This window comes from Bacillus sp. m3-13 (assembly GCF_000175075.1).
Classification (GTDB): domain Bacteria; phylum Bacillota; class Bacilli; order Bacillales; family Bacillaceae_I; genus Sutcliffiella_A; species Sutcliffiella_A horikoshii_C.
Genome location: NZ_ACPC01000012.1, coordinates 1 through 57671 on the forward strand (window position 1 = coordinate 1; position 57671 = coordinate 57671).

At 40.4% G+C, this 57671-nt stretch carries 57 protein-coding genes, 2 pseudogenes and 1 other annotated feature (1 of these 60 running past the window's edge); of the genes and pseudogenes, 54 read left to right on the top strand and 5 right to left on the bottom strand.

The features are described 5' to 3' along the window. Positions 1–286 precede the first annotated feature (286 nt). Positions 287–619: a hypothetical protein gene (locus M313_RS22725; protein WP_010193015.1), complete on the bottom strand. Its 333-nt coding sequence runs from the start codon at positions 617–619 to the stop codon at positions 287–289. 134 nt (positions 620–753) lie between these two features. On the opposite strand from M313_RS22725, the gene M313_RS0104850 reads away from it, so the two are divergent. Next, positions 754–1029 carry a YlbG family protein gene (locus tag M313_RS0104850; protein WP_010193017.1) on the top strand — a complete coding sequence of 92 codons (276 nt, stop codon included), beginning with the start codon at positions 754–756 and terminating at the stop codon, positions 1027–1029. Positions 1030–1115: 86 nt separating this feature from the next. Here M313_RS0104850 and M313_RS0104855 read toward each other — a convergent pair whose 3' ends face one another. Then, a complete protein-coding gene (locus tag M313_RS0104855; RefSeq protein ID WP_010193018.1) occupies positions 1116–1505 on the bottom strand; it encodes a DUF7147 family protein in 390 nt (129 codons plus the stop codon). Positions 1506–1599: 94 nt separating this feature from the next. Here M313_RS0104855 and M313_RS0104860 point away from each other — a divergent pair, with 94 nt between their 5' ends. From M313_RS0104860 to coaD, 3 genes are all read left to right on the top strand, one after another. Beyond that, entirely contained in the window at positions 1600–1917 is a 318-nt protein-coding gene (locus M313_RS0104860) for a hypothetical protein (RefSeq protein ID WP_010193019.1), read from the top strand. Between the two features lie 489 nt (positions 1918–2406). After that, a complete protein-coding gene (gene rsmD / locus M313_RS0104865) occupies positions 2407–2979 on the top strand; it encodes a 16S rRNA (guanine(966)-N(2))-methyltransferase RsmD (RefSeq protein WP_029326342.1) in 573 nt (190 codons plus the stop codon). Between the two features lies 1 nt (position 2980). After that, on the top strand, positions 2981–3469 hold the full coding sequence (gene coaD / locus M313_RS0104870; protein ID WP_010193023.1) for a pantetheine-phosphate adenylyltransferase: 489 nt from the start codon (positions 2981–2983) through the stop codon (positions 3467–3469). 61 nt (positions 3470–3530) lie between these two features. On the opposite strand, the gene spoVV is transcribed toward coaD, so the two are convergent. Continuing rightward, positions 3531–4787, bottom strand: coding sequence for a dipicolinic acid transporter SpoVV (gene spoVV / locus M313_RS0104875; protein ID WP_034774366.1), 1257 nt, complete (start codon positions 4785–4787; stop codon positions 3531–3533). Positions 4788–5114: 327 nt separating this feature from the next. Between spoVV and M313_RS0104880 the strand changes: the two genes are divergently transcribed. Further along, positions 5115–5912, top strand: coding sequence for a patatin-like phospholipase family protein (locus tag M313_RS0104880; RefSeq protein WP_010193026.1), 798 nt, complete (start codon positions 5115–5117; stop codon positions 5910–5912). Beyond that, positions 5902–6927: a SepM family pheromone-processing serine protease gene (locus M313_RS0104885; protein WP_010193027.1), complete on the top strand. Its 1026-nt coding sequence runs from the start codon at positions 5902–5904 to the stop codon at positions 6925–6927. Before M313_RS0104880 ends, M313_RS0104885 begins: the two co-directional genes overlap by 11 nt. A 362-nt stretch (positions 6928–7289) precedes the next feature. On the opposite strand, the gene M313_RS0104895 is transcribed toward M313_RS0104885, so the two are convergent. Then, positions 7290–8534, bottom strand: a complete 1245-nt coding sequence (locus M313_RS0104895; RefSeq protein ID WP_010193029.1) for a nucleotidyltransferase — start codon at positions 8532–8534, stop codon at positions 7290–7292. Positions 8535–8693: 159 nt separating this feature from the next. On the opposite strand from M313_RS0104895, the gene M313_RS0104900 reads away from it, so the two are divergent. From M313_RS0104900 to M313_RS0104925, 6 genes are all read left to right on the top strand, one after another. Continuing rightward, on the top strand, positions 8694–9209 hold the full coding sequence (locus tag M313_RS0104900) for a YceD family protein (protein WP_010193031.1): 516 nt from the start codon (positions 8694–8696) through the stop codon (positions 9207–9209). A 47-nt stretch (positions 9210–9256) separates the two neighbouring features. Continuing rightward, entirely contained in the window at positions 9257–9430 is a 174-nt protein-coding gene (gene rpmF / locus M313_RS0104905) for a 50S ribosomal protein L32 (RefSeq protein ID WP_010193033.1), read from the top strand. A gap of 136 nt (positions 9431–9566) precedes the next feature. Then, a complete protein-coding gene (locus tag M313_RS0104910; RefSeq protein WP_010193035.1) occupies positions 9567–10328 on the top strand; it encodes an enoyl-CoA hydratase/isomerase family protein in 762 nt (253 codons plus the stop codon). A 92-nt stretch (positions 10329–10420) separates the two neighbouring features. Then, a complete protein-coding gene (locus M313_RS0104915; RefSeq protein ID WP_010193037.1) occupies positions 10421–11038 on the top strand; it encodes an RsfA family transcriptional regulator in 618 nt (205 codons plus the stop codon). Positions 11039–11190: 152 nt separating this feature from the next. After that, positions 11191–11601: a thiol-disulfide oxidoreductase DCC family protein gene (locus M313_RS0104920; RefSeq protein ID WP_029326344.1), complete on the top strand. Its 411-nt coding sequence runs from the start codon at positions 11191–11193 to the stop codon at positions 11599–11601. Between the two features lie 15 nt (positions 11602–11616). Further along, the gene (locus tag M313_RS0104925; RefSeq protein ID WP_010193039.1) at positions 11617–12252 is read left to right on the top strand and encodes a methanogen output domain 1-containing protein; all 636 of its coding nucleotides are present in this window, start codon (positions 11617–11619) and stop codon (positions 12250–12252) included. Positions 12253–12307: 55 nt separating this feature from the next. Here M313_RS0104925 and M313_RS0104930 read toward each other — a convergent pair whose 3' ends face one another. Continuing rightward, positions 12308–12808: an N-acetyltransferase gene (locus M313_RS0104930; protein ID WP_029326345.1), complete on the bottom strand. Its 501-nt coding sequence runs from the start codon at positions 12806–12808 to the stop codon at positions 12308–12310. Positions 12809–13020: 212 nt separating this feature from the next. Here M313_RS0104930 and M313_RS0104935 point away from each other — a divergent pair, with 212 nt between their 5' ends. The 42 genes and pseudogenes from M313_RS0104935 to M313_RS0105135 form a co-directional block, all read left to right on the top strand. Continuing rightward, positions 13021–14364 carry an acetyl-CoA carboxylase biotin carboxylase subunit gene (locus M313_RS0104935; protein ID WP_010193041.1) on the top strand — a complete coding sequence of 448 codons (1344 nt, stop codon included), beginning with the start codon at positions 13021–13023 and terminating at the stop codon, positions 14362–14364. Positions 14365–14398: 34 nt separating this feature from the next. After that, the gene (locus M313_RS0104940) at positions 14399–14611 is read left to right on the top strand and encodes an acetyl-CoA carboxylase biotin carboxyl carrier protein subunit (protein WP_010193042.1); all 213 of its coding nucleotides are present in this window, start codon (positions 14399–14401) and stop codon (positions 14609–14611) included. 36 nt (positions 14612–14647) lie between these two features. Next, positions 14648–16192 (top strand): acyl-CoA carboxylase subunit beta, encoded by a 1545-nt coding sequence (locus tag M313_RS0104945; RefSeq protein ID WP_010193044.1) that lies wholly within the window; start codon positions 14648–14650, stop codon positions 16190–16192. 136 nt (positions 16193–16328) lie between these two features. Next, on the top strand, positions 16329–17246 hold the full coding sequence (locus M313_RS0104950; protein ID WP_010193045.1) for a 2-dehydropantoate 2-reductase: 918 nt from the start codon (positions 16329–16331) through the stop codon (positions 17244–17246). Positions 17247–17319: 73 nt separating this feature from the next. Then, positions 17320–17709, top strand: coding sequence for a DUF3397 domain-containing protein (locus tag M313_RS0104955; protein ID WP_010193046.1), 390 nt, complete (start codon positions 17320–17322; stop codon positions 17707–17709). 84 nt (positions 17710–17793) lie between these two features. After that, positions 17794–18312 carry a bacillithiol biosynthesis protein BshC gene (gene bshC / locus M313_RS26575; protein ID WP_157182420.1) on the top strand — a complete coding sequence of 173 codons (519 nt, stop codon included), beginning with the start codon at positions 17794–17796 and terminating at the stop codon, positions 18310–18312. Further along, positions 18309–19424 (top strand): bacillithiol biosynthesis cysteine-adding enzyme BshC, encoded by a 1116-nt coding sequence (gene bshC / locus M313_RS22730; RefSeq protein ID WP_010193048.1) that lies wholly within the window; start codon positions 18309–18311, stop codon positions 19422–19424. Before bshC (M313_RS26575) ends, bshC (M313_RS22730) begins: the two co-directional genes overlap by 4 nt. 298 nt (positions 19425–19722) lie before the next feature. Next, positions 19723–20154, top strand: coding sequence for a division/cell wall cluster transcriptional repressor MraZ (mraZ, locus tag M313_RS0104965; protein ID WP_010193049.1), 432 nt, complete (start codon positions 19723–19725; stop codon positions 20152–20154). A gap of 130 nt (positions 20155–20284) precedes the next feature. Continuing rightward, positions 20285–21223 (top strand): 16S rRNA (cytosine(1402)-N(4))-methyltransferase RsmH, encoded by a 939-nt coding sequence (rsmH, locus tag M313_RS0104970; protein ID WP_010193051.1) that lies wholly within the window; start codon positions 20285–20287, stop codon positions 21221–21223. A gap of 32 nt (positions 21224–21255) precedes the next feature. Next, positions 21256–21615: a cell division protein FtsL gene (gene ftsL / locus M313_RS0104975; protein ID WP_010193053.1), complete on the top strand. Its 360-nt coding sequence runs from the start codon at positions 21256–21258 to the stop codon at positions 21613–21615. 91 nt (positions 21616–21706) lie between these two features. After that, the gene (locus M313_RS22735) at positions 21707–23443 is read left to right on the top strand and encodes a peptidoglycan D,D-transpeptidase FtsI family protein (RefSeq protein ID WP_234946540.1); all 1737 of its coding nucleotides are present in this window, start codon (positions 21707–21709) and stop codon (positions 23441–23443) included. A 2-nt stretch (positions 23444–23445) separates the two neighbouring features. After that, entirely contained in the window at positions 23446–23847 is a 402-nt protein-coding gene (locus M313_RS26275) for a PASTA domain-containing protein (RefSeq protein WP_034774352.1), read from the top strand. A gap of 805 nt (positions 23848–24652) precedes the next feature. Continuing rightward, entirely contained in the window at positions 24653–26590 is a 1938-nt protein-coding gene (locus M313_RS0104985) for a stage V sporulation protein D (RefSeq protein WP_010193054.1), read from the top strand. A 148-nt stretch (positions 26591–26738) separates the two neighbouring features. Next, positions 26739–28209 (top strand): annotated as a pseudogene (locus tag M313_RS22745) (UDP-N-acetylmuramoyl-L-alanyl-D-glutamate--2,6-diaminopimelate ligase). 433 nt (positions 28210–28642) lie between these two features. Further along, positions 28643–29617, top strand: coding sequence for a phospho-N-acetylmuramoyl-pentapeptide-transferase (gene mraY, locus M313_RS0104995; RefSeq protein ID WP_010193057.1), 975 nt, complete (start codon positions 28643–28645; stop codon positions 29615–29617). Position 29618: 1 nt separating this feature from the next. Next, on the top strand, positions 29619–30968 hold the full coding sequence (gene murD / locus M313_RS0105000) for a UDP-N-acetylmuramoyl-L-alanine--D-glutamate ligase (protein WP_010193058.1): 1350 nt from the start codon (positions 29619–29621) through the stop codon (positions 30966–30968). Between the two features lie 159 nt (positions 30969–31127). Continuing rightward, the gene (spoVE, locus tag M313_RS0105005) at positions 31128–32228 is read left to right on the top strand and encodes a stage V sporulation protein E (protein WP_010193059.1); all 1101 of its coding nucleotides are present in this window, start codon (positions 31128–31130) and stop codon (positions 32226–32228) included. 967 nt (positions 32229–33195) lie between these two features. Beyond that, entirely contained in the window at positions 33196–34104 is a 909-nt protein-coding gene (gene murB / locus M313_RS0105010) for a UDP-N-acetylmuramate dehydrogenase (RefSeq protein WP_010193060.1), read from the top strand. A gap of 92 nt (positions 34105–34196) precedes the next feature. Further along, the gene (locus M313_RS0105015) at positions 34197–35003 is read left to right on the top strand and encodes a cell division protein FtsQ/DivIB (protein WP_326929586.1); all 807 of its coding nucleotides are present in this window, start codon (positions 34197–34199) and stop codon (positions 35001–35003) included. Then, entirely contained in the window at positions 34987–35673 is a 687-nt protein-coding gene (locus M313_RS0105020) for a DUF881 domain-containing protein (RefSeq protein ID WP_010193063.1), read from the top strand. Before M313_RS0105015 ends, M313_RS0105020 begins: the two co-directional genes overlap by 17 nt. Positions 35674–35712: 39 nt before the next feature. Next, positions 35713–36429 (top strand): DUF881 domain-containing protein, encoded by a 717-nt coding sequence (locus M313_RS0105025; protein ID WP_010193064.1) that lies wholly within the window; start codon positions 35713–35715, stop codon positions 36427–36429. A 2-nt stretch (positions 36430–36431) separates the two neighbouring features. After that, complete coding sequence (locus M313_RS0105030) at positions 36432–36794, top strand: small basic family protein (protein WP_010193065.1); 363 nt, start codon at positions 36432–36434, stop codon at positions 36792–36794. Between the two features lie 113 nt (positions 36795–36907). Continuing rightward, positions 36908–38200 (top strand): cell division protein FtsA, encoded by a 1293-nt coding sequence (ftsA, locus tag M313_RS0105035; protein ID WP_010193066.1) that lies wholly within the window; start codon positions 36908–36910, stop codon positions 38198–38200. 224 nt (positions 38201–38424) lie between these two features. Beyond that, complete coding sequence (gene ftsZ / locus M313_RS0105040) at positions 38425–39594, top strand: cell division protein FtsZ (RefSeq protein ID WP_010193067.1); 1170 nt, start codon at positions 38425–38427, stop codon at positions 39592–39594. 622 nt (positions 39595–40216) lie between these two features. Beyond that, positions 40217–41146: a sigma-E processing peptidase SpoIIGA gene (gene spoIIGA, locus M313_RS0105045; RefSeq protein WP_010193069.1), complete on the top strand. Its 930-nt coding sequence runs from the start codon at positions 40217–40219 to the stop codon at positions 41144–41146. Positions 41147–41194: 48 nt separating this feature from the next. Next, positions 41195–41914 (top strand): RNA polymerase sporulation sigma factor SigE, encoded by a 720-nt coding sequence (gene sigE / locus M313_RS0105050; protein ID WP_010193070.1) that lies wholly within the window; start codon positions 41195–41197, stop codon positions 41912–41914. 142 nt (positions 41915–42056) lie between these two features. After that, positions 42057–42836: an RNA polymerase sporulation sigma factor SigG gene (gene sigG, locus M313_RS0105055; RefSeq protein WP_010193071.1), complete on the top strand. Its 780-nt coding sequence runs from the start codon at positions 42057–42059 to the stop codon at positions 42834–42836. A 168-nt stretch (positions 42837–43004) separates the two neighbouring features. Further along, a complete protein-coding gene (locus tag M313_RS0105060; RefSeq protein WP_010193072.1) occupies positions 43005–43265 on the top strand; it encodes a YlmC/YmxH family sporulation protein in 261 nt (86 codons plus the stop codon). A gap of 104 nt (positions 43266–43369) precedes the next feature. Continuing rightward, positions 43370–44203, top strand: coding sequence for a peptidoglycan editing factor PgeF (gene pgeF / locus M313_RS0105065; protein WP_010193073.1), 834 nt, complete (start codon positions 43370–43372; stop codon positions 44201–44203). Further along, the gene (locus tag M313_RS0105070) at positions 44200–44886 is read left to right on the top strand and encodes a YggS family pyridoxal phosphate-dependent enzyme (RefSeq protein WP_010193074.1); all 687 of its coding nucleotides are present in this window, start codon (positions 44200–44202) and stop codon (positions 44884–44886) included. Before pgeF ends, M313_RS0105070 begins: the two co-directional genes overlap by 4 nt. Before the next feature lie 16 nt (positions 44887–44902). Then, complete coding sequence (locus M313_RS0105075; RefSeq protein WP_010193075.1) at positions 44903–45370, top strand: cell division protein SepF; 468 nt, start codon at positions 44903–44905, stop codon at positions 45368–45370. A 6-nt stretch (positions 45371–45376) separates the two neighbouring features. Further along, positions 45377–45646 carry a YggT family protein gene (locus M313_RS0105080; protein WP_010193076.1) on the top strand — a complete coding sequence of 90 codons (270 nt, stop codon included), beginning with the start codon at positions 45377–45379 and terminating at the stop codon, positions 45644–45646. A gap of 69 nt (positions 45647–45715) precedes the next feature. Further along, complete coding sequence (locus M313_RS0105085) at positions 45716–46489, top strand: YlmH family RNA-binding protein (RefSeq protein WP_029326347.1); 774 nt, start codon at positions 45716–45718, stop codon at positions 46487–46489. A gap of 79 nt (positions 46490–46568) precedes the next feature. Further along, positions 46569–47069: a DivIVA domain-containing protein gene (locus M313_RS0105090; protein WP_010193078.1), complete on the top strand. Its 501-nt coding sequence runs from the start codon at positions 46569–46571 to the stop codon at positions 47067–47069. A gap of 92 nt (positions 47070–47161) precedes the next feature. Beyond that, positions 47162–47398: a binding site (T-box leader), on the top strand. Between the two features lie 226 nt (positions 47399–47624). Continuing rightward, the gene (gene ileS, locus M313_RS0105095; RefSeq protein WP_010193080.1) at positions 47625–50393 is read left to right on the top strand and encodes an isoleucine--tRNA ligase; all 2769 of its coding nucleotides are present in this window, start codon (positions 47625–47627) and stop codon (positions 50391–50393) included. 399 nt (positions 50394–50792) lie between these two features. Then, the gene (gene lspA, locus M313_RS0105100; protein ID WP_010193082.1) at positions 50793–51260 is read left to right on the top strand and encodes a signal peptidase II; all 468 of its coding nucleotides are present in this window, start codon (positions 50793–50795) and stop codon (positions 51258–51260) included. After that, positions 51257–52172 (top strand): annotated as a pseudogene (locus tag M313_RS22750) (RluA family pseudouridine synthase). The gene lspA and the pseudogene M313_RS22750 overlap by 4 nt, the downstream one beginning before the upstream one ends. Positions 52173–52379: 207 nt before the next feature. Next, positions 52380–52922, top strand: coding sequence for a bifunctional pyr operon transcriptional regulator/uracil phosphoribosyltransferase PyrR (gene pyrR / locus M313_RS0105110; RefSeq protein WP_010193085.1), 543 nt, complete (start codon positions 52380–52382; stop codon positions 52920–52922). 154 nt (positions 52923–53076) lie between these two features. Continuing rightward, positions 53077–54396 carry a solute carrier family 23 protein gene (locus tag M313_RS0105115; RefSeq protein ID WP_010193086.1) on the top strand — a complete coding sequence of 440 codons (1320 nt, stop codon included), beginning with the start codon at positions 53077–53079 and terminating at the stop codon, positions 54394–54396. A gap of 167 nt (positions 54397–54563) precedes the next feature. After that, entirely contained in the window at positions 54564–55490 is a 927-nt protein-coding gene (locus M313_RS0105125; RefSeq protein WP_010193088.1) for an aspartate carbamoyltransferase catalytic subunit, read from the top strand. Then, entirely contained in the window at positions 55456–56745 is a 1290-nt protein-coding gene (pyrC, locus tag M313_RS0105130; protein ID WP_010193089.1) for a dihydroorotase, read from the top strand. Before M313_RS0105125 ends, pyrC begins: the two co-directional genes overlap by 35 nt. Continuing rightward, positions 56742–57671, top strand: the 5' portion of a protein-coding gene (locus M313_RS0105135; protein ID WP_010193091.1) for a carbamoyl phosphate synthase small subunit. Its footprint extends 168 nt past the window's final position; only the first 930 of its 1098 coding nucleotides appear in the window; the start codon lies at positions 56742–56744; the stop codon falls past the right edge of the window. Before pyrC ends, M313_RS0105135 begins: the two co-directional genes overlap by 4 nt.

Genomic DNA, 57671 nt, shown 5'->3' on the forward strand with positions numbered 1-57671 from the left:
TTAAGTACGAATTGTACATTCAATTTTTAGCTTTTGAATGGAGCAAATGGCGTAGACTCCAGCGGGGGAAGAAGCGACATTGTTGAGACCCCGCAACGAAGTGAGGAGGCTCAAGGTCGCCCCGCGGAAAGCGAAGCCATTTGCGGAAATCAAAAGCGGTGTCTTAACAATATCTAAAATTAAGAACTTTTTCAGTGGCCTCGGCGAAGCCGAGGAGGCTCAAGCACCGCCCCTAGGAAAGCGAAGCCATTTTGCGGAAATCAACAGCGGCGTTAAAGGATCTAACTTATTTAACTCTTAACCGAATACAATCATCACAAAGGTTGCCACAACAGAACATCTTTTCTTGAGGTACATAAAAGCGGTGTCTGTAAACAAAAAGGCCTTTATCTCTTCGCACAAAATGCGTCTCCACCGTTACTTTCTTCTTATGCATCGCTACTTTAGAACAAACTCCAATAAAAGATCTTCCTTTTTCCTCCCAACCAGAAATATGATCAGGATCAACCTCTATATATAGAAAAGGAATACCAGCTACATGTTTTCTGAAACAGCAAATGACTATATCATTTTTATCTAGTTCCTCTAAAAAAACATTCCAAATCTGTTCCAGCTCCATGGAAAACGCCCTTTCTTTCTATGTTAATGATCGAAATATTCCCCAATAGGTGAGTTTAAAGTATGTCATAATATTTCCATTCATGCTAAACTATAATAAAAACGTGGATTAATCTTCTTAAAGGGGTAAATTATATGCTATCACAAAGACAAGGCATTGTAGTGTGGCTCCATTCATTGAAGCAAGCCAAGCTGCTTAGGCGCTATGGAAATGTCATCTATATATCAAAAAAATTGAAATATGTTCTGTTCTACTGTAACAGTGAGGATACGGAAGTATTAGTGGAAAAGCTAAATAGGCAATCGTATGTAAAAAAGGTAGAAGTTTCTCATAAGCCTTCCATTAAAACTCATTATGAAAACTCCAGACCGGACAAAGCAAAAGAGTATGACTATAAGATGGGCTTATAAAAAAAAGCAGTACAAACTTAAGTAATTAGGTTTTGTACTGCTTTTTTTTATTAACTAAAGATGTCCGACACTGATATGTTTCATGATTACCTTAAAGCGGGAATATAATGATTTAACCGCAAAATTCCAATTAAATATTGAAAGTAAAGCTCTTTTTCTGCGAAGACTTCAGTAGGTTTTACTTCGAATTGAATGATTTCCTTATCTAACTCTGTTGCCAAAGCTTGAAAAAGATCAGCGCGTTTATTCCGTTGGAATTGGTGGTTCGGAATTCCTTCCAAACTGATGTAAAGAGCTTGGAAATCACCAGGGTTTGTTGGTTTCATGACAACAACAAAAGATGATAATTTTCGTTCATTTTTCACTGTATGGAGCATGATAAGATGCTGCAGTCTATTTTTATTACTTCTTGCGAGCTCCATAAGTTCATATATATCAGAGTAGCCTTCCCCGAGTTCTATAAATCGTTGTATCATGTTATTTCTCCTCTCAACGTGCTTTACTCAAACATACTTTACCATGTTCCATTTGAAAATTGAAGAGAATATAATGCTTGAAGGAGGTATGCCGATGCTTTGGTTCACCTTGATTCTAATAGCAGGTTTGATCAGTTTGTATATTCATGACCATTTTTACGGGAAGAATGTTTCCCCGTCCAATAAGGGTCTACCTATTAAAGGGATGTTGGTAACAGGGATTTTATACTATCTTGTTCAAGAAGGTCTCTTAACCAAGGAAGAAGAAAAAGAATTAAAAGAAAGCAGTCTCGAAGAATTAGAAGGCTATGTTTCAGAGAAGGGCATCCTGAACCAGGACGAATGGGGAGAACTATGTTTATACCAATGTGAGACAAATGAGAATGTGTTTGATCTCGACATGCCGACATAAATTACTGGACTAAATTCTGGTATGGTAATGAGCCGGTTTCTAGCTGTTGATTGGAGCAAAAGGCGAAGACTCCTGAGGGAGATAGCGCTAGGTGGAGACCCCGCAGGCGCAGCCGAGGAGGCTCCAGCAGCGCCCCTAGGAAAGCGAAGCCATTTGCGGAAATCAACAGCGTTGTATAATAGATCCCACAAAAAAACCCTGCTCGGATGTCCGGGCAGGGTCCTTCCATCCCTTGAAACTAATCAAGGTTAAGAAGGCAAAGGGAGAGGAGAAACCGGAGGAAGAACTTATGGGGAAACGTAAGTCTTCTCCGCGGTTGGCAACAACATCACACGAAAGGATGTTGTTAACAATAAGTATGAACCAAAAGGTGTAATGCTATACACAATTGATAAAACTAAATTGCGCCCGAGAAATGCTTTTGAAATTCATGTCGAATATGATAGGATATTGTTGATTGGTAATTTAGAAACAAAGTATGGTGAGAATATGAGAGTAGTTTCAGGGAAATGGAAAGGTCGACAATTGAAAGCGGTTCCGGGAATGAATACGAGACCGACGACAGATAAAGTGAAAGAGTCCGTGTTTAATATGATCGGTCCTTATTTTGACGGAGGTTTGGCGCTTGACCTGTTTGGCGGGAGCGGATCTCTCGGTATAGAGGCGTTAAGCCGCGGAGTGGACAAGGTGATTTTTGTCGACAAGGATGGAAAAGCCATCCAGACAATCAAGCAGAATATAGAAACTTTTCAAGTAGGGGAGCAGGTTGAAGTTTATCGAAACGATGCTGTCAGAGCATTAAACGCTTTAAAAAAGCGTGAAATCAAATTTGACTTAATCTTATTAGATCCCCCGTATAAGAAACATAACTTAGAAGAATTGATACATAAAATAAGCGATTTTGATCTTCTGGAACAAAACGGACTAATTATGGCAGAACATAGCAACGAAGTGGAGTTGCCTGAAATACTTGGTGCGTTTCAAAGAACAAGAAAGGAAGTCTATGGGTTGACGGTCATCTCCGTTTACCACCATAGCAGTGGAGAAAAAGGGGGAGAATGACGTGGCAAGTGTAGCAGTTTGTCCGGGAAGTTTTGATCCGGTTACTTTTGGGCATCTAGATATCATCAAAAGAGCTTCAAAAGTATTTGATAAGGTGTATGTTTGTGTATTGAACAACTCATCTAAAAAACCACTATTTACTGTTGATGAGCGGGTTGATATGATCAAGCAGGTGACTAAAGAGTTTGGAAATGTAGAAGTAGAAGAATTCCATGGCTTGCTTATTGATTATGCACACAGCAAGAATGCCAGTTCTATAGTCAGAGGATTGCGTGCTGTTTCTGATTTTGAATATGAAATGCAAATTACATCTATGAACAGGGTGTTAGATGAAAGTATTGAAACATTATTCATGATGACCAACAACCAGTACTCATTTTTAAGTTCAAGCATTGTGAAGGAAGTAGCGAAATACAATGGATCCGTTTCAGAATTAGTTCCGCCGACAGTGGAAGCGGAACTGAAAAAAAAGTTTACTAATAAAGATTAAACTAAAAGCTCTTATGAAAGATTTATTTAATTTTCATAAGAGCTTTTTTCTTTGTCTTAATTTAAGCATGTTCGTTTTTAACTGCTCCTCTTAACAGAAGCAACAGGTATATCCATAACATTGTAATCGTAAATATCGGACCATATGTCTGAAACAGACCAAAGGCGGTTTCCCAAAAACCTTCAGGCAAATATGGTGAAAAGACAGGAAGCTCTCCGTCAGCTGTTTCAAACCCTTTTAACTTTTGATTTAACGGGTGCCATAGAATAAAAGTAATGACTGCTGCAAAGATACCATGCAGGATACGGGCAAGAAAAAAAGGTTTAAAGCGAATATCAGACTCCGCCAGAATGCTTGCAACCTGTGCTTGAACGGAAAATCCACTGAAAGCGAGGAAAAAGCTTGTCACGATAATCTGTTCCATTAGACTGACCCCTGAAATTTCACTTGTCAGTTTTCCGCCAAGCGTTATTTCAAACAGGCCTGAAATGAGAGGATAACTAAGATCTTTTGAAATATCGAAAATTCCAAGTAAAACACTGATAATGGCTGCAAGTATTGCTGTAACGGAAAATAAGGAAAGCATGCTGTTTAACACCGAAAAGAGGATCAAGAATCCCCCCACCATTAATAGTGTCTGAACAGAGGACAATACCGCATCTCCAAGTAGCTTGCCAATAGGCTTATTGTTTTTTAGACGCGTTTTGTGTAATTCAGAAAAGGCTCTTCTGATGGAAACTTTTTGAGGGGTTCTAGAAAGGTCTTCTTGACGCTTGGAAACATAGTAAGGACCATAAAATCGCATAATTAAACCGACACAGATATTTCCTAAATAATGGGCCGCAGCAAGTATAATCCCGACCTTAGGATTGTGGAAAAAGCCAACAGCTATAGCACCAAAAATAAATAGTGGATTTGATGAATTGGTGAAGGAAACAAGGCGTTCGCCCTCGATTTGTGTAATTTGGTTTTCCTGACGCAGTCTCACTGTTAATTTCGCTCCAGAAGGATAACCCGACGCCATTCCCATTGCCCATACAAAACCTCCGACTCCAGGCACCCTGAAGAGTGGTCGCATTAATGGCTCTAGTATAACGCCGATAAAAGCCACAACCCCAAATCCGATCAGCAGTTCACTGATTATCAAAAAAGGTAAAAGAGAGGGGAATACTATATCCCACCACATATTAAGTCCCCTTACACTTGCTTGAAAAGAAGCTTGAGGGTTAAGAATAAGGGATAGTGTAAGCAGGGAAATAATAATAGCAAAAATAACTGTCTTGACTTTCGAATAGTCCAACCGATTAACCCCCTTCATAAGCATAAAAAACAAGTAATATATCCACTATTTCAAATTAAGAATTAGCTCTCCATTTCTTTTTTGTACAAGAATGAATGGGTTTTTGTTAGAATAATAATAATTACCCCTTGATTGGCAACCAGGTTTGTCCCGTCACCTTACCTTTCAATATACGTAAAAGGGATGGTGGAATAGAACCTAAAATGACCCAAGTCTTCACAGTTTGTTCACCAAGAAAAAGGATTAGCGTATGATAAATTAGAGGAATCAAAGGATAATGGTATAGGACTTGATAATTTGGTTGCTGTAAAGCTTAGGTGGCTGTACACAGCTTGAGGTGATAACTTGAAGGAACCTATAGTAGGAATAGCATTGGGATCTGGTGGGGCACGGGGTTTTGCACACCTTGGCGCACTGAAAGTATTGCAAGAAGAAAATATAAGCGTGGATCTTATCGCCGGAAGCAGTATGGGGGCACTTGTAGGAAGCTTCTATGCAATGGGACATGATATGGACCGCCTTTATAAAATTGCCACTGCATTTAAACGAAAGTATTACTTAGACTTTACTGTACCGAAAATGGGATTTGTAAGTGGAAACCGGGTGAAGGAACTTATCCGGATGTTCACTCAAAACAAAAACATTGAAGAATTAGACATCCCCCTTTCCATCGTTACGACAGATCTGGAAAAGGCGGAGAAAGTAGTTTTAACGAGCGGGCCTATATCGGATGCCGTAAGGGCAAGTATTTCCATTCCTGGAATTTTTGTACCTGAAAAGGTAAATGGCCGTTTGCTTGTCGATGGTGGAGTGGTAGACCGTGTTCCTGCTAGCGTAGCAAAAGAAATGGGTGCGGATATCGTTATAGCAATAGACGTTTCGCAAGTCAAAACGAATGAACCGGTTGACTCGATTTTCGATGTTATTTTGCAAACAATTGATATTATGCAAAATGAGTTGGTCAAACGAAGTGAAACTGAGGCTGATGTCATGATTAGACCTGCTGTTGCTCATTACAGTTCACGGGCATTTACCAACATTGAGGAAATTATCCGAATCGGTGAAGAAGCAACTAGACTGCAAATTCCCTATATTAAGAAGACGATAGAGGAGTGGAAGGAGAAACAGCAACATGAAAAGTAGATATTTTATGAGGTCCCTGCTAATTGGGATAGTGCTGGCGGTGGTCTTGAATTTTGTGACATTGCCTTATTATGTAACACGTCCAGGTGATGCACAGGAATTAAGACCGCTTGTATCTGTAGAAGGCGGGGATGAAGACGAAGGAAGCTTTATGCTGACCACGGTTAAAATGGGAAAGGCCAACATTTTTACGTATGCTTTTGCAAAAGTAAGCGAATACCAAAATATCTTCCCTATTAACCAGATCCGTGCTGAGGATGAAACGGATGAAGAGTATAACTACCGCCAGTTACATATGATGGAAAGTTCCAAGGAAACAGCTATAAAAATAGCTTATGAGAAGGCCGGTAAAGAGGTCGAACTTGTTTCTAAGGGAGTATATGTTTTTAGTGTAAAAAAAGGACTAGCAGCTGAAGGTAAGCTAGATATTGGCGACCGTATTACACATATTGATGGGAAAGAAACAGCTACAGCAGAGGAACTGATGGAAGTGGTCGGGGAAAAATCCATCGGAGACACAATAGAGCTCACTTATGATCGAGACGAGGAAGAAAAAACAACTTCCATTACATTAGGAGAGCATCCGGAAGATCCAGACCGTGCTGGCCTTGGAATCAGTTTATTGACTGATTACGAAATTACGATGGATCCACCTATTACCATAAATTCTGCACAAATTGGAGGGCCATCAGCAGGTTTAATGTTCTCCTTGGAAATATATAACCAACTTCTAGACGAAGACATTTCCAAAGGCTATGATATCGCAGGCACAGGAGCAATCAATGAAAAAGGAGAAGTGCTCCGAATCGGCGGCATCTCCCAGAAAATTGTTGCAGCCGATAACTCAGGAGTTGATATTTTCTTTGCGCCGAATGAAAAAGGTGTAGAAGGCTCCAATTATCAAGAAGCTCTTGTAACAGCAGAAGATATTAACACATCCATGAAAATTGTACCTGTAGATACATTTGAAGATGCGGTTGAGTATTTGGAGCAGTTGGAAACTAAAAGTGAATAAAGGGAAAACGCCTCACCATTTTTTGGATGAGGCGTTTTTCTTTTTTTAAAGATAAGGAAGTATAAAATCCTGTTGATTTCCGTTCCATGCGCTTCGCTTGTCTGCGGGCGGCCCGTAAGCCTCCTCACAACGCTTATGGCCACTGAAAAAGTCTTTGATGTTAGATTTTATTAAACCACCGCTGTTGATTTCCGCAAACGGCTTCGATTTCCACGGGGCGACCTTGAGCCTCCTCGGGCTACGCCCTGCGGGGTCTCAACATTGTCGCTACTCCCCCGTACGAGTCTCAGCTAACGCTCCAATCAACAGCGGAGCATTACCAAGTAACTAAAAAGGACCAGGCGATTTTTGCCCGGTTTTTCTTAGATGAACCTAGCTTCTGTTTCATCGTAGCGTATAGGCGGTTTGGAGAACTCCTGCAACATCCAATCACTCCGAGCAGGCTCTTGAAACTTCATGGCATAAGTATTTGTTGCTCGAATATCCATATCAAGCATTTCATTTTCCACACCAGAAACTTTAGAAAGTATGGGGATTTCCACTGCTTTTTTAATTTGCTTTAAATAGGCCTGTCCACGCTTTGACATCCCTAACAAACGAATATACTCACTTTGCTTAGAAGCGGAAACATGCAGCATTGTATCTTTCTTCGTATTGGTAAGAAGATGCGTGCACATACGCTGCAGTCTTGTCCACGTGTATCTTTTTGTTTTTAACTTTGTCATAAATTCATGGAAGGAGGAACTTTCTTTCATCGTATGTATTAACCTGTGTTCGAGACCTTCTTCGACTTCGTATATCGCTGAGAGCTCTGAGGGGGTACTACAGAGAATGCGATATTTAAGGAGGGTGAAATAATCCTCCCATTGATGAAAACTACCTACATGCTGTTTATAGTGGCCTAACAGATCATAAGTAGGTTCAGGCACAAACCTTTGGACCTTCTCAATGTTCCCGCTATTGTCAAAAAGATGTTTCCTTATGCTTGTTGCACTAGCAATGGGAGAATCATTGAATTCAGGATCATGATAGCCTGCACCGGTTCGTTCAATCGTACAAGGTCGCATAGAACTTTTTTGTTCTTGTATCGCTTTCACATAATGAAACCCAAGGATGTTATTTGGTTTCGTCAGATCTAAAACTTTTTCCTTGTTTTCTGTCAACCTTAAGAAGGCCAAGGAAGAGGCTTTTGGAAAACTGTACCCCTGTGCGATAAATTCTTGAACAAACGTATCATATGTTTCTTTATGTTCGTTCATCAATTGAATGGTACGTTCAAAATCCTGAATATTTCCCTGTTCGCTACCAAAGCAAACATTATCGCATTTTAATCCAGACAAAATAGAGATGGAACCACTAGCAAAAACTTCTGCTTTCTGGGTAGCAAATGCGTACGGCAACTCCACGACAATGTCAATGCCGTTAGAAAGGGCCATTTTTGTTCGGGTCCACTTGGAAACAAGTGCAGGTTCTCCCCGTTGAAGGAATTGTCCACTCATTACAGCAATAACAACTTCTGCACCTGTAAGTCTCTTTGATTCTGTCAAATGAAACAAATGCCCATTATGAAAAGGGTTGTACTCCACAATTACACCTAAGGATTTCATCTCACACCCACTCCAACTATATTTCATTCTTCAATTATTTACTTGGATACTTGTTCAAAATACGTTATTATGTCTATAATTATAGTGTAAAGAAAAAATATTGACAAATAAACATGCGAAAGCTATAATTACTTTTGTTGCCTTGAGGTGAATATCTTGTTGAAATGGACATTATTCCAGTTAAATCAGTTACAACATAAAGGTTTAGAAATCGATGAAACAGTTGATGTAAGTGAAATTACGGCACATAGTGAAATTCGATCTGTCAAACCAGTTCACGTAACTGGAAGAGCTGATTTAAGTTCAAAAAAAGCTACGTTTCATCTAACTGTGGAAGGTAGTATGGTTTTACCATGTTCACGTACGTTGGTTGATGTGGACTATCCTTTTACGATAAAAACAACTGAAACTTATCTTTTTCAGCCTGACGAGTATGAAACAGACGAAGAAGAGTTGCATACGGTCGAAGGAGACGTTGTCGATTTAATTCCAATTATTCGAGAAGCGATTATCCTCGAAGTGCCGATGCAAGTGTTCAGTGACTCTCCCGATAAGGAAGAGGCAGCTCCCCAATCCGGTAAAGACTGGGGCGTCATTTCAGAAGAGGAAACACAGGAAAAAGTGGATCCAAGACTTGCAGGACTGGCTAAGTTTTTTGAGAAAGACAAAGAGTAGACATTACATGATGTAGTAGATGCTCATTTTTTAAGGAGGTGGGAAGAATGGCTGTACCTTTCAGAAGAACGTCTAAAACTGTAAAAAGAAAGCGTCGTACACACTTTAAACTACAAGTTCCTGGTATGGTAGAATGCCCAAGCTGCGGTGAACAGAAATTATCACACCGTGTATGCCCGGCATGCGGTACTTACAAAGGGAAAGAAGTAGTAAATAAATAATAAAAAAAGCATAGGGCTGATGCCTTGTGCTTTTTTTATTTGACTTCCTTTCTAAGTGACTACAAATATTCCCCACACCCGCCAATAAATAAGTTAAAATAAACACAATACTCCAAAAAAGGTGGTCCGCAAAATAATGACAGATACGAAAGTCCACACTCACATAGATGAAGACCAATTCTTCTGGTTTACCATCAACCGTCCAGACAAACGACATGCCATCGATTATGATGTCATGAACGAATTAAAATCTTCACTAAAGCAAGTAAGAGAAAACCATGCCATAAGAGCTTTCATCATCACGGGAAATGGAAATCAATCCTTCTGCTCCGGTGGGGACCTATCCGTATTTCACGCATTACATACAAAAGAAGAAGCCTATAGCATGCTTTCAAAAATGGGAGAAATATTATATAATCTCATGACCTTGCCGGTGCCAACCGTTGCTTTAATAAATGGTACAGCAATTGGGGGAGGATGTGAAATTGCGTCGGCATGTGATCAGCGCTGGGCTGTTTCTCATGCAAAGCTCGGATTTGTTCAGGGAAGACTGGGCATAACCACAGGTTGGGGAGGAGCGAGCATGTTAATGGAAAAGGTGCCACATGCGAGTGCGATTAAAATGCTGTCGTCAGCAAGTACATATACAGCAAGTGAAGCAGTGGAGTTAGGCTTTATCCAAAAAGCAGTCTCATTTTTTGATTCCCGGTCATTACGAGAGGAGATTGCAGTTTCTTCCGCAGTATTAAGAAGCTATAAAAAAAGTTTCATATCAAAGTGGGAACAGTCAGCTTTAAAAGAAAGAATGCTAGCTGAGATAGAGCAATGTTCTATCCTTTGGGAACAAGATGAACATCACGATGCCGTAAAAGCGTTTCTAGAAAACAAGAAAAAATAAGAGAATATAGGGCATTTTACATAACGTTTAGTCTATCTTTTCTATTACACGCATATGTATAGGGTAAAAAAGTGTGTTAGGGGGATAGCAATATGTCTACTGTTCGTCAAGATGCTTGGACTCAAGATGAAGATTTATTGTTGGCGGAAGTGGTTTTACGATATATAAGAGAAGGTGGCACCCAATTGACTGCGTTTGAGGAAGTGGGGAAAAAGCTTTCTCGAACATCTGCTGCATGTGGTTTCAGGTGGAATTCTTATGTGAGAAAACAATATGCAACAGGAATTGAACTGGCAAAGAAACAACGTAAAGAGCTAAAGAAAGAGCAAGCTGCTCCACAGCCGGTTGCCTTTGAAAATACTTATAATGCAATTAATAATAAATTGTATGCAGGTGATAACCTGACAATATCGGCAGTGATCGGTTATTTGAACCATCTGGAGCAACTAGAAAATGAATATACAAAAATCAAAGAAGAGAATTGTAGCTTAAAAAAGAAAGTGGAACAGCTAGAAGCGGACATTAAACATCTAGCAGAGGCTAAGCTGGAACTGGAATCATCCATGAATTTGGTAGAAGAAGATTATCGGGCTTTAATCGAAATTATGGAGCGTGCCCGGAAAATGGTCGTACTGCAGGATGATGAAAAAAACAAAAAAGTGAAATTCCAAATGGATCGTAACGGAAATTTGGAGAGAGTGGAAAAATAGCACCTTAAGCTTGAGACCATCCTTAACTAGGGTGGTTTTTTCCGTTAGTTAATAATAATTATAGTTAAAAGAATACATATTAAATTATTAGTTGTATAATGAAGAAGTAATGGAATGGAATGATCTGGATGGTTCCTGAAAGGGGAGGTATCATGCCTGAAATTAATACTGAGCACCCTGTCCTTCTTTTTGATGGGGTATGTAATTTGTGTAATTCAATGGTGACTTTTGTGATAAAACGTGATCAAAACGCTACTTTTAAATTTGCTTCGCTTCAATCTGAAGTGGGACAAACCATCTTATTGGAGCACTCTCTCCCTTTGGACCAGTTTGATAGCTTTTATTATGTTGAAGGCAAGAAATTATATACAAAGTCGACAGCGGCTTTAAAAGTGGCAAAAAAATTAGATGGCGCGTGGAAGCTTTTCTATCCATTGATCATTATACCTAAACCTTTAAGAGATATAGTTTATTCCTTTGTTGCGAAAAATCGATATAGATGGTTCGGAAAGAAAGACGAATGTATGTTGCCCAATCCGGAAATGAAACAAAGATTTTTATAGGAGAGGAAGAGAGTAATGAGCACTAAAACACGATTGACTGGCTCGATATTTCTTTCGAAACTAATTACGCAATATGCATTTATCCATGAAAAGACTGTGGGGGAAACAGCCGGAGAATATATTCGCCAAATAGGATTGAGAACAGGGGAATGGATCGAGGACTTTTATGGTAACAGAGAAGATGATTGGTCTGTAAACAAATATGCAGAAGTGATTGTAGAATTGAAAAATTCCATTGGTGGGGAATTCTATGTCTCATCCATTACTCCTGAGTATGTCATTGTAAAAGCGAACCGCTGTCCTTTTGGCGAAATGGTAAAGGATGCTCCACATCTTTGTAATATGACTTCTAGTGTTTTTGGGGGTATTGCCTCACGAAAGTTTGGCTACGGGAAAGTTGATTTGAAAAAACGGATAGCCATTGGTGACCTTGGCTGTGAAGTGGTTATCTATTTTAAAGCAAATGAATTCAGCAATGGAGATGTTTATGAAAATCTACCTCGGACACCTGAAAATGTAGACCCCTTTCAATGGAAAAATGAAACGATTGTGTTGTTGAATGAGGAGCTGCTTAAAAGTGATGAACTGGTCGTCAAGTTATTGGACGAATTGGAAAGCTTGAAAAAACAGGTGCAAATGGGAAGAAATTAATTTAAACCAAAGTAAAAAGGTAATTGCCTGGGTTGAGGCAATTACCTTTTTTTAATTAATCGGTTGTTTCCTCTTTAGTGGAGAGTCTTTCTTGAGCCTTGACTCCTTCTGGATACCACACAAGCGGGTTTTCCCCTAGGTCGCGTTCCACATCATAATGCACAGAGGTGAACCCCATGCGATTCCAGAAGTCAGCTGATTTCACACGGGGGTTCGTTTTGATTGGAAGTCCAAAACCTTTTGCGAAATCAACCAGTTCTTTTCCAAAACCTTTACGCTGGTAGTTTGATAATACTTCTAATTTCCATAACTCTAAATAATCTTGACGAGGTTCAAAATATTTATCAAGCTCTTTGGAAACTCGGTACAGGCTCATCCTTGCCACAAGTTTTTCACCATAATAAATACCGTAAAATGGTGATTCGCTGTCATTTTCGATAATGTTATCTTGGAGATCTTCCAACATAGATAGTTCCTGTATGCCGTATTCCCTAAACTGTTTGAACTCTTCCAGTGTTTTATAGTTAATTGATAGTTTTTTAACAGTCATGTACATTTCCCCCTTGAATATCTCTAATTTAAGCGCTTACCACTATACATATTAAGCAGAATGGTTTATTTTAATATTAATTATATAACAAAAAAACAAAAAATTCTGCAATAATTTTAGAAAGCGCTTGCAATTAAAGAAGGAAATCGAGGAATTATGTAGAAATAGTAGTTTGTTAGGGATTTAAATTGCAAGTTCTTTAGAAAGGGGATTACTCCATGCAAAAAATACTGATTGCTAATCGAGGAGAAATTGCAGAACGAATCATACGAACATGTCAACGATTAGAGGTAGAAACAGTTGCTATATATTCGGACGCTGATAAAGATTTGCCATATGTTCAGCAAGCGACAGTAGCAAGACATGTAGGTGAGGCCCCGCCTCAAAAATCTTATTTAAATGTAGAACGGATTTTGGAAATCGCGAAAGAAGAAGACGTGGATGGTGTCCACCCAGGGTACGGTTTCTTATCGGAAAATGGGGAGTTTGCACAAGCGCTCCATGATGTAGGACTGACATTTATTGGTCCAAGTGTAGACGTCATCAAATTAATGGGAGATAAATTATCATCTCGCAGAGCCATGATTAAAGCTGGCGTCCCTGTCGTTCCTGGCTCTGAGCAGCCTGTTGAATCATTAGAGGAAGCGTTGGTTCTTGCAGAGAAAATCGGTTTCCCTGTTATGTTAAAAGCCAGTGGCGGTGGCGGTGGAATTGGAATGCACCGCTGTGAAAACAGAGAGGATATTGAAAATACCTTCGAGCAGACCAAGAAACGAGCGAAAGCTTATTTTAAAAATGAAGATATGTTTATTGAAAAATACGTTGGGAATGCCAAGCATATAGAGGTGCAAATCTTCGGAGATGCCCATGGAAATGTCGTACATATGTTTGAAAGGAACTGTTCTGTTCAAAGACGGAATCAAAAGGTAATTGAAGAAGCGCAAAGTCCTGCTATGAGTGAAGAGACTCGAAAGAAAATTTGTGAAGCAGCTGTTTTGGCTGCCAAAGAAGTAGATTATAAAAATGCAGGAACAGTTGAGTTTATCATGGATGAAGAGGAAAACTTCTATTTCCTTGAAATGAATACAAGACTTCAAGTTGAGCATCCGATAACTGAATGCATCACCGGCCTTGATCTTGTAGAGTGGCAGCTTCAGGTGGCGGCCGGGGAAAAGCTTCCATTGCAACAAGATGAAATCACAAGCAATGGACATGCAATAGAATTTCGCTTATATGCAGAAGATCCAGTCAAATTCTTTCCTTCACCTGGGCTCATTACTAAATGGCACCTTCCAAGTGAAGAAGGAGTCAGAGTGGACAGCGGATATGGTCCAGATTTAAAGGTAACACCATTTTATGACCCTATGATTGCTAAAATAATCGTTTCAGGTGATACAAGAGAAGCGACAATTGAAAGGGCTAAAGAATATTTAACGGCTGCTTCGGTAGAAGGGATAAAAACGAATCTTCCGTTTTTAATTCGTGCCATTGAGACGGATGAATTTGTCTCGGGTCAATATCATACAGGTTTCATTCAATCGATGAATCCAATTACAACTTAAAATCAATACAACAAGAGATTGGGAGGAAATTAAGATGAAAAAAGTAGAAGCGGCAATGGCAGGTACAGTTTGGAAAGTGTTAGTGGAAGTGGGCGACGAAGTAACAGCTGGTCAAACAGTTATCATTTTAGAATCAATGAAAATGGAGATCCCTGTGGAAGTGATGATGGACGGCAAAGTAGCATCCATTTCAACAGCAGAAGGGGAATTCGTAAATGATGGAGATGTGTTACTGGAGTTGGAATAGTCTTTTACAACGTTGAGAAGAAAGCGGGGGATTAAGATGATAAAAACCACCAATGATTTAGAACAAGAGTTTCAAGAAACGGTTGAAACAATCAAGAGCGGCGGAAGTGAGAAGTATCACGAGAAATTAAAAGAACAAAACAAATTATTTGTTCGTGATCGCCTTGCTCTTTTATTTGATAACGGACAATACGAAGAAGATGGACTTTTTGCCAATAATAAAGCAAAGGGTCTCCCAGCTGATGGTGTTGTAACGGCAATAGGAAAAATAAATGGTCAAACAGTGTGTGTCATGGCCAATGATTCTACTGTAAAAGCAGGTTCATGGGGAGCAAGAACGGTAGAAAAAATTATTAGAATTCAAGAAACAGCCGAAAAACTAATGGTTCCGATTCTTTATCTAGTTGACTCTGCCGGAGCGAGAATTACAGACCAACTAGATATGTTCCCAAACAGACGTGGAGCAGGGAAGATCTTTTATAACCAAGTGAAGCTTTCTGGAATGGTCCCACAGATTTGTCTGTTGTTCGGTCCATCCGCTGCTGGAGGAGCATATATTCCGGCTTTCTGTGACATCGTGGTCATGGTAGATGGAAATGCATCCATGTACTTGGGCTCTCCTCGTATGGCTGAGAAGGTCATTGGAGAAAAGGTAACACTTGAAGAAATGGGTGGAGCCAGAATGCACTGCTCTGTGAGTGGTTGTGGAGATGTTCTCGCTGCTACAGAGGAAGAAGCAATTCAGCAAGCCCGAAAGTATCTTGGATATTTTCCTGGCAGTTACCAAGAGAAGACGAAAGAAGTGGATCCCGTAAGTCCTCAAGAGGGCAGGGCGCTAACGGATATCATCCCTGTAAATCAAAATGCTCCATTTGATATGTATGAAGCGATAGATCAGCTTATTGATGCAAACAGTTTCTTTGAAATCAAGAAACTTTTCGCACCTGAGTTGATAACAGGTTTTGCCCGAATGGATGGCAAGGTGGTGGGAATCATCGCAAATCAGCCAAAAGTGAAGGGCGGCGTACTATTTGTAGATTCTGCGGACAAAGGTGCCAAGTTCATTCAGCTTTGTGATGCATACCATATTCCATTACTGTTTCTTGCTGATGTTCCAGGTTTCATGATTGGTACAAAGGTGGAACGTGCAGGGATTATACGCCACGGAGCTAAACTTATTGCAGCGATGAGTTCTGCAACCGTGCCGAAAATCTCTGTTGTGGTTAGGAAGGCTTATGGTGCGGGTCTTTATGCCATGGCCGGACCGGCATTTGAACCTGATTGCTGCATTGCCCTTCCGACGGCACAAATCGCCGTGATGGGACCTGAAGCGGCTGTCAATGCAGTGTACTCCAACAAAATTAATGAAATCGAAGATCCAAAAGAAAGAATTGCTTTTGTACAAGAAAAGCATCAAGAATACAAAGAACATATTGATATCTATAAATTAGCATCCGAAATGATTGTAGATGATATTGTACCGGCAAAAGATTTGCGCAGTGTATTGATTAGTCGATTCCATTACTATTCAAGTAAGCAAATGACATTCAGTCATCGTAAACATCCTGTATATCCGGTATAGTTAATCAAAACATCCAGTGCCCATTTGAGGCACTGGATGTTTTTATGGGCATGGTACATCAGAAGAAAAAGAACAGTACAATCCAAAACGATAAATTGGTACAATGAAGAAAAATAGGACTAAAGAAGGAGAACCGATGAGAATTGGAATTGTTGGCGGAGGGGCTGTAGGTCTCTTATATGCCTTTCAGTTATCAAAAGTATTTACAGTCACTCTCTATGTAAAACGGGATGAAGCATTACAAACTATCAAGAACCAAGGCATAACAATATCGCATAATGATCAAAAAAAGGAAACTAGAAATGTTAATGTCATGAAGTGGGAGAGCGATGTCCCTTTAAAGGATGACTTAATCATAGTGGCAACGAAGCAATATGGCTTATTTGAGATCCTGCCCGTTTTGGAAATGTGCACAAAAGATCAATCCATCCTTTTTCTCCAAAATGGGATGTCTCATATTGACATGCTAGCACATATCTCTCATGCCGAAATACTATTGGGGATAGTGGAACATGGTGTGAAGAAGAATAATGATTGCACTATAATGTGGACAGGAAAAGGTCGTACGAAACTTGCAGGTTATCCTGAAACACAAGCTGATTTACACGCATCTCCTTTTATAAATAAGTGGATGGATACAATCGGTTTGGATTTTCCGATTGAAGTGTGCGAAGACTTCTATGAAATGATGATGAAAAAATTGCTTGTCAATGCCATCATCAACCCCTTGACGGCTATATTTGATGTTCGCAATGGAGAGCTGTTAACAAACCCTTATTTCCAAAAGTGTATGAAGCAGTTATATAATGAAATAAATTTTTTGGTCCAAGTGGAGAAGAGGGAAGAAGTGTGGAATCATATCTGCTCCATTTGCGAGAAAACAGCAGATAACATCTCTTCCATGAAGCGTGATATAAATGAAGGCAGACAAACTGAAGTTGATGCCATATTGGGATTTGTAATGAACTTGGCTAAAAAACAAGGAAAATCAGTACCGTTAACAGAATTTATTTATGAAGCTGTCAAAGGGCTCCAAAACAATGCAAGCTGTTAATACCTCTTATGCAATTTCACCATGCTTGTAAAATACTAAAAATAATGGAATAAGTGAAAAGAGGTATGATGAAATGTCGGGATTTTTAGCAGGAACTTTCGCTACAATCGTTACGCTTCCTATTTTTGCGCTGATTGTGTTTTATTTTATTGCTAAGGCAGTAACAAGGAACAATAAAAAGTCTTTTCATTTGGCGATTGATTCTTCGACGCTTTTCTTTATCCTAGCTGTACACTTTATCATAATCATCATCTGGGAAACATCGCTTTTATCGGTCATTTTAACTGTATTACTAATAATGGAGACAGTGATGGTTTTGACACACTACAAACTTAAAGAGGAAATACATTTTAAAAAGGTGTTCAAAGGGTTTTGGCGTTTAAATTTCCTGCTTTTTTTCCTAGCCTATTTTTGTCTAATGACATTTGGAATAATTAAACGGGTTTTTGATGCATTTGCTTAAGCAATATTTTTTGAAACAATGGAAATCAATGCTATACTCATGGAGACATTAACACATATGAACGATTCAGAAAGGACGTACTTTATGAATGTAGTAGAATTAACGCTCCCTACTATTAATAAGTTTTCCTCCGCTTATTTATCACAAAAGGAGAGCATTCTTCCCTTTTTTACATATAATCCGTTTTCTGTAGAGACATATACACAAAGAAACGAATATTTGAAAAATAGAAGCTTCAGGAGAAGAGAGCTTGCTGCACATCTTCTTGAATTTAATCAAAGGTACCATGCAGATGCACAAACCTTACATAGCATTGAAAAATTAAATGACAGCCGGTCGGTAGTGGTGATCAGTGGGCAACAAGCTGGTTTAATGACTGGCCCAATTTATACTATTTCTAAAATCCTCAGTACAATTAAGCTTGCCCAAGAGCAGGAGCTAAAACTTGGTATACCGGTTGTTCCTGTTTTTTGGATAGCAGGAGAAGATCATGATTATCAGGAAATCAATCATGTGAATCTACCGAAAGATAATGAAAATAAAAAACATGTTTTTCCTATGAAAAGAAGCCGGCAAAAAAATGGTATCAGAGCTTCATTATGACAAAAGAAAAATTACATGCATGGTTACTAGAAACAATTAATTCCTATGGAGAAAGTCCTTATACAAGGGAGTTAAAAGAAGAATTAGAGCATGCACTTGAAGTATCTGCCACATTTGTGGATATCTGCGCAAGCTTGATTACAAAACTCTTTAAAGGTACTGGTCTTGTATTAGTTAATGCAGCAGATCCTTCCTTGCGCAAACTGGAAACCCCTTATATGCAACAACTATTATCGAAGCATGGACAAATTCGCAATGGAATGCTTCTTTCACAAAAAGAACTCGAGGAACAAGGGTTTACACCGATGCTCGAGATTGACGCAGAATCCATGAATATATTCTTCCACCAAAACGGTGAACGCGAGCTCTTATTTTGGGATGAAGCGAAACAGATTGCTTATATAAAGGATTCAAACCATCAGTTTACAGTGGAACATTTAAATAAGTTGATGGAAGAACAACCTGAAAACTTCTCCAATAATGTTGTAACTAGACCGATGATGCAGGAGTTTTTGTTCCCCACCCTTGCTTTTATCGGAGGTCCGGGTGAAATCAGCTACTGGGCTGAACTTGGTCGATGTTTCCGTGCCATGAATCTTGAAATGCCGCCTGTTGTACCAAGAATATCTTTGACTTTATTGGAAAGGCACATTGATCGAACATTACTCGAATTGAATGAAAACATTGAAGATGTGGTGGAAAAGGGGCTTGAGGAAAAACGGAAAGCCTGGTTGTATAAGCAAGAACTAGAAACAATAGAAGCTACCTTGGCGTCTTATCGTGAACAATATGTAACTATTCATGATCAATTCCGAAAAGTGGGTAATACTACGTTGCCACATCATCGAAAGACATTTGAGAAGAATTGGAATCTGATTGATAAACAATTCACCTATATCCATCGCTTAATAGAGCGTTCAGCATATGAAAAACATGAAAATATGATGAACAAATATGAACGTGTCGAACTCGCAGTCTTGCCTAAAGGTATGCCGCAAGAGAGAGTATGGAATATTTATTATTTCCTTAACAAGTATGGTCTCGATTTTGTCCAAAGACTAACTGAATTGCCATTGGAACATAACGGAAAGCATAAAATAATAAAACTTTAAAAAACAGCGGGTAAAATCCGCTGTTTTTTTATATTCTTTTTCTGACAATCACCAATAAAGAAGGGAGTCGTAAACGAACATATACTGAAGAATGGTAGCTTATTGTGTTTGTCCAGGGTCAAAAAGAGCCAAGTTTGACCTAAATTCGTCCTTTTGTCAAAAAATGTTGTAAAAAGATGAAAAACGAAAAAAAAGTAGGCTTAAAGGATTTTCTTTTAGGGAAGAGAATAGTACAATAAAGTAAGTGGAGAGAAGTGGGGGATTGTGGGGGAAAGTAGAAGAAAGGTGGGAGAGCCGAATGTTCATGGGGGAATATAATCATACAATTGATGCAAAAGGGCGTATGATTGTGCCTGCAAAATTCCGTGATCATTTAGGTGAAACCTTTGTTCTTACCAGAGGCCTCGATAAATGCCTATTTGGCTACCCGCTCTCTGAATGGAAAACAGTTGAAGATAAACTGAAACAATTGCCACTTACTAAAAAGGATGCCCGTGCATTTACACGTTTCTTCTTTTCTGGTGCTTCTGAGTGTGAATTGGACAAGCAAGGCCGAGTGAATATTGCGACCCCACTTGTTCAGTATGCGCAGCTAGATAAGGAATGCGTGGTGATCGGAGTGTCTAATCGAATAGAAATCTGGAGCAAGGAAAACTGGAACTCATTTGTCGAAGACTCGGAAGACTCCTTCGCAGAGATTGCAGAAAACCTCGTAGATTTTGACTTATAAAAGGGATTTCATTACATCGAATACTAAGAACAGCCTGGATAAAACAAGATAGTCGGTGAGAAAATACCGATAGAAAAGAAAATGCAGCATCTTAGAGGAAAACAGCTTAGAGCTAGAAAGGCGGTGGAAAATGTTTCACCATGTAACAGTACTACTCAATGAAGCAGTAGAAGGTCTTAACATTAAAGAAGATGGCACGTATGTTGATTGCACATTAGGAGGTGCAGGGCATAGTTCCGAAATTGTAAAACAGTTATCAGACAAAGGAAGATTAATCGCGTTTGATCAGGATGACCATGCTCTAGAACATGCAAAGAATGTGTTACATAACTACCTGGACCGGGTCATTTTCATTAAAAGTAATTTCAAGCATCTGAAAGAGAAATTGTACGAGCAGGGAATCACCAAAGTGGATGGAGTGTTATTTGACCTTGGCGTTTCATCTCCTCAATTGGACACACCTGAAAGAGGTTTTAGTTACCATCACGAAGCACCTTTGGATATGCGAATGGACATGAACAGTCCGCTTAGTGCTTATGATGTTGTCAATGAGTGGTCTTATGAGAAGCTTGTAAGGATTTTCTTTCAATATGGAGAAGAGAAATTTTCCAAACAAATAGCTAGAAAAATCGAGGAATATCGAAAATCGAAGCCGATTGAAACGACACTTGAATTGGTGGAAATCATTAAAGATGGCATACCAGCTCCTGCTAGGAGAACCGGCGGACATCCTGCCAAAAGAGTATTCCAAGCAATAAGAATTGCAGTAAATGACGAGTTGGGTGTTTTTGAAGATGCTATTCATCAAGCAATTGATGTCTTGAAAGTCGGGGGAAGAGTTTCTGTTATTACCTTCCATTCACTTGAAGACAGAATGTGTAAGGTAGCCTTTAAAGAGAAAAGTCAGTTGCCACAACTGCCGCCTGGACTTCCAATCATCCCGGAAGAATTTCAACCGATACTCAAACTTATCACTAGAAAGCCGATACTACCTAGTGAAGAGGAACTAGAAACCAATAATCGTGCAAGATCGGCCAAACTAAGAATTGCAGAAAAAGCGAAAGACTAAATATAAAATAATGTAGACTAGGGGGAAAGAGAATGAGTAACTTAGCTCACAAAATTCAGAGGCAGCATGAAGAACGCATACAACAGTCGCCAAAAAGGCAATTGGTCGTAAAGAAACGTTCGAAAATTACTCTTGGGGAAAAAATACTTGGCTATATGTTTATCGGTATGCTGGCTTTTGGTTCCATCCACGTTATTACGAACCATGTAAATATCTATCATGTGAATAGCGAAATACAAACGCTTGAAGGATCCATCGAATCGCAATTAAAGGAAAATCGTGAACTTGAACTTCGGGTAGCGGAAGAAAGCAGCTATGAAGTCATTCTTGAAAAAGCGAAAAACCTTGGTCTGACATTAAACGAAAACAATGTGAAGAACGTAGGGAACTAAATGAGTACCCATAACATCGTTCATAAAAAAAGAATTCACTTAGGAGCAGCAATTCTACTCGGATTTTTTGCGTTGCTCTTTTTTCTATTAATTGGGCGATTTTTTTTACCTTCAAGCAACCGGAGAAGCACATGGACATAATTTATCAGCAGAGGCCAGTGAAAGATATAATGTCGATAAGACAATAGATGCAACAAGGGGTTCCATTTTTGATAGAAGTGGCGACCCGATTGCAGAAGACACACCTTCCTTTAATCTCGTGGCGGTGTTGGACGATGCTATGACAACAGATGATAAAAAACCTCGTCATGTTGTTGATCCAGAAGACACTGCTGCAAAATTGGCGGCTGTCTTAGAGGCTAATGAGAATGAAATCTTAGAAAAGCTACAGTTAAATCGTAAACAAGTAGAATTCGGAGCATTGGGCAGAGATCTTCCCTTGTCCGTCAAAAAAGAAATAGAAGACATGAAATTGCCGGGTATCGGATTTGTGGAAGGTTCCAAACGCTATTATTTCAACGGCAAATTTTCCAGTCACGTGGTAGGTTTTGCAAGATCAAATGATGATGGTGTAGTTTCTGGTGTAACAGGTCTTGAAAAGATGTTAGAGGATGAACTAAAAGAACAGAATGGTTCATTAGCCGTTAAAACAGATAATAAAGGGATCAAACTCTCTATGGACTCAGATGTATCCTATGTTCCTGCAATCAACGGGAAAAATGTGCATCTGACATTAGATAAGACAATACAGACATTTTTAGAAGAAGCAATGAACAATGTAGTAGAGCAATACGAACCGGAACGTATCATTGCAATAGTGGCAGATCCAAAGACAGGCGAAATACTTGCGATGGGATCTCGCCCAACCTTCGATTTAAACACCAGAGAAGGTTTGACAGATAATTGGAATAACGATGCCATTTCGTATCGCTATGAGCCAGGATCCACTATGAAAATATTCTCCCTGGCTGCAGCAATTGAAGAAGGAGTATACAATGGCTCTGAACTCTATCAGTCTGGTTCTTATACTCTCCCAAAAGATCCTATTCCTGTGTACGATCACAATAGGTCGGGGTGGGGAACCATATCTTTCGATGAAGGGGTTCAGCGATCCTCAAACGTAGCTTTTGCTCTACTTGCAGATAAGATGGGGACAGATACACTATTGGAATACATTCATGCATTTGGGATGAATGAACCAACAGGTATAGACCTCCCAGACGAAACAACAAGTAACATTAACTACGATTATTACAGAGACCGCATTTCTACTGCATTCGGTCAAGGGTCGGCTTTTACCCCGATCCAACAAATCCAAGCCGCAACGGCCATTGCAAATGATGGGAAGATGATGCAGCCGTATGTGGTGGATAAAATAGTCGATCCAAACACAAATGAGGTTGTATTAGAAAATAAACCGAAACAAAAAGGCACACCTATATCTGAAAAAACTGCTGACAAAGTGTTAGAAGTATTAGAATCAGTTGTTAGCTCAGAAAACGGAACAGGTCGTCCATACAGTATCGAAGGATATAAAGTGGCAGCAAAAACAGGAACCGCCCAAATCCCTGGACCAGGAGGTTATTTATCTGGTCATGGCGAATACATCTATTCAATTACAGGGATGGCTCCTGCCGATGATCCCGAGTTATTGATGTATGTGGCGGTAGAAAAGCCGAAAATTGCTCAACATGAAAACGGAGCAGGTCCTGTATCGGGAGTGTTCAATTCCGTGATGCGTCGCAGCTTACAATATTTGAGCATCCAACCTGATGAGAATCAAACAAAACACTCCGAAGAAGAAAAGTGTTGGGATGAAAGTGCCTAATCTTGTCGGTAAAAAATATTCAGGATGTATCTTCTGGCTCTAACGGCCCTGAATATGTGATGGTTGGTGAGGGATCAAAGGTATTGAAACAAACCCCTCAACCAGGCCGTGAAGTCATTAAAGGCGAAAGGGTCATTCTGTTAACAGAAAAATCTCCGGCACTCCCGGATATGACGGGATGGAGCCTGCGTGATGTTCGAAAGATATCCAACATACTCAAACTTGAAACCGAGATTATCGGAAATGGTTACGTACTAAATCAGAATATCATTCCTGGAACCCCGGTAGAACAGGGGAACAATCTAGTTGTGGAATTGGGCTCAAACAGACCTCTGCCGCAAACGGATGAACAGGAAGATGAAACGGAAGAAACAGAATCAGAAGAAGATTCCGAGGATAGTTAACTTAAATGCACTGTTAAAGGCATAGACCTTTGGCAGTGTTTTTTTATGTTAATAATTATAAAAACAGTTGATTTCCGTTCCAGGCGCTTCGCTTGCTTGCGGGCGGTCCGTGCGCCTCCTCAGGCTTCGCCTTCCGGGGTCTCACCTGTCCTTCCTCCCGCGGGCGTCTGCGCACCTTCCACTCCAATCAACTAGAGGGTTTCATTCACCTAGGCTTGATAAAAAGGAATCTAACAGAGTTAAGTGAAAAAGCATTAACCTCTCGTTCTAGTAGTTTATAGCTGTGGATTGGAGCAAATGATGAAGACTCCAGGGGGGAGTAACGGTAGATTGAGACCCCGCAACGAAGTTGGCCACTGAAAAAGTCTTTGATGTTAGATTTTTTTAAGACACCGCTGTTAATTTCCGCAAACGGCTTCGCTTTCCACGGGGCGACCTTGAGCCTCCTCGGGCTACGCCCTGCGGGGTCTCAACATTGTCGCTACTCCCCCGTAGGAGTCTTCGCCTATTGCTCCAATCAACAGCTATAAATTATCCAAAAGATTGGTTACTAGGTTTTTCAGTGGCCTCCAACGAAGTGAGGAGGCTCAAGCACCGTCCCGCGGAAAGCGAATCATTTGTGGAAAGGAACAGCGGCGATTAACCAATTGACTAAAATTTTTCATTTAAAGATCTATGCTCGGTTTTTAATACAAATTCAGGGGTTCAAAATAAGAGCTTCTCTTGGATTACAACCTACTACCATGTTCTATCCGCGTTCGTACAAGCATATATTACTACGAATATTAAAGGGGGTTCATAGGATATGCGGGTATCTCATGTGACGGTTCGGAGAAGGTTAACCATTGTACTTCTTGTAGGAATTCTACTTTTCAGTATTATTGATTTACGCCTAGGATATGTTCAATTCGCATTGGGGAATATGCTAACAGACCGTGCAAAAGATTCTTGGAGCAGGAATATTCCCTTTGAACCAGAACGAGGAGAGATCCTTGATCGAAACGGGGTTCCATTGGCAACGAATATGAGTGCACCGACGGTTTTGGTTGTACCGAGACAAATTAAAGATCCTAATGACACGGCTGAAAAACTCGCAGCTGTCTTAAATATGTCCAAAGAAAAGGTGTACAAGCTAGTAACGAAAAGTTCCTCTATGGAAAGGATTAACCCAGAAGGAAGAAAGATTTCTCATGAGAAAGCGAAAGAGATAAGAGCATTAGGGTTAAAAGGGGTTTATATTGCTGAGGACTCAAAACGCCATTATCCATTCGGTAGTTATCTTTCCCATGTATTAGGTTTTGCAGGGATAGATAATCAGGGCTTAATGGGGTTGGAACTATACTATGATGAACAATTAAAAGGAGAAAAAGGATACGTACAATTTTATTCGGATGCAAAGGGAAGAAGAATGCCGGATATACCAGATGATTATGAAGCCCCACAGGACGGTTTAGACTTGAGGTTAACGATTGACTCGAAAGTTCAGACAATCATGGAAAGAGAGTTGGATCTTGCACAGGAATTGTATAACCCTGATGGAATCATTGCAATAGCAATGGACCCGAATACAGGAGAAATTTTAGCGATGTCAAGCAGGCCGGATTTTGATCCCGCTGAATTTCAAAATGTTGCACCTGAGATATATAACCGGAACCTGCCTGTATGGAGCACATATGAGCCGGGATCAACGTTTAAAATTATCACCCTTGCAGCCGCTTTGGAAGAAAATAAAGTCAACTTGAAAAATGATACTTTTAATGACAGCGGAGCAGCAATGGTTGATGGAGCACGGCTTCGTTGTTGGAAAAAAGGAGGACATGGCCACCAGACATTCCTTGAAGTGGTTCAAAATTCATGTAACCCAGGTTTTGTTGAGCTGGGCCAACGTTTAGGTACCGAAACATTATTTAATTATATAAAGTCTTTCGGCTTTGGTGAGAAGACAGGAATCGACTTGGCTGGAGAAGGAAAGGGGATTCTATTTAAACCTGAAAGAGTAGGACCGGTAGAGCTAGCAACTACTGCATTCGGACAAGGGGTATCCGTTACTCCGATTCAGCAGGTTGCGGCGGTTTCAGCAGCAGTGAACGGCGGAATACTCTACACTCCATTTATTGCGAAAGAGTTTGTGGACCCTATTTCAGGAGATATAGTCTCGAGAAAGACTCCTGTTGAAAAGAGAAGGGTCATTTCAGAAGAAACCTCTGCTCAGGTACGCTATGCATTAGAAAGTGTAGTTGCCCAAGGAACTGGTCGTAATGCTTTTGTAGAAGGGTATCGAGTTGGTGGGAAAACGGGAACAGCCCAGAAAGTTAAAGACGGTCGTTATATGGAAAATAATCATATTGTATCTTTTATAGGTGTTGCACCTGCGGATGATCCTCAACTTGTTGTGTATCTTGCTGTTGATAATCCGAAGGGAACCGTTCAGTTTGGTGGTGTTGTAGCAGCCCCGATAGTTGGGAATATAATGGAGGATAGCCTAAATGCTTTGGGAGTGGAAAAGAGAAAAGGACAAATCGAAAAAGAATTGCAATGGCCGGATGTACCTCTTGTAGAAGTTCCTGATTTAAAAGGTATGACAAGAAAAGAACTTCTCCAACAACTAGTTACTCTCAAACTTGATATTAGCGGGGATGGGGATACAGTTGTTCAGCAAGCGCCGGCTCCTGGTACAAAAGTGGAAGAAGGGTCGACTGTTAGGGTCTTCATGTCCGGGAAAAGCAAATCTGATGAGGAATAAATTGTAGCTGATTGGTTTAATTTCCCTAAATAGGATAGAATGGTGATTAAGGTAATTTAAGAAAATTGTCGTTATCTTTCACCATCTATCCTTATAGTCTTTCATTCGGCATTTAGGTTTTCAAGTAAGCCAAAGGGGTTTGATTCGTATGAAACTTCAACAACTAATTCAATATCTTCACAGATATGAAGTATCCTCAAAGTATAACCCTGAGATATCTTCCATTGTCATGGATTCCCGTAAGGTCAATGAAGGGAGTTTATTTTTTTGTATTAAAGGGTACACGGTAGATGGGCATCAATTCGCGCAGGAGGCAGTGAATAAAGGGGCAGTCGCCATCATCTCAGAAAAACCATTAGATGTTGCTGTTCCGGTCATCGTTGTTCCTGACACCATGAGGGCAATGGCTATCTTAGCGGATGTATTCTTCCAACAGCCTACACATAAACTTCACTTGATAGGTGTTACCGGTACAAATGGAAAAACGACTACCACACATATCATAGAATCCATTTTCCAACATCATCAGAGAAAGACGGGTATGATCGGCACTATTTATATGAAAATAGGAAACAAAACATATCCTGTAAAAAATACCACTCCAGATGCATTAACTTTGCAAGACTCCTTTCACCAAATGGTTGAAAACAAAGTAGACACTGTGGTGATGGAGGTATCCTCCCATGCACTCCATATGGGAAGGGTGTATGGATGTGACTTTGATGTGGCGGTGTTTACCAATCTTACACAAGATCATCTCGATTACCATAAAACGATGGAAGAATATCGATATGCCAAGTCTTTGTTATTTTCTTCATTAGGAAACTCCTATAATCTTGCAAAGCCGAAGTATGCCGTCTTGAATGCTGATGACCCTGCAAGTGATATTTATAAAAGAGCAACTGCTGCTCAAGTTATAACTTATGGAATAAATGAAACCAGCGACATCAGGGCGAAAAATGTGAAGACATCGGCTAAGGGCACCACATTCGACCTCGTGTATGATAATAAAGTCGTTCCTATCAATTTGAAATTGGTCGGACAATTTAGTGTGTACAATGTTCTTGCTGCAATAAGCGCCAGTTATGTTTCCAATATCCCCATGGAGACCATCATTCCAGTGGTTGAAAATATGAGGGGGGTGCCTGGACGTTTTGAAGCTATCGAAGCAGGGCAGGACTTTACGGTAATTGTTGATTACGCTCATACTCCTGACAGCTTGGAAAATGTGCTGAAAACGACCAAACAACTTTCTCAAAACAATATCTATTGTATTGTAGGTTGCGGAGGCGATAGAGATCGTTCAAAGCGTCCGTTGATGGCTGCAGTCGCAGTGAATTATGCGAGCAAAGCTATATTCACATCCGACAATCCCCGTTCTGAAAATCCCACTTCAAATCTTTAAAGATATGGAAGCCGGTGTAAAAGAGAGGCACTATGAAATTGTGGAAGATAGGCGAGCGGCGATTTTTAAAGCAATAGATCAAGCCAAATCCGGTGATGTGGTCCTAATTGCAGGCAAAGGTCATGAAACCTATCAGGTCATAGGGGATAAAGTGCTTGAATTTGATGATAGAAAAATTGCATTGGAAGCCATACAGTCGAAGCAAAGCTCATAGACTGTTAAGGTGTGTATGATTTTATCCAACAATTAGACCATTGCCTAGGCCTTACAATATCCCAGAAATTGAACAGAGGATAATGAAAAAGTGTTATTTTAACAAGAAATAATAAAAAGATGAAAAAAAGTATTTTCATATCAACCAAAAACCGCTAAAATTTACTTTTGGTATAACATTTAACTTAATGCAATTTCCTAGCTGTTGATTAGAGCATAGGGCAAAGACTATTGATGGAGATAGCGCTAGCTTGAGACCATGCAACGAAGTGAGGAGGCTCAAGCAGCGCCCCTAGGAAAGCGAAGCTCGGTGCGGAAATCAACAGCGGTGGTTGACCAGAAAAAAATCTAAACGAAAAAACGGGTATTATCTGCCGGTTATAATAGGTGGATAATACCTCTAATCATGAGATTCAAGAGAGGAGGGAATAACGATGGAACAACAGGTTATCTTATTTGCTATCGTTATGTCTTTTTTAATTACTGTATTAGTATCACCAATATTTATTCCCTTCCTGCGAAGACTGAAATTCGGTCAAAGTATAAGAGAAGAAGGGCCGCAATCCCACCAAAAGAAAACAGGCACCCCGACAATGGGAGGAATTATGATACTCCTGTCCGTTGCGGTAACAACTCTCGTCATCACAGGCCAATTTGCGGAAACTTCCGTTGAAACGTACTTGCTGCTTTTTGTGATGGTAGGGTACGGACTGTTAGGTTTTCTGGATGATTTTATTAAAGTGGTTCTCAAAAGAAACCTAGGGTTGACTTCCTTGCAGAAGTTAATTGGACAGATCTTAATTGCAGTTATCTTCTATTTTGTTTTTGTGCAATTTGAATTCTCCACTGCGGTCAGTGTACCGGGAACAAGCATTTCTATTGAATTAGGATTCTTTTATGTTCTCTTTCTAATTTTTTGGCTAGTTGGATTTTCCAACGCAGTCAATCTGACGGATGGGCTAGATGGTCTTGTATCAGGAACTGCTGCTGTAGCTTTTGGTGCGTTTGCTATTCTTGCCTGGTATCAGTCACAGTTTGAAGTGTCCATTTTCGCTGTTGCGGTTGTAGGTGCGTTACTAGGATTTCTAGTATTTAACGCTCATCCTGCCAAGGTGTTCATGGGAGATACAGGTTCATTGGCGCTTGGTGGTGCTATTGCGACTGTAGCAGTATTATTAAAATTAGAAATTCTGCTTATTATTATCGGTGGAGTTTTCGTAATGGAAACACTCTCCGTTATTATCCAGGTCATCTCTTTCAAAGCGACAGGAAGAAGGGTCTTTAAAATGAGTCCACTTCATCATCACTATGAGCTTGTCGGTTGGTCAGAATGGCGCGTAGTTGTCACGTTCTGGACAGTCGGGCTGTTGTGTTCGTTGCTTGGAATTTATTTAGAGGTGTGGATCTAATATGAAGAAAATCAACCAATACGAAGGAAAAAGGGTTCTTGTTCTAGGTTTAGCCAAGAGCGGAACTGCAACTGCAGATTTGTTACATAAGTTGGGGGCAAAGGTAATTGTAAATGACAGAAGTCCTTTCGAGGGAAACGAACAAGCTGAATATCTGCTTTCTAAAGGCATGGAAGTTGTTTGTGGTGGACATCCGACAAATATCTTTGATCAGAAAATTGATGTAGTTTTTAAAAACCCGGGCATTCCCTATCATAACCCCTTGGTACAACTTGCGACTGAAAAAGGAATTCCTGTTCTTACCGAAGTAGAACTTGCCTATCAAATCAGTGAAGCACCAATTATCGGAATTACTGGATCTAATGGGAAAACCACCACTACTACGCTGATTGACGAAATGCTAGCTGCGGATAAAAAATCACCCCTAATAGCCGGCAACATCGGAAATGTATCGGTAGAAGTGGCTCAGCAAGCGACTGAAAAAGATATCATGGTTACGGAATTATCATCCTTTCAATTGATGGGAACGGATATATTCAGACCGAAGATATCTGTGTTTCTTAATCTTTTTGAAGCCCATTTGGATTATCACGGAACATTGGATGAGTATGGAAAAGCAAAAGCAAAAATTTTCTTCAACCAAACAAAAGAAGATTATGCAGTCGTCAATGCTGACGATGCCCAAGTGATGAAACTTTCTGAGGGAATTCAGCCTACCATCGTTCCATTCTCCACAAATAAAACAGTTGATGGTGCTTACTTAAAAGATAATTATGTATGCTTTAAAGACGAGAAAATTATCTCTATAGATCAAATTGTGTTGCCAGGAAAACATAATTTGGAGAACATCCTAGCAGCTGTGGCAGCTGTAAAACTTTCAGGAGTCAGTAATGAGGCAATTATAGAGGTGCTTACAAGATTTTCAGGTGTTAAACATCGTTTGCAGTTCATTGGTGAGCGCGACGGCAGAAGGTTTTATAATGACTCTAAAGCTACGAACATTTTAGCTACTCAAAAAGCTCTTTCCGCATTTGAAAATAATGTAGTTCTGCTTGCAGGAGGGCTTGATCGCGGAAACGAGTTTGATGACCTTCTACCTTACATGAGTAACGTCAAAGTGCTCGTAACTTTTGGTGAGACAGCTGAGAAATTGATGCGCACAGCTTCTGAAGCTGGAATAAAACAAATAAAACATGTCGATAATGTGGAAAAAGCCGTACCGGTGGCTTATGAAATGTCCGAGGGCGGAGATGTCATTTTATTGTCCCCTGCTTGTGCAAGCTGGGATCAATATAAAACATTTGAGCAACGAGGAGACATTTTTATAGACGCCGTGCATAAGCTTAAATAAGGGCTTGGCCACATGTTCAAGAGGCTTTGTTCTGATAGCTTCCCTACTTATATGTAGGGAAAGCATACGGACAGAGCCTTTTTCTGGCTATTGGCATGAACGTTTCGTTAACGTTTAGGCTCCATCTGCCCTAATTTCTGTAGTAGAGGTGTTTTCACGTTGGCAAACAAGCGATCAACTCCGGACATAATATTAATTTTAACCACACTAACCTTGCTTGCAGTAGGACTTATCATGGTCTACAGTGCAAGTGCGGTATGGGCTGATTACAAATTTGAAGATACATTCTTCTTCGCCAAAAGGCAGATGCTATTTGCTGGACTCGGTGTAGTTGCAATGTTTTTTATCATGAACGTCGACTATTGGACATGGAGAACTTGGTCGAAATTAATTATTCTGGTATGTTTTTTCTTGCTTGTCATCGTTTTGATTCCTGGTGTCGGAATGGAACGGAACGGTTCTAGAAGTTGGATTGGAGTTGGAGCGTTCTCGGTACAACCATCAGAGTTTATGAAAATAGCCATGATTGCATTTCTAGCAAAATACTTAAGTGAAAATCAAAAAAAGATTACATCCTTCAAAAAAGGCTTGGTTCCGAGTCTTTCTCTTGTATTTTTGGCTTTTGGAATGATTATGTTGCAGCCCGATCTAGGGACAGGAACTGTAATGGTTGGTACATGTATTGTCATGATCTACGTTGCAGGTGCGAGGATCAGTCACTTTATTGGTTTAGGTCTTGTCGGTGTAGCCGGTTTTGTTGTTTTGATTCTTTCGGCACCATACCGGATAAAACGAATCACTTCCTTTTTGAACCCATGGGAAGATCCATTAGGAAGCGGCTTCCAGATCATTCAATCCTTATATGCAATTGGGCCAGGCGGATTGCTTGGATTAGGACTTGGTCAAAGCAGGCAGAAGTTCTTTTATTTACCTGAACCGCAGACAGACTTCATTTTTGCTATATTGGCAGAGGAACTTGGGTTTATCGGAGGCACATTTGTTGTTCTACTATTTGCATTGCTACTATGGAGGGGAATCCGGATTGCACTAGGTGCCCCTGATTTGTACGGCAGCTTCTTAGCAGTGGGAATCATCGCCATGATTGCTATCCAGGTCATCATAAATGTAGGAGTAGTAACCGGATTGATGCCAGTAACTGGAATTACTCTCCCTTTCCTAAGTTATGGAGGCTCCTCATTGACCTTGATGTTGCTCGCCGTCGGTATCCTCTTAAACATAAGCAGATACGCGAAATACTAACAAAAGCCGAAATCAGCACCCCACTGGTTTCGGCTTTTGTGTTGTGTAAGAAATTATAAACTAATCGGATTGTGGAATAGTCTTCTAGATGATTCTTCATCTTCGTGATGAATGCCTTTGTGACGAAGAAAAAATAGAAGAGTAGTCCTCATGGCTGTTATGAAGACATCAGTGACAAGGAAAAAGGAGGGGAGAAGTCTTCATCGCTGTTATGAAGACCCTAGTGACAAGGAAAAAGGAGGAGAGAAGTCTTCATCGCTGTTATGAAGACGCCAGTGACAAGGAAAAAAGAGGAGAGATGTCTTCATCGCTGTTATGAAGACCCTAGTGACAAGGAAAAAGGAGGAGAGAAGTCTTCATCGCTGTTATGAAGACGCCAGTGACAAGGAAAAAAGAGGAGAGATGTCTTCATCGCCGTTATGAAGACGCCAGTGACAATTAAAACGTAGAAGAGAAGTCTTCATTCATTAGAGAATGGAGCGCAAAGGTAAGTTCCTGCCTATATTTCACATGAATAAATTCTGGCAGTTACCAGAGTAAGTGCTTTTGTGTTACATATCAGGACATAATATGACAAAAAATAAAAAATTTGATTACAATAACTAATATTCGTTGCACATCTTTAACAAGGGATATACTATTAAAGTATTGTGCGAATAATGTTTGCACATCTACATTTCATAACATGTATTTTCATCAATGAAAAAATGTAAATAACAAATAACAGGTTTATAATCTATGAACTATAGGGTATGTAAATATAGTCCTTTTTTAACGAATTACATAATAGTCATGACCTGAACTTCAAACCTTCGATGTGATGGGCCGGTGTACCGATAGTATACAATGTGCATAGAATATTAGTAATGATTAATGTGCCTACATCACGAATAGGACGAAGGATTATTTATCTACCTTTATAAAGTTATGAAAGTTGTTATATGAACGTGGATTTAGGAGGATTTATATGGAAGCTTTATTAAAGGAACTACAAGAGAAAGAAGTGGGCAAGGTACTCCCTAATGAACCACTTGCAAATCATACGACAATGAAAATTGGCGGTCCAGCAGATGTACTTGTGGAGCCGAAAAGTTTAGAAAAACTTCAAGAAACAATGGAGACCATCAATAAATACAAGGTGAAATGGACGGCAATCGGCCGCGGATCCAATCTATTGGTCTCAGACCTTGGTATTGAAGGGGTCGTAATAAAACTCGGGAACGGAATGGATCACTTTGAACTAGAAGGTGATGAAGTGCATGTTGGAGGAGGATATTCCTTAATCAAGCTCGTTACCATCATCAGTAAAAAAGGATTAACCGGCCTTGAGTTTGCTGGAGGCATCCCTGGTTCAGTAGGTGGTGCAGTTTATATGAATGCAGGTGCACACGGCTCTGACATGTCTAAAGTACTAAAAAAAGCTCATATCTTGTTTGAAGATGGAAAGATGGAATGGTTGACGGCAGATGAACTGAATTTTTCCTATCGCACGTCGCTCCTTCAGAAAGAGCGACCGGGGATTTGTTTAGAAGCCGTCTTGATTGTGGAACAAGGAAATAGAGAAGAAGTAGTCGCACAACTTCAAAAAAATAAAGATTACCGACGTGATACTCAGCCGTTTTCGTACCCTTGTGCCGGCAGTATTTTTAGAAATCCACTTCCGGATTATGCTGGACAGCTGATTGAAAAAGCCGGGCTAAAAGGACACAAAATTGGCGGCGCGAAAGTTTCTGATATGCATGCAAACTTCATTGTAAACGATGATGGCGCAAAAGCTCAGGATGTATTGGACCTAATTGAATACATTAAGGAGACGATCCTTGAGAAATACAATGTCCAATTAGAAACGGAAGTTGAAATTATAGGAAGAAAATAGTAGTTTTTTTCCGTTTTTTCACCCCACATATGATATAATTATGCTAGAAAATCATTGTAAATTACATGCGTAGCTTCAAGGCGCGCGGTGGGGTGAAATTGTTTTTAATGGAAAAAGGGAAAGTAGTGACGCTAGAAGACCGTGTACCTAAAATCAAACAACAGAGAAAACAAAAAGCTAACAGAAGATTAATTATTTATCTTTCATTATTCTTCATTATGTTGTTTTTGATCATTTACTCGCAATCTCCACTAAGTAAGGTTTCTGGCTTAACTGTAAGCGGTAATTTACATGTAACAGATGAGGAAGTCATAACATTAAGTGGTGTGACCAAAGAGACAAGCATCTGGCGTGTGAACGAAGAAAAAGCAGCTGAACTAATTCAACAACACAAAGAAATTGCATCAGTGGAAGTTCAGAGGATCTTTCCTAACAGTGTTGAGATCACGATCGATGAATTTAAGCGGATAGCATATATATATGAAAATGGAAACTATTACCCTGTCATGGAAAATGGCAAAATGCTCTCTGTTTTGGATGAAGAGGATTCTTTGCCTGATGATGCTCCACTCATGCTGAATTGGAAAAACGGGGAGATGGTGGAGAATTTTATTGTCGAATTAATAAAATTACCTGAATCCATTATCTACTCTATTTCAGAAATACATCATACACCAACGGATATCGATCCTTACCATATAACCATGTTCATGAATGACGGTTATGAAGTAAGTGCAACGATCAGAGATTTCTCGGACAAGATGGCCGCCTATCCTTCCATTGTGGAACAGTTGGATCCAGAAGTTAAAGGTGTCATTAACTTGGAAGTAGGTACATTCTTCAAACCGTACGATACAGGTGGAGAGGAAGAGGAAGAAACAGATGAAAGTGACAGGTAAACATGTTGTCTTGTCCTTTGTTTGTCTAGTCCTTGGATTTATCGTCTCTTACTCGTTTCAACTTACAAACGAGGAAGAAGTCGTAGGTACAGACAGACAATGGCAACGTGATAGGGCAATTAGGGAAACCTTAATCAGGACAGAAGAACGAAACCTGGAATTGCAAAATGAATTACAAGAAAAACAAGAAGCGATTCAATCCATAGAAGAAGAGCTTGCAGAAGGTGAACAACTTTTATTTAACTTGGTCGAAGATGTGGAAAAGCTCCGCATGTTCAATGGAAATGTTAAAGTCCAGGGAGAAGGGGTGGAAGTGACCTTAGCAGACGCCTCTTATGTTCCTTCCGATGAGAATATCAATAATTATATTGTACATGAAAGTCATGTGTTTAAGGTAATGAATGAGCTGTTTATATCTGGTGCTGCAGCGATAGCAATAAACGGACAAAGAATTACTAAAGACTCCTATATCATTTGCAATGGTCCTGTTATAACCATTGATGGAAATCAATATCCTGCGCCGTTCGTCATAACTGCCATTGGAGACTCCGAGGTGCTCATACCTGCACTCAGTATCCTAGGCGGGGTGAAAGATCAACTGGTTGCTGATAATATTACAGTGAAGATGCAAAAAAAAGATCAAGTAGTTCTTGACCCTGTTATTCAATAAGGCTGAATGCATGCTTTGTGGTGAGGTAAGGTGTTCAAGATGGACAAACGCAAATTTAGTTTTACCATGATTACAATTATTGTAGGATTGATGATTGCCATTCAATTTCAAACCGTACAGCAGCCAATCATTCGTGATACGCGCGATACATGGCAACTTAGAAGCGATTTGAATCAGGAGCAAGAAATACAATCACAAATTATCAAAGAAATAAGAAAGTATGACAAAATACTTCAAGACTATTCCAAAGAACGTGATGAATCTAAAGAGGCTATCGTTCGGGAAACGTTGGAAGAACTAAAAGTCGAAGCAGGGCTAACAGAAATGAAGGGACCGGGCATAAAGTTAACAGTCAAACCATTGTTTGACGAGGATGTCCTAGGTAATGTACAGGAAAACATATCTGCAGATCTCCTCAGGAGGTTTGTTAATGAATTGAATTCCTATGGAGTGGAAGAAATAAGTATTGCCAACCAGCGGATTGTCAGCAATACGATAATTAGAGAAATAAATGGTAGGACAAAGGTAAACAATGCGTGGATACCTAATGCAAACTTTGAAATCATCGTTATTACAAGTGACCCGACGAAGCTTTATAATCGACTCCAAGTATCCCGGGCAATGGATGAATTTGCGATAGAAAATCTGTTGCTAGAAGTTTCCACACCTATTAATGAAGTAACCGTTCCTGCTTATGACGAACAGATACGTGTAAAGCATTTGGAACCGGTAAAAACCGGGAAGGAGGGGAACTGATCATGTGGCTTCCTCTTCTGGGCTTGATTGTGGGAATTGTTTTGGGGCTATATTCCGAGATACGGGTTCCTGATGAATATTCCAATTACTTATCGATTGCGGTGCTTGCTGCACTTGATACATTATTCGGTGGAATTCGTGCCCATCTACAAAACAATTATGATGATAAAGTATTTGTATCCGGATTTTTCTTTAATATCCTACTTGCTGCAAGTTTAGCTTTTCTAGGCGTACATCTTGGTGTAGACTTATATTTAGCTGCAGTTTTTGCTTTTGGAGTAAGGCTTTTTCAGAACATAGCAGTGATAAGAAGAATATTATTGTCAAAATGGTCGCTTTCTAAAGAAAAAAACGAAAAAAAATGATTTTAAAAAAAGGGAAAACATCATATTTGTGGAATACTTTCTAATATAATATGTTTTTCTGATGTTGTTCTTAAATAATTGGTTTTTTTAGGAGTAGAAGGAGGTGCCATAGAATGAACAGCAATGAAATATACGTCAGTTTGGACATCGGTACATCCAGTGTTAAAGTAATCATTGGAGAAATGGTGAATGATACTTTAAATATTATTGGAGTCGGTAATGTAAAATCAACAGGTTTAAGAAAAGGATCTATAGTAGACATAGATGAAACTGTTCATTCCATCAATAAGGCGGTTGAACAGGCTGAGAGAATGGTAGGGATGCCAATAAACAGAGTGGTCGTTGGTGTCACCGGAAACCATGTACAGCTTCAAGATTGCCATGGAGTGGTAGCAGTTTCAAGTGAAAACAGGGAAATAGGGGACGAAGACATCGCTAGGGTAATAGATGCCGCGCAAGTCTTTTCCATCCCTCCAGAGAGAGAAATCATTGATTGTATTCCAAAACAATTCATCGTTGATGGATTGGATGAAATTAATGATCCACGTGGAATGCTTGGTGTTCGCCTAGAGATGGAAGGTACCCTTATCACTGGGTCAAAAACAGTCTTACATAACTTACTGCGTTGTGTAGAGAAAGCTGGATTGGAAATAACGGATATCTGCTTGCAGCCACTTGCTTCTGGTTCGATTGCCCTGTCTAAGGACGAACGCAATCTAGGGGTGGCGCTTGTGGACATTGGTGGGGGTTCAACTACCATTGCCGTATTTGAAGATGGATTCCTAAAGGCAACAAGTGTCTTACCTGTTGGCGGAGAGTACATCACTAAAGACATTTCCATAGGTTTACGTACTTCCACAGAAGACGCAGAAAAAATCAAACAAAAACATGGACATGCCTTTTATGACCATGCATCCGATGAAGAAGTATTCAGTGTACCGATTATCGGAAGTGATCAGCATCAACAATTCAGTCAACTTGAAATCTCTGATATTATAGAAGCAAGAATGGAAGAGATCTTTGAGCTTGTACAAAACGAGATTAAAAGATTAGGTGTCCGGGAGATTCCTGGAGGCTATGTATTAACTGGCGGTGTAGTAGCCATGCCAGGTGTCCTGGAATTGGCACAGTTGATACTTAACAATAATGTAAGAAAAGCTGTTCCCGATTATATAGGCGTAAGAGAGCCTCAATATACTACAGGAGTAGGTCTTATCCAATTTGCATACAAAAATGCAAAACTGCAAGGCAGAAAAATTGAAACTACATCAGCACCAAGCGAATACCCGGAAAAACGTAGTGGAAAACAAACTCAACAAAAAGTAAAGCAAGCAAAGCAACCAGTAAACGAAGAAGAAAAAGTAGGCAACAAAGTAAAAAAATTCTTCGGACTATTCTTTGAATAAGGTTTAAGGTCAAAGAAATGTAGTTAAGGATAACATAGCTGTTGATTGTAGCACCGGGCGAAGACTCCGGCTGGAGGTAGCGGTAGACTTGAGACCCCACAGCTCAGCGAGGAGGCTCAAGCACCGCCCCGCGGAAAGCGAAGCCCAGTGCGCAAATCAACAGCGGTGTTCAACAGTTACTAGCTTTAGCTTGCAAGTACTTTCGAGAAATAGGAGGAACAGTCATGTTAGATTTTGATAACAGTATCGATCAATTAGCTACCATAAAAGTAATCGGAGTTGGTGGAGGCGGAAACAACGCTGTAAACCGTATGATAGAGCATGGTGTTCAAGGAGTAGAGTTCATCGCTGTTAACACGGATGCTCAAGCTCTTAACCTATCAAAAGCAGAAGTGAAAATGCAAATCGGAGGCAAACTTACTCGTGGACTTGGAGCAGGTGCAAATCCTGAAGTAGGAAAAAAAGCTGCCGAAGAGAGTAAAGAGCAGTTAGAAGAAGTCCTTAAAGGTGCAGACATGGTATTTGTCACAGCTGGTATGGGCGGAGGTACCGGTACTGGTGCAGCTCCTGTAATCGCACAAATTGCACGTGATCTCGGTGCATTGACTGTCGGTGTTGTAACAAGACCATTTACTTTTGAAGGTCGTAAGCGTGCTACTCAAGCAGCTGGCGGTATTGCTTCCATGAAAGAAGGAGTAGATACGTTAATCGTTATCCCAAATGATCGTCTTCTTGAGATTGTTGATAAAAACACTCCAATGTTAGAAGCGTTCCGTGAAGCAGATAACGTACTTCGTCAAGGTGTACAAGGTATCTCTGACCTGATTGCTACTCCAGGTTTAATCAACCTTGACTTTGCTGACGTGAAAACAATCATGTCCAACAAAGGTTCTGCATTGATGGGGATTGGTGTTGCTACAGGTGAAAACCGTGCAGCAGAAGCAGCGAAAAAAGCTGTATCTTCTCCTCTACTTGAAACTTCTATCGACGGAGCTCAAGGTGTATTAATGAACATTACAGGTGGAACTAACCTAAGCCTGTATGAAGTACAGGAAGCTGCAGACATCGTGGCATCTGCTTCTGATCAAGAAGTGAACATGATTTTTGGTTCTGTAATCAATGAAAACCTTAAAGACGAAATCGTTGTAACGGTTATCGCTACAGGGTTCAGCGAAGCAGAAATTAACCATACAAAACAAGGTGCCCGTCCAGTCTTCGGCGCTCAAAAAGCTCCGGCACAAAAACCACAACAACCGCAACGCGAAGTTAGACGTGAAGAGCCTGTTCATCAACAACAGGAACAACAAGAGCCACGTCGCCAGCAACAACCACAGCAACAAGAAGAAACGTTGGATATTCCAACATTCTTGCGCAACAGAAATCGCCGCCGCTAATCTAATTAGCTCCGGCTAAACAAAAAGCACCAAACCATTGCAAGTGAAAATGGTTTGGTGCTTTTTTTACAATAAATTATAAAAGTATATAAAACTGTTGATTTCCGTTCCAGGCGCTTCGCTTGCCTGCGGGCGGTCCGTGAGCCTCCTCAGGCTTCGCCTTCCGGGGTCTCACCTGTCCCTTCCTCCCGCGGGCGTCTTCGCGCCTTCCACTCCAATCAACTAGGGGACTTCATTCATTTAAGGGTTTATGAAAAAGCGTCTTACTTAGTTAACATTGGATAAGCATTAACTTAACATCTACTTAATTTTAGCTGTGGATTGGAGCAAATGGCGTAGACTCCAGCGGGGGAGTAACGGTAGATTGAGACCCCTGAAGCGTTGTGAGGAGGCTCAAGCACCGTCCAGCGGAAAGCGAAGCCATTTGCGGAAAGGAACAGCGATGTTAAAGCAAGCAACAATACTTTTCATCATCCTTCTTACCTCTAAGTATCCCCTCCGACAAATAAGCAAAAAAACCTTCAAAAATTGTATTCTACCATCGGCAGGAACTGACAGACTTTCTAATAGTAGTGATTTATACTAGTTTCAAACATAAAAAGGTATAAATGAGGGACTAAACTTGACCGTATATTTAGATGCGATCTGGCTATTGAATTTTGGGTTTGATTTCCTGCTTTTAAAGATTACTGGTATCATCCTGAAACGAAAAATGGTGTCTTGGAGACTAATGCTGGGGGCATTTTTGGGTTCTTTAATTGTAGTACTCATGTTTACCCCACTACAGTCAATTGTTGCAAATCCATTCGTCAAAATGCTTTTCTCCCTCACGATTATACTCGCTGCATTCGGGTTCCATAGGCTCAGGGTATTTATAGAAAATCTAATTGTATTCTATGTTACTACCTTTTCTGTAGGCGGTGGTATGCTGGCAGTTCATTACGCCTTGCAAGTGGATCAACGTTTCGCCAATGAAACAGTTCAAAGCTTGACCACTGGACTTGGTGATCCTATTTCATGGATGTTCGTCCTCATCGGTTTTCCGGCCCTTTTATACTTATCAAAGAAGCAATTCCATGCAGTAGAAACAAGAAGATTTAAATATGATCAATTGGCCACTATCTCTATTACCGTTGAAAAGGAAGTGATTTCGTTACCAGGTCTTTTGGACAGTGGAAACCAGCTGTTAGATCCTATTACCAAAACCCCGGTCATGATTGTAGAGGTGGACTCTCTTCATGCATTTATCCCTCAAGAAATAATACAAGCCATGGACTCCATTGAACAAACACAAGGTTGGCCGACATTCTCAGAAGAGACGAAGTGGGTGGAGAGAATAAGAATCATTCCATATCGTGCAGTTGGAAAAAGCACCAGCTTGATGCTTGCAATTAAGCCGGATAAAGCTGTCATTCACCATGATGGCAAACAGTATGAAACAAGTAAATTTCTGCTGGGGCTGACAAAAACAAAACTCTCTTCCGAAGGGGATTATGTATGTATCCTCCATCCGAAAATGCTACAGGGGGAAGTAGTTGAGCAGGTTTCATGAAGCTATGCCAGAAACTCAGACATGAATTAGAAAAAGGGAGGAATTACTTTGGGGAAACTAAAGATTAAGGTTACTTATTTATGGTATAAATTATTAATCAAGCTCGGATTGAAGACAGATGAAATTTATTATATAGGAGGAAGTGAAGCACTACCTCCTCCATTATCAAAAGAAGAAGAGGCACACCTGCTCATCAAACTGCCTAATGGGGATCAAGCTGCAAGATCCATCTTAATAGAACGAAACTTGAGACTTGTTGTGTACATCGCAAGAAAGTTCGAAAACACGGGCATAAATATTGAAGATTTGATCAGTATTGGAACAATTGGGCTTATTAAAGCGGTAAATACATTCAATCCTGAGAAAAAAATCAAACTTGCAACTTATGCTTCCCGCTGCATCGAGAATGAAATTTTAATGTATCTGCGCAGGAACAATAAGGTTCGTTCAGAAGTATCATTTGATGAACCTTTGAATATCGACTGGGATGGCAATGAATTGTTGCTATCTGATGTGTTAGGAACTGAGGAAGATATCATCACAAAAGATCTGGAAGCAAATGTTGATCGAAAACTTTTATTGAAAGCTTTAGAACAATTAAATGATAGGGAAAAACAAATTATGGAACTACGCTTTGGACTTATTGGCGGCGAAGAAAAAACGCAAAAAGATGTGGCAGATATGCTAGGAATTTCGCAATCATATATATCCCGTTTAGAAAAACGTATTATTAAAAGACTTCGAAAAGAATTCAATAAAATGGTGTGAAAAAATTTTTTTAATGAATAATGCCAGCAGTGATAAGGAATGACATTATTTGTCAGAATAGATAGATTACTGCATATGCATATTTTTCCCTCCTGAGGAGATACTTAACTCTGAACAGCAACTCCTGTTAGGAGGGGAAAGAATGACACGTAATAAGGTAGAGATTTGTGGAGTAGACACCTCTAAACTTCCCGTTTTGAAAAATGAAGAAATGAGGAAGTTGTTTCGCGAAATGCAAGGTGGTGAGCTTTCTGCTCGTGAAAAGCTTGTGAATGGTAATTTAAGGCTTGTATTAAGTGTTATTCAACGGTTTAACAACCGTGGAGAATTTGTCGATGACTTATTTCAGGTAGGATGTATTGGATTAATGAAATCCATTGATAACTTTGATTTAGGTCAGAATGTTAAATTTTCTACATATGCAGTACCGATGATCATCGGGGAAATCAGACGTTATCTTCGTGACAATAACCCAATTAGAGTATCAAGGTCGTTACGTGATATCGCCTATAAAGCACTGCAAGTGAGAGAAAGATTGATGAGTGAAACATCCAGAGAGCCAACAGCTGAAGAGATTGCAAAGGTATTGGAAGTGCCTCACGAAGAGATTGTTTTCGCCCTAGATGCTATCCAAGATCCTGTATCATTGTTTGAGCCAATTTACAATGATGGAGGAGATCCTATCTATGTTTTAGATCAGATTAGTGATGAAAAGAACAAGGATATCCAATGGATAGAGGAGATTGCGCTTAAAGAAGGAATGAGACGCCTGAATGACAGGGAAAAGCTTATTTTGAGAAAACGTTTCTTTCAAGGAAAAACACAGATGGAAGTTGCTGATGAAATCGGAATTTCGCAAGCTCAAGTATCTCGCCTGGAAAAGGCGGCAATCAAGCAGATGAATAAAAATATTCAAAGCTAATGCAGTAAAATATAAAAATAAAAGTGCCAGTGTCCAATTATAAACGGATCACTGGTTCTTTTTTTGGACAAGTATGTAATATCAATTAAAACTTTTTTCTTTTCCCTTCATGAAGACTGGTACACATATCATATAGTTAAGTATGATAGACAAAATGGAGGAATGAAAATGGTGAAAATATCTGATTTTCAAACGAAAGATGTTGTTAGTGTTTCTGATGGGAAAAAACTAGGTAATATTGGTGATATAGATATAAATCTAACGAATGGGAAAATTGAAGCGATTATCATTACCGGTGGTGGAAAAATGCTTGGTTTTTTCGGAAAGGATGAGGAAGTCGTAATCCCTTGGCGTAATATTGTCAAAATTGGTGCAGACGTCATTCTTGTGCGTTATCAAACAAAGGTAGAGACAACATATGAGGAATGATACGCGAAAATTACTGTCGAAAGGGACAATATAATTCAAAGTTAGTAGAAAAATGTGGTACAATATGAAAGAATATGAGTGTAAGAATAAAGAAGGTGTCATAAATGACGGAGCCATTTGTTCTGGAAAAAGAACAAGCACTGTCCCTCCCTGCTTGGAAAAAGGAAAATTCCAACCTTATTGTCGGATTTACGACGAAAAATGGAGGAGTCAGTGAAGGACAATTCAGTGCTTTGAACATGGGGTTGCATGTTAATGATTCAGTTGAAGCTGTTTGTCAAAATAAAGAAATTTTGGCAAGTGTGTTGAATATGCCTACACAGAATTGGGTAGGATGCGACCAAACACATGAAGATAAAATCATTAAAGTAGACAGCAATGATAAGGGAAAAGGTGTTTGCTCTTACAACACTACTTTGGCAGGAACGGACGGCATTTATACAGATTGTGAAGACATTTTATTAACACTATGTTTTGCTGATTGTGTGCCATTGTACTTTTATTCTAAGGAGCATTCGCTTGTTGGGATTGCTCATGCCGGCTGGAAGGGTACCGTGAAAAATATTGGCGGTCACATGATCAACCGATGGGTGGAAGATGGCGTTAACATGGATACCATTCAAGTAGCCATTGGACCAGCCATATCGGCACAAGCATATATTGTAGATGATTATGTTATTAATAGAATAGTGGATGCACTTCCTGCTGTAGAAAAGGAAAAATACATGAAAGAAGTTTCAAGCGGGCAGTATGCTCTTGATCTTAAAAAAGTCAACTACGAACTTCTTTTACAAGCTGGTGTGAATGAGAAAAACATCCTGTGCAGCTCTTTTTGTACAAGCTCTGATGAATCCTTATTCTTTTCCCATCGTCGGGATAAAGGGAAAACAGGAAGAATGATGAGTTTTATCGGTTTGAAAGGAGTGGATTTTGCATGAACCAACCATCAGTCGAATCAAATCTTTCCGAAATTCAACAAAATATCAGAAATGCCTGTCACAATGTCAATCGTTCAGTAGAAGAGGTTAAGATTATTGCCGTAACAAAATATGTATCAACAGAGCGTGCCCAAGAGGCCATAAACACTGGTGTAAAACATCTTGGTGAAAATCGGGATGATGGCTTTTTAAAGAAATGGGATGCAATTTCCAATGAGGCAACGTGGCATTACATTGGTACTTTACAATCTAAAAAAGTGAAAAATATCATCGGTAAAGTTGATTATATTCACTCCTTGGACCGCAAGTCCCTAGCAGAAGAAATACATAAGAGGGCAGAAAAAGCCGTTAAATGCTTTATACAAGTAAATGTATCAGGGGAAGATTCTAAACATGGGCTAGCGCCAGAAGAAGTCCCGGGATTTGTAAAAACGATCTCAGACCTTCATAACATTCAAATCGTCGGTTTAATGACCATGGCCCCTTTTACAGAGGAAGAAGAACTGTTACGAAACTGCTTCCGCGGATTAAAGTCTCTGCAACAAGAAATTCAATCGATGAACCTTCCGTTTGCGCCATGTACAGAACTGTCCATGGGGATGTCCAATGACTACAAGATTGCCATTGAAGAAGGTGCAACATTTATCCGAATCGGAAGTGCACTTGTAGGAAACGAACAATAATTTGGAGGTGTGAGGTATGACAATAAAATCAAAATTTAAAAGTTTTTTTGCCTTAGATGATGAAGAATATGAGTACAAAGAATCGGAAGTATACGAGGAAGAAGAAGTGGTAGAGGAGCCAAGAAGAACAAGATCCGGCACCACACAACAACCTGCTTCTAGACAGAACGTTGTCAGTCTGCAAAGTGTACAGAAGACATCTAAAGTGGTACTTTATGAACCTAGATCCTATTCGGAAGCACAAGACGTTGCCGACCATTTAAAGAACCGCCGCGCCATCATCGTCAACTTGCAGCGAATTGATATGGATCAAGCAAAAAGAATTGTAGATTTCCTAAGTGGCACCGTATACGCCATAGGTGGAGATATCCAGCGCATTGGACAAAATATCTTCCTATGCACTCCAGACAATGTGGATGTATCTGGGTCTATTTCAGAAATTATGCAACAAGAACAGGAAGAATATACAGACAAGAGGTGGTAGACTAACATGGATGTTTTTTTTAGGTTATTGAACGATTTAGTTTTTATTTACACGATAGCTTTAATCATCTATATTTTTATGTCTTGGTTCCCAGGAGCAAGGGAATCATCATTTGGGAGGATCCTAGGAAGGATATGTGAGCCTTATCTTGACATGTTCCGCCGTATCATTCCGCCGCTAGGAATGATTGATATTTCTCCTATTGTGGCTATTTTCGTATTACGATATGCTGTCTTAGGGCTTGCAGCATTATTTAGAATGCTGGGCTTATATTAATACTAAAGCAGGGAATCTCGACTTTAACGGGTTTCCCTTCTTAACTTTTTGTAAGAGTAGAGTGATATGATGAGTATTTATCAACATTTTCGTCAAGAAGAGCATGAATTTATTGATCAAGTATTAGAATGGAAGGATACCGTTATAGAACAGTATGCTTCCAAACTTACAGATTTCCTTGACCCTCGGGAGCAAGAAATTGTAAAGAGTGTTGTTGGCAATAATGAGGATGTAAAGCTTGCTTTCCATGGGGGAGCGAATGGGGCCGAAAGAAAGCGAGCCCTCTTGTATCCTCCTTACCTCGAACCCACTGCAGAAGATTTCGGGTTAAAGGCTTATGATCTTTCCTATCCCGAAAAGTTTGTGAAAATTGAACACCGCCAAGTGCTTGGGTCCTTGATGGGTATTGGTCTAAAAAGAAGCAAGTTTGGTGATATTTATTTTCACGATAGTAGTATTCAAATAGTACTAAGCGCAGAAGTGAGTGCTTTTGTTGAGATGCAATTACAAGAAGTGGGGAAAGTGAAGGTTTCCTTGAATGAGTTGCCTCTTGAGAATTTAGAGTCAACTGAAACAAGCTGGGAGGAAGCTTCTACGACTGCTGCATCCCTGCGGTTAGATGTTATGATTGCTTCCATCTACAATCTTTCCAGACAAAAAGCGCAGTTATTGATTGGTGCCAAGAAGGTGAAGATTAACTGGAAGCTTGTTGAACAGACAGCCTTTGAATGCCAGGAAGGGGACATCCTTTCCGTAAGGGGATTTGGAAGAAGTAAACTTTTGACTGTAGATGGAAAAACCAAGAAAGACAAATGGAGAATTATTGTAGGAAAACAAAAATAATTTTTTGTTCGGCAGGAAAACAAGAGAGTATGTCGAATAATGTTAAGTAACAGTAGAGATTTTAATGGAGGTGGCATCAATGCCCTTAACACCACTTGATATTCACAATAAAGAGTTTAACAAGGCTTTTCGCGGTTACGATGAAGATGAAGTAAATGAATTTCTTGACCAGGTAATCAAGGACTATGAAATGATTCTGCGTGAAAAGAAAGAGCATGAGGAAAAGGCCAAAGAGTTGAATGACCGATTGTCTCACTTTAACACGATTGAAGAAACGTTAAATAAGTCCATTCTAGTGGCACAAGAATCCGCAGAGGATGTCAGAAGAAATGCCCAGAAAGAAGCAAAACTGATTATCAAGGAAGCGGAAAAAAATGCTGACCGTATTATTAATGAATCTTTATTAAAGTCCAGAAAGCTTCAAGTGGAAATAGACGAATTGAAGAAGCAATCAAAGATCTTCCGCAACCGTTTCAAGATGCTTGTTGAAGCGCAGTTGGAACTAATCGACAATGATGACTGGGAACATTTAATGGAATATGAAGAAAAAGATAAAGAATTAGAAGAAAGTGGAGTATAACCTTGACGATATAAGGTTATATTCAGTATAATAACGAAACAAATCAAAGTTTTTTCATACAATAAATAAATGCACTTATTTTTTATAAAAATATTAAAGCGTTGATAGGGACAGTAGTTTCTCTTACCACTTATGATAGCGAACCGGGGACGGTGAAAGCCCGGTATAAGAAGAGAAGTGAAAATCACCCTAGAGCATGGGACTGAACGCATAATGCCTCTAAGTCTTGTCGTCACATTCACGTTACGAATGCTAAAGCGGACTAAACCTGCCTTCAAGCAGCTAAGTCAATTTAGGGTGGTACCACGGGAGATCCTCTCGTCCCTTTCATGGGATGAGGGGATTTTTTTATTTTTGAAGATTTTTTAGCTGTTGATTGGAGCACAGGGCGAAGACTCCTGAGGGAGATAGCGCTAGGTGGAGACCCCGCAGGCTTGCCGAGGAGGCTCTCGTCAGCCCCTAGGAAAGCGAAGCCCAGTGCGGAAATCAACAGCGGTGTATATGAGTACCTTTATTTTATGAAAAAACAAAAATGTGAAAGTTGGAGGAAAGACCATGGAATACAAAGATACGTTACTAATGCCTAAAACCGAATTCCCAATGCGCGGAAACCTACCAAACCGCGAACCGCAACTACAACAAAAATGGGACGAAATGGACATCTACAAAAAAGTGCAAGACCGCACAAAAGATCGCCCAATGTATGTCTTGCACGACGGACCTCCATATGCAAACGGAGACATCCATATGGGTCACGCACTCAACAAAGTCCTAAAAGACTTCATCGTCCGCTACAAATCCATGAGCGGCTACCATGCGCCATATGTTCCAGGTTGGGATACACACGGTCTGCCAATTGAAACAGCTCTTACAAAAAACAAAAAAGTAAAACGCAAAGAAATGTCCGTAGCAGACTTCCGTAAATTATGTGAAGAGTATGCATATGACCAAGTAGATCGCCAACGTGAGCAATTTATGCGCCTAGGTGTACGTGGTGACTGGTTTAATCCATATATCACACTAAAACCTGAATATGAAGCACAACAGATTAAAGTGTTCGGAGAAATGGCGAAGAACGGATTAATCTATAAAGGCTTAAAGCCGGTTTATTGGTCTCCTTCCAGTGAATCTGCACTTGCAGAAGCGGAAATCGAGTATCAAGATAAGCGTTCTCCTTCCATTTATGTAGCCTTTAAGGTAGAAGACGGAAAAGGTGTACTAGATGGTTCTGAGAGCTTCATCATCTGGACGACCACTCCATGGACCATTCCTGCTAACCTTGGAATTGCGGTGCATGCAGATCTAGATTACAGTGTAGTCGAAGTAAATGGCAGCAAGTTCATCATCGCTGCAGAACTGTTTGAAACGGTATCTAGCACACTTGAGTGGGAAGATGCGAAAGTTGTGAAAACACTTAAAGGGGCAGAACTTGAGCATGTAGTTGCTAAACACCCTTTATATGACCGTACTTCGTTAGTAATGCTTGGTGAACATGTAACGACTGACGCAGGAACGGGCTGTGTTCACACTGCACCAGGTCACGGGGAAGATGACTTTATCATCGGAAAGAAATATGGCCTTGATGTATTATGTCCGGTTGATGCAAAAGGAAATATGACAGAAGAAGCACCAGGCTTTGAAGGACTTTTCTATGATGAAGCTAACAAGCCAATCACAGAAAAACTTCAAGAAGCAGGCGCGCTGTTAAAATTAAACTTTATCACGCACTCCTATCCACATGACTGGCGTACAAAAAAGCCGACTATTTTCCGTGCAACAGCACAATGGTTTGCTTCCATCGATAAAATCAGGGACCAATTGCTTGAAGCAGTAGCAGAAACAAAGTGGGTACCAGCATGGGGAGAAACTCGCCTTTACAACATGGTTCGTGACCGTGGAGACTGGTGTATCTCTCGTCAACGTGCATGGGGTGTTCCGATTCCTGTGTTCTATGCAGAAAACGGCCAGGAAATTATCACAGACGAAACGATCGATCATGTATCTGCTCTGTTCAGAGAGCATGGATCTAATATCTGGTTTGAAAAAGAAGCGAAAGACTTGCTTCCAGAAGGTTTCACACATGAAGGAAGCCCAAATGGTACTTTCTTTAAAGAGATGGACATCATGGACGTATGGTTTGATTCCGGTTCGTCCCATCAATCCGTTCTTGAAGAAAGAGATGACCTGCAACGTCCTGCTGACCTTTACCTTGAAGGTTCTGACCAATATCGAGGATGGTTCAACTCTTCTTTGACGACAAGTGTAGCAGTAACAGGAAAGGCTCCTTATAAAGGAATCTTGAGTCACGGTTTCGCACTTGATGGCGAAGGGCGCAAAATGAGTAAATCACTAGGTAACGTAGTTCTTCCATCCAAGGTAATGAACCAACTTGGTGCAGATATTCTTCGCTTATGGGTAGCTTCTGTTGATTATCAATCTGACGTGAGAGTGTCTGATAATATCTTAAAGCAAGTAGCCGAAGTGTATCGTAAAATCCGTAACACTTTCCGCTTCCTGCTTGGTAACCTTGCTGACTTTGATTCTACTGTAAATGCGGTGGATGTGAAGGATCTTCGCGAAGTGGACCGTTACATGATGGTCAAACTTAACAACTTAATCACCAAAGTGAAAAAGTCCTATGAAGATTACGAGTTTGCTGGCATCTATCATGCTGTTCACAACTTCTGCACGATTGAATTAAGTTCCTTCTATCTTGACTTTGCGAAAGATATTCTTTACATCGAAGGAAAAGATCAGCATGACCGCCGAGCAATCCAGACCGTTCTTTATGAGACATTGCTTGCGTTGACAAAACTTGTAACACCAATTCTTCCTCATACAGCTGACGAAGTATGGTCACACATCGATTTTGTAAAAGAAGAGAGTGTCCAACTGGTTGATATGCCGGATGTATTGCCTGTTGACGGTGCAGATGCGATTGAAGAAAAATGGGATAAATTCATGGCATTACGTGACGATGTGTTAAAAGCGTTAGAGGTTGCCCGTAACGAAAAAGTTATCGGAAAATCCCTTGCTGCAAAAATCACTTTATATCCGAATGCGGAAACTAAGGCATTGCTTGATTCCATCGAAGAAAATGTTCAGCAATTGTTCATCGTTTCCGGTTTGGAAGTTGCTGGCGTGAAAGAAGAAGCTCCAGAGAGTGCTCATGTGTTTGAAGGAGTAGCCATTTCGGTTACGCCTGCTGAAGGTGAAACATGTGACCGCTGCTGGGTTGTCACACCGACAGTTGGAGAAGATAAAGATCATCCAACACTTTGTGTTCGCTGTGCAACTGTAGTGAAAGAAAATTATAGTGCTTAATACTTTTAAAAAGACCTGCGCTGACAAATGTTGGCGCAGGTTTTATTATTATATTTTAATTAAGTTTTGCATTAGCACTAGGTAGTCATACAGGATGAACGAGGACAATGTTTTACACTTTTCAGTGGGGAAGGTAGTCATACGCTTTGAACGAGGACAATGTTTGGCACTTTTACATGGGGAAGGTAGTCATACGCTTTGAACGAGGACAATGTTTTACACTTTTCAGTGGGTAAGGTAGTCATACGCCCAGAATGAGGACAATGTTTCCCAATATTCAAAGTCACAGGTAGTCATACGCTCCCGATGTAAGGATAATGTTTACTATCAGCTTTATTTACCACCCTCTATTTGCTATAATTCTAAAGTACATATAAAAACCTGGGGGTACGTGTTAAGATGTATTATCTTATTGCACTTGGAATTATCATTGTCGATCAACTAACAAAATGGTTGGTAGTAAGATATATGGAAATTGGAGAAAACATTCCGATCATACATAACTTTTTGTACTTGTCTTCCCACCGCAACAGAGGTGCTGCATGGGGGATACTTGAAGGCCAGATGTACTTTTTTTACATTATTACAGTTGGTGTTGTTATTGGACTTATCGTATACCTGCAAAAGCTTCCAAAAGATCAGCCATGGATGAAACTTGCATTAAGCCTGATGCTTGGTGGCGCGATAGGGAACTTTATCGATCGTTTATTGCACCAAGAAGTAATTGATTTTATCAACACATTCATCTTCACCTACGATTTCCCTATTTTTAATGTAGCCGATTCTGCATTAGTAATAGGCGTTGGGATTATATTAATCCTAACGATACTTGAGGGCAAGAAAGAGAAGGAGTTATCAAAAAAATGACAGAAACAATGACGATTCAGATTGATGAATCACAAAAAAATGACCGTATCGACAAGGTACTTTCCACTCAAAATGAAGAGTGGTCCCGTTCACAGGTCCAACAATGGATCAAAGAGGGGCAAATCCTTGTTAACGGAGAGAAAACAAAGCCAAATTATAAATGTAGTGTTGGTGATAATATAACGGTCACCATTCCGGAACCGGAGGCATTGGATGTCGTGCCGGAAGAAATGGATCTTGATATTTACTACGAAGATGCGGACGTTATTGTGGTTAATAAACCTCGCGGGATGGTTGTTCACCCTGCTGTTGGCCATGTAACAGGAACACTTGTGAATGGCCTTATGGCACATTGTAACGATCTTTCAGGTATCAATGGTGTATTAAGACCGGGAATTGTTCACCGTATTGACAAGGACACTTCAGGGTTATTAATGGTGGCAAAAAATGATTTTGCTCATGAAAAGCTTGTTAATCAACTAGTTGCCAAGACAGTTACAAGAAAGTACCAGGCAATCGTTCACGGTGTTATTGCGCATGATGTAGGCACGGTAGATGCGCCAATTGGACGTGATAAAAAAGAATCGCCAAGCCATGACAGTAACAAATGAAAACAGCAGGAACGCTGTGACTCACTTCCGCGTAATCGAACGGTTCAAAGACTTTTCGCACATTGAGTGCCAGCTTGAAACAGGACGAACGCATCAAATCCGCGTGCACATGAAATATATTGGTTATCCTTTAGCAGGTGACCCGAAATACGGTCCGAAGAAATCACTCGATATAGAGGGACAAGCTTTACATGCAGGTATCCTTGGATTTATTCATCCCCGTACGGAAGAGTACATGGAATTCGAGGCGCCTAATCCGCCAGAATTCGAGCGCGTTTTAAAACATTTAAAAAACCATTGACAGATTAATATTATTTTGAGATAATCATTCTAGTTGAATAAGACCTTTAAACGACAGTCCCGTGAGGCTGAGAAGGTAACGGCATATGCGAATGGAGCAGCTATATCTATAGCCATCCCTCTATTTTCGTGTACAAAAACCTCTCATCATACGGTGAGAGGTTTTTTGTTTCTCGTTACAAGTAAAGGCAAGAAAGGGTGAAAATAAATGTCGGAAAAAGCTTTGATTTTAGACGAGCAGGCAATAAGAAGAGCGTTAACACGCATTGCTCATGAAATTATCGAACGCAATAAAGGTGTGGAAGACTCCGTTCTTGTGGGAATTAAAACAAGAGGAATTCACTTGGCTAAAAGGTTGGCCGAGCGCATCAATCAGATAGAGGAAAAAGATATCGCAGTAGGCGAGTTGGATATCACCCTTTATAGAGATGATCTGACAACTAAAACTTCTGATAATGAACCACTTGTAAAGGGATCTGATATTCCGGTGGACATTAATAATAAAAAAGTCATCTTGGTAGATGATGTCCTGTTTACAGGAAGAACGGTCCGGGCGGGAATGGACGCTCTGATGGATTTTGGAAGACCTTCACAAATCCAGCTTGCAGTCCTAGTAGACAGAGGTCATAGAGAATTACCAATTAGAGCGGATTTTGTTGGGAAAAATATTCCCACAGCAAGTAATGAAAAGATAGTAGTGGAACTATCTGAAATTGATAATAACGATCAAGTAAGCATTCATGATAAATAAATAGACCCTTTTAATTGCAGTCCCGTGAGGCTGGCAAAGGGGTGAATTGGTTTTAGAATCCGCTGCTGGCGGATTTCCTGGAACCTCTCTACCTCTTTGTGCCATCACGCTGCACAAAGAGTTTTTTTATGGGAAAATACGGGAGGTTAACCTTATGAGAGAGAAACCAGTTTTAGACATACACGAAGTACCAAGTAAACCCAAGTGGTTGATTTTAAGCCTGCAGCATTTATTCGCCATGTTTGGCGCAACCATCCTCGTTCCGCTTTTAGTGGGCTTAAGTCCAGCAGTAGCATTAGTATCAAGCGGACTCGGGACACTCGCATACCTGCTCATTACCAAAGGGCAAATACCGGCATACCTTGGTTCATCCTTTGCCTTCATCGTACCAATCGTTTTAGCAACTGAAATTGGCGGGCCTGGTGCTGCCATGATCGGAAGTTTCATGGCAGGATTAGCATACGGAATTGTTGCATTGTTAATCAAACAACTTGGACATCAATGGATTATGAAACTTTTGCCACCTGTTGTAGTAGGACCGATTATCATCGTTATCGGTTTAGGTTTAGCTGGAGTGGCGGTAGATATGGCCATGTATGAAAACCCGGGAGCGCCGGAATCTGAGTTAATCTACAGCGTGAAGCACTTGCTGGTGGCGATGGCCACTTTAGCCATCACCATCGGAGCAATCATATTCTTAAAAGGAGTCTTCAGCCTGGTCCCTATCCTGATCGGAATAGTTTCCGGATACTTGATAGCCTATTTTACAGGCTTGGTTGACTTAACACCTGTTAAAGAAGCAAGCTGGATTCAAGTACCAGACTTTATTATCCCATTTGTCAGCTACACACCAAGCTTCAATGCATCGATCTTCTTCATCATGGTGCCGGTTGCCATTGTAACCTTATCAGAGCATATCGGTCATCAAATGGTATTAAGTAAAGTGGTAGGCAGACCTTTCATCCAAAAGCCGGGCCTTCACCGCTCCATTCTTGGAGACGGAGTAGCAACGATGCTTGCATCAGTACTAGGAGGACCTCCTAATACAACATACGGGGAAAACATCGGTGTTCTTGCGATAACAAGAGTGTTCAGTGTGTTTGTAATCGGAGGAGCGGCAGTGATTGCCATCACATTCGGATTCATCGGTAAAATCGCAGCATTGATCAGCACAGTACCAAGCGCAGTCATGGGGGGAGTAAGCATTCTACTCTTCGGAATTATCGCATCAAGCGGATTAAGAATGTTAATTGATAATAAAGTAGACTTTAATATAAAAAGAAACTTGATCATTGCGGCTGTCATTACAGTCATCGGAATCGGCGGGGCATTCATCAAGATTGATAACTTCCAAATTCCTGCAATGGCAATGGCAGCTATTATCGGAGTGGTGTTAAACCTTGTCTTGCCACAAGATGAACAAGAAAAAACAGAGCAAAGAAAATACGAAGAAAAACAAAATACAGTAGCTTAACCTTTTAATAGAAGTCCAGAGAGGCTGAGAAGGGTGCAAGGCGAACACTTAGTAAACAAGGAAGATTCGGCAGTACTAGTACTACCCACTTGTTTACCTAAGTATGAGCAAAACACCCTTCCGGCAACATGGATAGGGTGTTTTTTTATGAAATGGGAGGGATGGAAATGAGACACTTACGAACGATGAGTGATTTGGCAAACGAAGAGATTATGGCACTGATTGTAGAAGCAATAGAATTTCAACAAGGAAAACAATGGACACCAGAAAAACAGACATTCGTCGCCAACCTCTTCTACGAATCAAGTACCAGAACGAAATGCAGCTTTGAAGTGGCAGAAAGAAGGCTAGGTCTTCAAGTACTGCCATTTGAAGTGAGCACATCAAGCGTCAACAAAGGTGAAAGCTTGTACGATACAGCGAAAACATTAGAGTCCCTTGGCGTAAGTGCACTTGTCGTTCGCCATCCTGAAGAGGAATATTTCAATCAGTTACATACTATCGATGCAGCGATCATCAACGGAGGCGATGGTTGTGGCAATCATCCAACCCAGTCGTTATTGGATCTGATGACAATCTACCAAGAGTTTGAGCACTTCGAGGATTTGAAAATAACCATCATTGGCGATATCCGCCATAGCCGAGTGGCTCGATCCAACGCAGAAGTGCTGGAGCGACTGGGTGCAACTGTAAGATTTGTCGCACCTGATGAGTGGGTAGATAAAAGTCACGCGAAAGAGGCTTACATCAAAATGGATGACGCAATACAAACAAGTGATGTGGTGATGCTCTTAAGAATTCAGCATGAAAGGCATCACAGCGGTAAAGCAGGATTGGATGATTACCATGAGCAGTACGGTATGACAATCCAACGAGAAAAAGAAATGAAGCCGAATAGCATCATTATGCATCCGGCACCAATCAACCGCGGGGTGGAAATTGCTTCAGAGCTTGTGGAATGCGAGCGCTCAAGAATTTTCAAACAGATGGAAAATGGCTTATACATGAGAATGGCTGTACTGAAAAGAGCATTAACAAACAATGAAGGAGGAAAAGAGCATGACAACATTATTAAAGAATGGGAAATGGCTTAATTCTGAAGGTGAAATGGAAAAGGTGGATATCCTGATTGAGGGTAAATACATCAAAAGCATCGCCTCCAACATTGAAGATATAGGGATAAAGGAAGTAATCGATCTAGATGGAAATCTTATATCCGCAGGTTTTATTGATGTACATGTACACTTAAGGGAACCTGGCGGGGAAAAGAAAGAAACCATTGAAACAGGAACGTTGGCTGCTGCTAAGGGAGGCTTCACCACCATCTGCGCAATGCCTAATACAAGACCGACGCCTGATACGAAAGAACAGCTAGATTGGCTGAACAATAGAATCGCAGAAACAGCAAGTGTTCGTGTCCTTCCATATGCTTGCATCACGACAAGGCAGCTTGGTCAGGAGCTTACCAATTTTGCCGAGTTAAAAGAAGCGGGGGCATTCGCTTTTACCGACGATGGGGTTGGCGTGCAGGATGCCTCAAAGATGCTTGAAGCAATGAAACAAGCGGCTGCTCTAGATATGGCGATTGTTGCTCACTGTGAAGAAAATACACTGATAAACAAAGGAGCTGTCCATGAAGGGACGTTTTCCAAGGAACATGGGTTAAATGGGATTCCATCTGTATGTGAATCTGTTCATATCGCACGCGACATTTTGCTTGCGGAAGCTTCAGGATGTCACTATCATGTCTGCCATATCAGTACAAAAGAATCGGTCAGAGTGGTAAGGGACGCAAAGCGAGCTGGAATTAAAGTGACCGCCGAAGTCAGCCCGCATCACCTGCTATTGTGTGAAGAAGATATTCCGGGACTTGATCCGAACTTCAAAATGAATCCGCCATTAAGAGGAAAAGCGGACCAAGAAGCACTAATAGAGGGCTTGCTAGACGGAACCATTGATTTCATTGCGACAGATCATGCTCCACATACTGCTGAAGAAAAAGCAGAAGGCATGGAAAAGGCACCATTCGGAATTGTAGGACTAGAAACTGCCTTTCCGTTACTCTATACAAACTTTGTGGAAACTAAGGAATTCACACTAAAGCAACTGTTGGATTGGCTGACTGTTAAGCCGGCGGAAGTGTTCAAACTGCAAAGTGGAATAATAGAACAAGGAGCTACAGCAGACCTTACCATTATCGATTTAAATAGCTTCTCTACTGTGAATCCAGAGAGCTTCCTTTCTAAAGGAAAAAACACTCCTTTCACAGGTTGGGAATGCAAAGGATGGCCAGTAATGACATTAGTAGAAGGAAAACTAGTTTGGCAGAAAGGTAGTGTTCAAGTATGAATCGACAACTAATTTTAGAAGACGGCACTTTCTTTGTAGGAAAGGCGTTTGGCAGCTTAAAGGACTCTATTGGCGAAGTGGTTTTTAATACAGGAATGACAGGTTATCAAGAAATTTTATCTGATCCGTCTTACTGCGGGCAGCTTGTGACTCTGACTTACCCGCTGGTTGGGAATTACGGTGTGAACAGAGATGATTTTGAATCCATACACCCTGCCATCCACGGATTTATTGTAAAAGAAGTGAGTGATTATCCTTCCAACTTCCGTAATCAATGGACACTGGATGAGTTTTTCAAAGCGAAAGACATTCCAGGAATTGCAGGTATTGATACGAGGAAACTGACAAGAATCATTCGTCAACATGGAACACTAAAAGGTGCTCTATGCGGACTTGATGTAGATCGCGAAGAAGTGATTCAACAATTAAAAACGACAACGCTTGCCACCAACCAGGTACATCAAGTGTCCACGAAGACAGCCTATCCTAGTCCTGGGCGTGGCTACAGAGTAGTACTCGTTGACTTCGGCATGAAGCATGGTATTTTACGAGAGTTGAACAAACGTGGATGTGACGTAGTAGTGGTTCCATACAACATCACTGCAGAAGAAATCATGCAGCTTAGCCCGGACGGTGTGATGCTGTCCAATGGACCTGGAGATCCAAAAGACGTTCCTGAAGCCATCACGATGATTCAAGGCCTGCTTGGAAAAATACCAGTCTTCGGCATCTGCCTTGGACACCAGCTTTTTGCCCTTGCATGTGGAGCGGACACGGAGAAAATGAAATTCGGTCATAGAGGATCCAACCACCCGGTGAAAGATTTGAAAACAGGAAAAGTGGCACTAACTTCCCAAAACCATGGCTACACCGTGACAGAAGAGTCATTAGGGAATACAAGACTCGAAGTAACGCATATCGCATTA

Excerpts from the sequence above, each read along its gene's own strand:
- M313_RS22725 (WP_010193015.1), bottom strand. The coding sequence starts at position 619 with ATGGAGCTGGAACAGATTTGGAATGTTTTTTTAGAGGAACTAGATAAA.
- M313_RS0104850 (WP_010193017.1), top strand. The coding sequence starts at position 754 with ATGCTATCACAAAGACAAGGCATTGTAGTGTGGCTCCATTCATTGAAG.
- M313_RS0104855 (WP_010193018.1), bottom strand. The coding sequence starts at position 1,505 with ATGATACAACGATTTATAGAACTCGGGGAAGGCTACTCTGATATATAT.
- M313_RS0104860 (WP_010193019.1), top strand. The coding sequence starts at position 1,600 with ATGCTTTGGTTCACCTTGATTCTAATAGCAGGTTTGATCAGTTTGTAT.
- rsmD (WP_029326342.1), top strand. The coding sequence starts at position 2,407 with ATGAGAGTAGTTTCAGGGAAATGGAAAGGTCGACAATTGAAAGCGGTT.
- spoVV (WP_034774366.1), bottom strand. The coding sequence starts at position 4,787 with ATGAAGGGGGTTAATCGGTTGGACTATTCGAAAGTCAAGACAGTTATT.
- M313_RS0104885 (WP_010193027.1), top strand. The coding sequence starts at position 5,902 with ATGAAAAGTAGATATTTTATGAGGTCCCTGCTAATTGGGATAGTGCTG.
- M313_RS0104895 (WP_010193029.1), bottom strand. The coding sequence starts at position 8,534 with ATGAAATCCTTAGGTGTAATTGTGGAGTACAACCCTTTTCATAATGGG.
- rpmF (WP_010193033.1), top strand. The coding sequence starts at position 9,257 with ATGGCTGTACCTTTCAGAAGAACGTCTAAAACTGTAAAAAGAAAGCGT.
- M313_RS0104910 (WP_010193035.1), top strand. The coding sequence starts at position 9,567 with ATGACAGATACGAAAGTCCACACTCACATAGATGAAGACCAATTCTTC.
- M313_RS0104915 (WP_010193037.1), top strand. The coding sequence starts at position 10,421 with ATGTCTACTGTTCGTCAAGATGCTTGGACTCAAGATGAAGATTTATTG.
- M313_RS0104920 (WP_029326344.1), top strand. The coding sequence starts at position 11,191 with ATGCCTGAAATTAATACTGAGCACCCTGTCCTTCTTTTTGATGGGGTA.
- M313_RS0104925 (WP_010193039.1), top strand. The coding sequence starts at position 11,617 with ATGAGCACTAAAACACGATTGACTGGCTCGATATTTCTTTCGAAACTA.
- M313_RS0104930 (WP_029326345.1), bottom strand. The coding sequence starts at position 12,808 with ATGTACATGACTGTTAAAAAACTATCAATTAACTATAAAACACTGGAA.
- M313_RS0104935 (WP_010193041.1), top strand. The coding sequence starts at position 13,021 with ATGCAAAAAATACTGATTGCTAATCGAGGAGAAATTGCAGAACGAATC.
- M313_RS0104940 (WP_010193042.1), top strand. The coding sequence starts at position 14,399 with ATGAAAAAAGTAGAAGCGGCAATGGCAGGTACAGTTTGGAAAGTGTTA.
- M313_RS0104945 (WP_010193044.1), top strand. The coding sequence starts at position 14,648 with ATGATAAAAACCACCAATGATTTAGAACAAGAGTTTCAAGAAACGGTT.
- M313_RS0104950 (WP_010193045.1), top strand. The coding sequence starts at position 16,329 with ATGAGAATTGGAATTGTTGGCGGAGGGGCTGTAGGTCTCTTATATGCC.
- M313_RS0104955 (WP_010193046.1), top strand. The coding sequence starts at position 17,320 with ATGTCGGGATTTTTAGCAGGAACTTTCGCTACAATCGTTACGCTTCCT.
- bshC (WP_157182420.1), top strand. The coding sequence starts at position 17,794 with ATGAATGTAGTAGAATTAACGCTCCCTACTATTAATAAGTTTTCCTCC.
- bshC (WP_010193048.1), top strand. The coding sequence starts at position 18,309 with ATGACAAAAGAAAAATTACATGCATGGTTACTAGAAACAATTAATTCC.
- mraZ (WP_010193049.1), top strand. The coding sequence starts at position 19,723 with ATGTTCATGGGGGAATATAATCATACAATTGATGCAAAAGGGCGTATG.
- rsmH (WP_010193051.1), top strand. The coding sequence starts at position 20,285 with ATGTTTCACCATGTAACAGTACTACTCAATGAAGCAGTAGAAGGTCTT.
- ftsL (WP_010193053.1), top strand. The coding sequence starts at position 21,256 with ATGAGTAACTTAGCTCACAAAATTCAGAGGCAGCATGAAGAACGCATA.
- M313_RS0104985 (WP_010193054.1), top strand. The coding sequence starts at position 24,653 with ATGCGGGTATCTCATGTGACGGTTCGGAGAAGGTTAACCATTGTACTT.
- mraY (WP_010193057.1), top strand. The coding sequence starts at position 28,643 with ATGGAACAACAGGTTATCTTATTTGCTATCGTTATGTCTTTTTTAATT.
- murD (WP_010193058.1), top strand. The coding sequence starts at position 29,619 with ATGAAGAAAATCAACCAATACGAAGGAAAAAGGGTTCTTGTTCTAGGT.
- murB (WP_010193060.1), top strand. The coding sequence starts at position 33,196 with ATGGAAGCTTTATTAAAGGAACTACAAGAGAAAGAAGTGGGCAAGGTA.
- M313_RS0105020 (WP_010193063.1), top strand. The coding sequence starts at position 34,987 with ATGAAAGTGACAGGTAAACATGTTGTCTTGTCCTTTGTTTGTCTAGTC.
- M313_RS0105025 (WP_010193064.1), top strand. The coding sequence starts at position 35,713 with ATGGACAAACGCAAATTTAGTTTTACCATGATTACAATTATTGTAGGA.
- M313_RS0105030 (WP_010193065.1), top strand. The coding sequence starts at position 36,432 with ATGTGGCTTCCTCTTCTGGGCTTGATTGTGGGAATTGTTTTGGGGCTA.
- ftsA (WP_010193066.1), top strand. The coding sequence starts at position 36,908 with ATGAACAGCAATGAAATATACGTCAGTTTGGACATCGGTACATCCAGT.
- ftsZ (WP_010193067.1), top strand. The coding sequence starts at position 38,425 with ATGTTAGATTTTGATAACAGTATCGATCAATTAGCTACCATAAAAGTA.
- sigG (WP_010193071.1), top strand. The coding sequence starts at position 42,057 with ATGACACGTAATAAGGTAGAGATTTGTGGAGTAGACACCTCTAAACTT.
- M313_RS0105060 (WP_010193072.1), top strand. The coding sequence starts at position 43,005 with ATGGTGAAAATATCTGATTTTCAAACGAAAGATGTTGTTAGTGTTTCT.
- pgeF (WP_010193073.1), top strand. The coding sequence starts at position 43,370 with ATGACGGAGCCATTTGTTCTGGAAAAAGAACAAGCACTGTCCCTCCCT.
- M313_RS0105070 (WP_010193074.1), top strand. The coding sequence starts at position 44,200 with ATGAACCAACCATCAGTCGAATCAAATCTTTCCGAAATTCAACAAAAT.
- M313_RS0105075 (WP_010193075.1), top strand. The coding sequence starts at position 44,903 with ATGACAATAAAATCAAAATTTAAAAGTTTTTTTGCCTTAGATGATGAA.
- M313_RS0105080 (WP_010193076.1), top strand. The coding sequence starts at position 45,377 with ATGGATGTTTTTTTTAGGTTATTGAACGATTTAGTTTTTATTTACACG.
- M313_RS0105085 (WP_029326347.1), top strand. The coding sequence starts at position 45,716 with ATGAGTATTTATCAACATTTTCGTCAAGAAGAGCATGAATTTATTGAT.
- M313_RS0105090 (WP_010193078.1), top strand. The coding sequence starts at position 46,569 with ATGCCCTTAACACCACTTGATATTCACAATAAAGAGTTTAACAAGGCT.
- ileS (WP_010193080.1), top strand. The coding sequence starts at position 47,625 with ATGGAATACAAAGATACGTTACTAATGCCTAAAACCGAATTCCCAATG.
- lspA (WP_010193082.1), top strand. The coding sequence starts at position 50,793 with ATGTATTATCTTATTGCACTTGGAATTATCATTGTCGATCAACTAACA.
- pyrR (WP_010193085.1), top strand. The coding sequence starts at position 52,380 with ATGTCGGAAAAAGCTTTGATTTTAGACGAGCAGGCAATAAGAAGAGCG.
- M313_RS0105115 (WP_010193086.1), top strand. The coding sequence starts at position 53,077 with ATGAGAGAGAAACCAGTTTTAGACATACACGAAGTACCAAGTAAACCC.
- M313_RS0105125 (WP_010193088.1), top strand. The coding sequence starts at position 54,564 with ATGAGACACTTACGAACGATGAGTGATTTGGCAAACGAAGAGATTATG.
- pyrC (WP_010193089.1), top strand. The coding sequence starts at position 55,456 with ATGACAACATTATTAAAGAATGGGAAATGGCTTAATTCTGAAGGTGAA.